Source organism: Phyllobacterium calauticae (assembly GCF_019991125.1).
In the GTDB taxonomy this organism is placed as follows: domain Bacteria; phylum Pseudomonadota; class Alphaproteobacteria; order Rhizobiales; family Rhizobiaceae; genus Phyllobacterium; species Phyllobacterium calauticae.
Map to the genome: position 1 here is coordinate 1,118,434 of NZ_JAGENB010000002.1, position 55,045 is coordinate 1,173,478.

66 protein-coding genes and 1 pseudogene (1 of these 67 cut by a window edge) are annotated in these 55,045 nt (G+C 55.3%); 44 read left to right on the top strand and 23 right to left on the bottom strand.

The annotated features are described in order from the left end of the window. Window positions 1-278 precede the first annotated feature (278 nt). The 10 genes from J1W56_RS11455 to J1W56_RS11500 all read left to right on the top strand — a co-directional run bounded on the left by J1W56_RS11455 (window position 279) and on the right by J1W56_RS11500 (window position 6,010). Window positions 279-503, top strand: a complete 225-nt coding sequence (locus J1W56_RS11455; protein ID WP_223613367.1) for a helix-turn-helix domain-containing protein — start codon at window positions 279-281, stop codon at window positions 501-503. Beyond that, window positions 503-1,063, top strand: coding sequence for a hypothetical protein (locus tag J1W56_RS11460; RefSeq protein WP_223613368.1), 561 nt, complete (start codon window positions 503-505; stop codon window positions 1,061-1,063). Before J1W56_RS11455 ends, J1W56_RS11460 begins: the two co-directional genes overlap by 1 nt. Window positions 1,064-1,158: 95 nt before the next feature. Beyond that, complete coding sequence (locus J1W56_RS11465; protein WP_223613369.1) at window positions 1,159-1,437, top strand: DUF6074 family protein; 279 nt, start codon at window positions 1,159-1,161, stop codon at window positions 1,435-1,437. Continuing rightward, complete coding sequence (locus tag J1W56_RS11470) at window positions 1,434-1,667, top strand: hypothetical protein (protein ID WP_223613371.1); 234 nt, start codon at window positions 1,434-1,436, stop codon at window positions 1,665-1,667. The genes J1W56_RS11465 and J1W56_RS11470 overlap by 4 nt, the downstream gene beginning before the upstream one ends. Window positions 1,668-1,694: 27 nt before the next feature. Further along, window positions 1,695-2,243, top strand: coding sequence for a hypothetical protein (locus J1W56_RS11475; protein WP_223613372.1), 549 nt, complete (start codon window positions 1,695-1,697; stop codon window positions 2,241-2,243). Continuing rightward, window positions 2,240-2,674, top strand: coding sequence for a hypothetical protein (locus tag J1W56_RS11480; RefSeq protein WP_223613373.1), 435 nt, complete (start codon window positions 2,240-2,242; stop codon window positions 2,672-2,674). Before J1W56_RS11475 ends, J1W56_RS11480 begins: the two co-directional genes overlap by 4 nt. Further along, window positions 2,671-3,129 carry a hypothetical protein gene (locus tag J1W56_RS11485; RefSeq protein ID WP_223613374.1) on the top strand — a complete coding sequence of 153 codons (459 nt, stop codon included), beginning with the start codon at window positions 2,671-2,673 and terminating at the stop codon, window positions 3,127-3,129. Before J1W56_RS11480 ends, J1W56_RS11485 begins: the two co-directional genes overlap by 4 nt. Next, on the top strand, window positions 3,126-3,977 hold the full coding sequence (locus J1W56_RS11490; RefSeq protein ID WP_223613375.1) for a ribonuclease H family protein: 852 nt from the start codon (window positions 3,126-3,128) through the stop codon (window positions 3,975-3,977). The genes J1W56_RS11485 and J1W56_RS11490 overlap by 4 nt, the downstream gene beginning before the upstream one ends. A 412-nt stretch (window positions 3,978-4,389) precedes the next feature. Beyond that, window positions 4,390-5,028, top strand: a complete 639-nt coding sequence (locus tag J1W56_RS11495) for a hypothetical protein (protein WP_223613377.1) — start codon at window positions 4,390-4,392, stop codon at window positions 5,026-5,028. Between the two features lie 118 nt (window positions 5,029-5,146). Next, window positions 5,147-6,010, top strand: a complete 864-nt coding sequence (locus tag J1W56_RS11500) for an eCIS core domain-containing protein (RefSeq protein WP_223613378.1) — start codon at window positions 5,147-5,149, stop codon at window positions 6,008-6,010. A gap of 262 nt (window positions 6,011-6,272) precedes the next feature. On the opposite strand, the gene J1W56_RS11505 is transcribed toward J1W56_RS11500, so the two are convergent. The 3 genes from J1W56_RS11505 to J1W56_RS11515 all read right to left on the bottom strand — a co-directional run bounded on the left by J1W56_RS11505 (window position 6,273) and on the right by J1W56_RS11515 (window position 7,774). Continuing rightward, entirely contained in the window at window positions 6,273-6,500 is a 228-nt protein-coding gene (locus tag J1W56_RS11505; RefSeq protein WP_223613380.1) for a hypothetical protein, read from the bottom strand. 124 nt (window positions 6,501-6,624) lie between these two features. Next, window positions 6,625-7,149 (bottom strand): DUF6998 domain-containing protein, encoded by a 525-nt coding sequence (locus tag J1W56_RS11510; protein WP_223613381.1) that lies wholly within the window; start codon window positions 7,147-7,149, stop codon window positions 6,625-6,627. A 109-nt stretch (window positions 7,150-7,258) separates the two neighbouring features. Next, complete coding sequence (locus J1W56_RS11515) at window positions 7,259-7,774, bottom strand: DUF4145 domain-containing protein (RefSeq protein ID WP_223613382.1); 516 nt, start codon at window positions 7,772-7,774, stop codon at window positions 7,259-7,261. A 194-nt stretch (window positions 7,775-7,968) separates the two neighbouring features. Here J1W56_RS11515 and J1W56_RS11520 point away from each other — a divergent pair, with 194 nt between their 5' ends. The 15 genes from J1W56_RS11520 to J1W56_RS11590 all read left to right on the top strand — a co-directional run bounded on the left by J1W56_RS11520 (window position 7,969) and on the right by J1W56_RS11590 (window position 23,789). Continuing rightward, window positions 7,969-8,364 carry a hypothetical protein gene (locus J1W56_RS11520; RefSeq protein ID WP_223613383.1) on the top strand — a complete coding sequence of 132 codons (396 nt, stop codon included), beginning with the start codon at window positions 7,969-7,971 and terminating at the stop codon, window positions 8,362-8,364. Then, window positions 8,252-9,724 carry a terminase large subunit domain-containing protein gene (locus J1W56_RS11525; protein ID WP_223613384.1) on the top strand — a complete coding sequence of 491 codons (1,473 nt, stop codon included), beginning with the start codon at window positions 8,252-8,254 and terminating at the stop codon, window positions 9,722-9,724. The genes J1W56_RS11520 and J1W56_RS11525 overlap by 113 nt, the downstream gene beginning before the upstream one ends. Then, window positions 9,724-11,865: a portal protein gene (locus J1W56_RS11530; protein WP_223613385.1), complete on the top strand. Its 2,142-nt coding sequence runs from the start codon at window positions 9,724-9,726 to the stop codon at window positions 11,863-11,865. The genes J1W56_RS11525 and J1W56_RS11530 overlap by 1 nt, the downstream gene beginning before the upstream one ends. After that, window positions 11,862-12,101, top strand: a complete 240-nt coding sequence (locus J1W56_RS11535; RefSeq protein ID WP_223613386.1) for a hypothetical protein — start codon at window positions 11,862-11,864, stop codon at window positions 12,099-12,101. Before J1W56_RS11530 ends, J1W56_RS11535 begins: the two co-directional genes overlap by 4 nt. 34 nt (window positions 12,102-12,135) lie before the next feature. Further along, window positions 12,136-13,131, top strand: a complete 996-nt coding sequence (locus J1W56_RS11540; RefSeq protein WP_223613387.1) for a hypothetical protein — start codon at window positions 12,136-12,138, stop codon at window positions 13,129-13,131. Between the two features lie 24 nt (window positions 13,132-13,155). Then, window positions 13,156-14,142, top strand: a complete 987-nt coding sequence (locus tag J1W56_RS11545; protein ID WP_223613388.1) for a DUF5309 domain-containing protein — start codon at window positions 13,156-13,158, stop codon at window positions 14,140-14,142. Window positions 14,143-14,208: 66 nt separating this feature from the next. After that, complete coding sequence (locus tag J1W56_RS11550; RefSeq protein ID WP_223613389.1) at window positions 14,209-14,400, top strand: hypothetical protein; 192 nt, start codon at window positions 14,209-14,211, stop codon at window positions 14,398-14,400. Then, the gene (locus tag J1W56_RS11555; RefSeq protein WP_223613390.1) at window positions 14,390-14,713 is read left to right on the top strand and encodes a hypothetical protein; all 324 of its coding nucleotides are present in this window, start codon (window positions 14,390-14,392) and stop codon (window positions 14,711-14,713) included. Before J1W56_RS11550 ends, J1W56_RS11555 begins: the two co-directional genes overlap by 11 nt. Beyond that, complete coding sequence (locus J1W56_RS11560) at window positions 14,710-15,321, top strand: phage adaptor protein (protein ID WP_223613391.1); 612 nt, start codon at window positions 14,710-14,712, stop codon at window positions 15,319-15,321. Before J1W56_RS11555 ends, J1W56_RS11560 begins: the two co-directional genes overlap by 4 nt. Then, window positions 15,318-15,920, top strand: coding sequence for a phage adaptor protein (locus tag J1W56_RS11565; protein WP_223613392.1), 603 nt, complete (start codon window positions 15,318-15,320; stop codon window positions 15,918-15,920). Before J1W56_RS11560 ends, J1W56_RS11565 begins: the two co-directional genes overlap by 4 nt. Then, window positions 15,917-17,527 (top strand): hypothetical protein, encoded by a 1,611-nt coding sequence (locus J1W56_RS11570; protein WP_223613393.1) that lies wholly within the window; start codon window positions 15,917-15,919, stop codon window positions 17,525-17,527. Before J1W56_RS11565 ends, J1W56_RS11570 begins: the two co-directional genes overlap by 4 nt. Next, window positions 17,524-17,994 carry a GNAT family N-acetyltransferase gene (locus J1W56_RS11575; RefSeq protein ID WP_223613394.1) on the top strand — a complete coding sequence of 157 codons (471 nt, stop codon included), beginning with the start codon at window positions 17,524-17,526 and terminating at the stop codon, window positions 17,992-17,994. Before J1W56_RS11570 ends, J1W56_RS11575 begins: the two co-directional genes overlap by 4 nt. A 6-nt stretch (window positions 17,995-18,000) precedes the next feature. Next, window positions 18,001-19,269, top strand: a complete 1,269-nt coding sequence (locus J1W56_RS11580) for a tail fiber domain-containing protein (RefSeq protein ID WP_319025539.1) — start codon at window positions 18,001-18,003, stop codon at window positions 19,267-19,269. Further along, window positions 19,270-21,741 (top strand): hypothetical protein, encoded by a 2,472-nt coding sequence (locus J1W56_RS11585; protein ID WP_223613396.1) that lies wholly within the window; start codon window positions 19,270-19,272, stop codon window positions 21,739-21,741. Next, on the top strand, window positions 21,741-23,789 hold the full coding sequence (locus J1W56_RS11590; RefSeq protein WP_223613397.1) for a hypothetical protein: 2,049 nt from the start codon (window positions 21,741-21,743) through the stop codon (window positions 23,787-23,789). Before J1W56_RS11585 ends, J1W56_RS11590 begins: the two co-directional genes overlap by 1 nt. Here J1W56_RS11590 and J1W56_RS11595 read toward each other — a convergent pair. Together J1W56_RS11595 and J1W56_RS11600 are read right to left on the bottom strand one after the other, a co-directional pair. Next, entirely contained in the window at window positions 23,763-23,999 is a 237-nt protein-coding gene (locus tag J1W56_RS11595; RefSeq protein ID WP_223613398.1) for a hypothetical protein, read from the bottom strand. The genes J1W56_RS11590 and J1W56_RS11595 overlap by 27 nt on opposite strands. Before the next feature lie 227 nt (window positions 24,000-24,226). Further along, window positions 24,227-24,541 (bottom strand): hypothetical protein, encoded by a 315-nt coding sequence (locus J1W56_RS11600; RefSeq protein WP_223613399.1) that lies wholly within the window; start codon window positions 24,539-24,541, stop codon window positions 24,227-24,229. A gap of 96 nt (window positions 24,542-24,637) precedes the next feature. On the opposite strand from J1W56_RS11600, the gene J1W56_RS11605 reads away from it, so the two are divergent. From J1W56_RS11605 to J1W56_RS11630, 6 genes are all read left to right on the top strand, one after another. Next, window positions 24,638-25,897: a flagellar hook protein FlgE gene (locus J1W56_RS11605; protein WP_223613400.1), complete on the top strand. Its 1,260-nt coding sequence runs from the start codon at window positions 24,638-24,640 to the stop codon at window positions 25,895-25,897. A gap of 10 nt (window positions 25,898-25,907) precedes the next feature. Continuing rightward, the gene (locus J1W56_RS11610) at window positions 25,908-26,402 is read left to right on the top strand and encodes a hypothetical protein (protein WP_223613401.1); all 495 of its coding nucleotides are present in this window, start codon (window positions 25,908-25,910) and stop codon (window positions 26,400-26,402) included. A 36-nt stretch (window positions 26,403-26,438) separates the two neighbouring features. Next, complete coding sequence (locus J1W56_RS11615; RefSeq protein WP_223613402.1) at window positions 26,439-27,140, top strand: lysozyme family protein; 702 nt, start codon at window positions 26,439-26,441, stop codon at window positions 27,138-27,140. A gap of 3 nt (window positions 27,141-27,143) precedes the next feature. After that, the gene (locus J1W56_RS11620) at window positions 27,144-27,338 is read left to right on the top strand and encodes a hypothetical protein (RefSeq protein ID WP_223613403.1); all 195 of its coding nucleotides are present in this window, start codon (window positions 27,144-27,146) and stop codon (window positions 27,336-27,338) included. Next, on the top strand, window positions 27,331-27,570 hold the full coding sequence (locus J1W56_RS11625; RefSeq protein ID WP_223613404.1) for a hypothetical protein: 240 nt from the start codon (window positions 27,331-27,333) through the stop codon (window positions 27,568-27,570). The genes J1W56_RS11620 and J1W56_RS11625 overlap by 8 nt, the downstream gene beginning before the upstream one ends. Before the next feature lie 129 nt (window positions 27,571-27,699). Continuing rightward, a complete protein-coding gene (locus tag J1W56_RS11630; RefSeq protein ID WP_223613405.1) occupies window positions 27,700-28,020 on the top strand; it encodes a hypothetical protein in 321 nt (106 codons plus the stop codon). Between the two features lie 164 nt (window positions 28,021-28,184). Here J1W56_RS11630 and J1W56_RS11635 read toward each other — a convergent pair whose 3' ends face one another. The 4 genes from J1W56_RS11635 to J1W56_RS11650 form a co-directional block, all read right to left on the bottom strand. Next, a complete protein-coding gene (locus tag J1W56_RS11635; RefSeq protein WP_223613406.1) occupies window positions 28,185-29,204 on the bottom strand; it encodes an AlbA family DNA-binding domain-containing protein in 1,020 nt (339 codons plus the stop codon). A gap of 65 nt (window positions 29,205-29,269) precedes the next feature. Next, window positions 29,270-29,641 (bottom strand): hypothetical protein, encoded by a 372-nt coding sequence (locus tag J1W56_RS11640; protein WP_223613407.1) that lies wholly within the window; start codon window positions 29,639-29,641, stop codon window positions 29,270-29,272. A gap of 24 nt (window positions 29,642-29,665) precedes the next feature. Then, complete coding sequence (locus tag J1W56_RS11645; protein WP_223613408.1) at window positions 29,666-29,908, bottom strand: hypothetical protein; 243 nt, start codon at window positions 29,906-29,908, stop codon at window positions 29,666-29,668. A 380-nt stretch (window positions 29,909-30,288) separates the two neighbouring features. After that, complete coding sequence (locus tag J1W56_RS11650; protein ID WP_223613409.1) at window positions 30,289-31,221, bottom strand: AbiU2 domain-containing protein; 933 nt, start codon at window positions 31,219-31,221, stop codon at window positions 30,289-30,291. 49 nt (window positions 31,222-31,270) lie between these two features. Here J1W56_RS11650 and J1W56_RS11655 point away from each other — a divergent pair, with 49 nt between their 5' ends. Continuing rightward, window positions 31,271-31,897, top strand: coding sequence for a hypothetical protein (locus tag J1W56_RS11655; RefSeq protein ID WP_223613410.1), 627 nt, complete (start codon window positions 31,271-31,273; stop codon window positions 31,895-31,897). A gap of 71 nt (window positions 31,898-31,968) precedes the next feature. Here the strand turns inward: J1W56_RS11655 and J1W56_RS11660 are convergent, their stop codons facing one another. The 4 genes from J1W56_RS11660 to J1W56_RS11675 form a co-directional block, all read right to left on the bottom strand. After that, entirely contained in the window at window positions 31,969-32,499 is a 531-nt protein-coding gene (locus J1W56_RS11660; protein ID WP_223613411.1) for a hypothetical protein, read from the bottom strand. Further along, window positions 32,496-32,912 (bottom strand): hypothetical protein, encoded by a 417-nt coding sequence (locus tag J1W56_RS11665; protein WP_223613412.1) that lies wholly within the window; start codon window positions 32,910-32,912, stop codon window positions 32,496-32,498. Before J1W56_RS11665 ends, J1W56_RS11660 begins: the two co-directional genes overlap by 4 nt. A 159-nt stretch (window positions 32,913-33,071) precedes the next feature. Further along, window positions 33,072-34,301, bottom strand: coding sequence for a tyrosine-type recombinase/integrase (locus J1W56_RS11670; protein ID WP_319025540.1), 1,230 nt, complete (start codon window positions 34,299-34,301; stop codon window positions 33,072-33,074). Window positions 34,302-34,461: 160 nt separating this feature from the next. Further along, window positions 34,462-35,052 (bottom strand): response regulator transcription factor, encoded by a 591-nt coding sequence (locus J1W56_RS11675; RefSeq protein WP_223613413.1) that lies wholly within the window; start codon window positions 35,050-35,052, stop codon window positions 34,462-34,464. Between J1W56_RS11675 and J1W56_RS11680 the strand changes: the two genes are divergently transcribed. Both J1W56_RS11680 and J1W56_RS11685 read left to right on the top strand, forming a co-directional pair. Then, on the top strand, window positions 35,051-35,224 hold the full coding sequence (locus tag J1W56_RS11680) for a hypothetical protein (protein WP_223613414.1): 174 nt from the start codon (window positions 35,051-35,053) through the stop codon (window positions 35,222-35,224). The genes J1W56_RS11675 and J1W56_RS11680 overlap by 2 nt on opposite strands. Window positions 35,225-35,316: 92 nt before the next feature. Continuing rightward, window positions 35,317-36,969: a sensor histidine kinase gene (locus tag J1W56_RS11685; protein ID WP_223613415.1), complete on the top strand. Its 1,653-nt coding sequence runs from the start codon at window positions 35,317-35,319 to the stop codon at window positions 36,967-36,969. Here J1W56_RS11685 and J1W56_RS11690 read toward each other — a convergent pair. Further along, window positions 36,911-37,711 carry an endonuclease/exonuclease/phosphatase family protein gene (locus J1W56_RS11690; protein WP_223613416.1) on the bottom strand — a complete coding sequence of 267 codons (801 nt, stop codon included), beginning with the start codon at window positions 37,709-37,711 and terminating at the stop codon, window positions 36,911-36,913. The genes J1W56_RS11685 and J1W56_RS11690 overlap by 59 nt on opposite strands. A gap of 479 nt (window positions 37,712-38,190) precedes the next feature. Between J1W56_RS11690 and J1W56_RS11695 the strand changes: the two genes are divergently transcribed. Then, window positions 38,191-38,667, top strand: a complete 477-nt coding sequence (locus J1W56_RS11695) for a GNAT family N-acetyltransferase (RefSeq protein WP_223613417.1) — start codon at window positions 38,191-38,193, stop codon at window positions 38,665-38,667. Here J1W56_RS11695 and J1W56_RS11700 read toward each other — a convergent pair. The 3 genes from J1W56_RS11700 to J1W56_RS11710 form a co-directional block, all read right to left on the bottom strand. Further along, entirely contained in the window at window positions 38,658-39,875 is a 1,218-nt protein-coding gene (locus J1W56_RS11700; RefSeq protein WP_223613418.1) for an MFS transporter, read from the bottom strand. The genes J1W56_RS11695 and J1W56_RS11700 overlap by 10 nt on opposite strands. Window positions 39,876-39,952: 77 nt before the next feature. Next, window positions 39,953-40,582 (bottom strand): Vgb family protein, encoded by a 630-nt coding sequence (locus J1W56_RS11705; protein ID WP_223613419.1) that lies wholly within the window; start codon window positions 40,580-40,582, stop codon window positions 39,953-39,955. 44 nt (window positions 40,583-40,626) lie between these two features. Further along, a complete protein-coding gene (locus tag J1W56_RS11710) occupies window positions 40,627-41,847 on the bottom strand; it encodes a helix-turn-helix domain-containing protein (RefSeq protein ID WP_223613420.1) in 1,221 nt (406 codons plus the stop codon). 406 nt (window positions 41,848-42,253) lie between these two features. Here J1W56_RS11710 and J1W56_RS11715 point away from each other — a divergent pair, with 406 nt between their 5' ends. Continuing rightward, the gene (locus tag J1W56_RS11715) at window positions 42,254-42,448 is read left to right on the top strand and encodes a hypothetical protein (RefSeq protein ID WP_223613421.1); all 195 of its coding nucleotides are present in this window, start codon (window positions 42,254-42,256) and stop codon (window positions 42,446-42,448) included. 75 nt (window positions 42,449-42,523) lie between these two features. Here the strand turns inward: J1W56_RS11715 and J1W56_RS11720 are convergent, their stop codons facing one another. From J1W56_RS11720 to J1W56_RS11745, 6 genes are all read right to left on the bottom strand, one after another. Further along, complete coding sequence (locus J1W56_RS11720) at window positions 42,524-42,763, bottom strand: hypothetical protein (protein ID WP_223613422.1); 240 nt, start codon at window positions 42,761-42,763, stop codon at window positions 42,524-42,526. 111 nt (window positions 42,764-42,874) lie between these two features. Continuing rightward, on the bottom strand, window positions 42,875-43,165 hold the full coding sequence (locus J1W56_RS11725; protein ID WP_223613423.1) for a hypothetical protein: 291 nt from the start codon (window positions 43,163-43,165) through the stop codon (window positions 42,875-42,877). 130 nt (window positions 43,166-43,295) lie between these two features. Continuing rightward, complete coding sequence (locus J1W56_RS11730; protein ID WP_223613424.1) at window positions 43,296-44,063, bottom strand: TylF/MycF/NovP-related O-methyltransferase; 768 nt, start codon at window positions 44,061-44,063, stop codon at window positions 43,296-43,298. After that, window positions 44,060-45,358 (bottom strand): sensor histidine kinase, encoded by a 1,299-nt coding sequence (locus tag J1W56_RS26065; protein ID WP_223613425.1) that lies wholly within the window; start codon window positions 45,356-45,358, stop codon window positions 44,060-44,062. Before J1W56_RS26065 ends, J1W56_RS11730 begins: the two co-directional genes overlap by 4 nt. Window positions 45,359-45,430: 72 nt before the next feature. Beyond that, entirely contained in the window at window positions 45,431-45,979 is a 549-nt protein-coding gene (locus tag J1W56_RS11740; protein WP_223613426.1) for a hypothetical protein, read from the bottom strand. Window positions 45,980-45,989: 10 nt separating this feature from the next. Beyond that, window positions 45,990-46,667 carry a response regulator gene (locus tag J1W56_RS11745; protein WP_223613427.1) on the bottom strand — a complete coding sequence of 226 codons (678 nt, stop codon included), beginning with the start codon at window positions 46,665-46,667 and terminating at the stop codon, window positions 45,990-45,992. A gap of 647 nt (window positions 46,668-47,314) precedes the next feature. Between J1W56_RS11745 and J1W56_RS25985 the strand changes: the two genes are divergently transcribed. From J1W56_RS25985 to J1W56_RS11780, 8 genes and pseudogenes are all read left to right on the top strand, one after another. Next, window positions 47,315-47,449 (top strand): hypothetical protein, encoded by a 135-nt coding sequence (locus J1W56_RS25985; protein ID WP_264319122.1) that lies wholly within the window; start codon window positions 47,315-47,317, stop codon window positions 47,447-47,449. 286 nt (window positions 47,450-47,735) lie between these two features. Next, window positions 47,736-48,395 (top strand): annotated as a pseudogene (locus J1W56_RS26160) (septal ring lytic transglycosylase RlpA family protein); the annotation flags it as partial. A 577-nt stretch (window positions 48,396-48,972) separates the two neighbouring features. Next, complete coding sequence (locus J1W56_RS11755) at window positions 48,973-50,202, top strand: D-alanyl-D-alanine carboxypeptidase family protein (RefSeq protein WP_223613429.1); 1,230 nt, start codon at window positions 48,973-48,975, stop codon at window positions 50,200-50,202. Window positions 50,203-50,291: 89 nt separating this feature from the next. Continuing rightward, window positions 50,292-50,966 (top strand): dTMP kinase, encoded by a 675-nt coding sequence (gene tmk / locus J1W56_RS11760; protein ID WP_223613501.1) that lies wholly within the window; start codon window positions 50,292-50,294, stop codon window positions 50,964-50,966. Beyond that, window positions 50,963-52,021, top strand: coding sequence for a DNA polymerase III subunit delta' (locus J1W56_RS11765; protein ID WP_223613431.1), 1,059 nt, complete (start codon window positions 50,963-50,965; stop codon window positions 52,019-52,021). The genes tmk and J1W56_RS11765 overlap by 4 nt, the downstream gene beginning before the upstream one ends. 148 nt (window positions 52,022-52,169) lie before the next feature. Next, window positions 52,170-53,720 (top strand): methionine--tRNA ligase, encoded by a 1,551-nt coding sequence (gene metG, locus J1W56_RS11770; RefSeq protein ID WP_223613433.1) that lies wholly within the window; start codon window positions 52,170-52,172, stop codon window positions 53,718-53,720. A 21-nt stretch (window positions 53,721-53,741) separates the two neighbouring features. Continuing rightward, entirely contained in the window at window positions 53,742-54,530 is a 789-nt protein-coding gene (locus J1W56_RS11775) for a TatD family hydrolase (protein ID WP_223613434.1), read from the top strand. Beyond that, window positions 54,523-55,045 carry the 5' portion of an MBL fold metallo-hydrolase gene (locus J1W56_RS11780; RefSeq protein WP_223613435.1) on the top strand. The gene runs 287 nt beyond the window's last position, so the window shows 523 of its 810 coding nt (coding positions 1-523); the start codon lies at window positions 54,523-54,525; the stop codon falls past the right edge of the window. Before J1W56_RS11775 ends, J1W56_RS11780 begins: the two co-directional genes overlap by 8 nt.

Genomic DNA, 55,045 nt, shown 5'->3' on the forward strand with positions numbered 1-55,045 from the left:
CAGCTATCGAGAACGAAAAAGGAACAAATATTTTCGAGATTGGTGGGGTTAGCTGGGTATATGCACGTTCATGGACTTGCGGTCGATGCCGACATATGGGAAAATATTCTTGTTCATGGGGCAACTACGACAACCGCGCCCAGAGGGTTTATGGGTTCTTCCTCTGCAAACTGACTAGAGCGCAGCCGCATCGCCATATCGGGATTGGGTTTCTGACCCCGCCGAGAATGTAATCCTTTTTTCGTAATTGAAGTCAAACAACGCTCGGAGTCCGTCTCATGGATACCAAGATAGCATTCACTATTGATGACTTTTGCGATGCCTATGGCATCGGTCGTTCCTACGCATATCAGCAGATAAAATCTGGCAATATTCGCACAAAGAAAGCCGGCAAGCGGACACTCATTCTCCGCACAGATGCTGATGACTGGCTCAATGCACTTCCTGATGGGCAGGAAATTGGCGAGGCGCGCCTTGCAGAAATCAACCGGAGCAGCTTCTGATGAGGCTGAACGTCAAAACCCATGCCAGCAAGACCTACAGCATGGTCCAGAAAAACACGAAACCGCCCAAGGACCAGGGCGGGTGGATGGCTGTCACCAAGGACATCCTGGAGTCGTCCTCATATCGCTCGCTTAGTGCCAACGCTCATAAAGCGCTCGATCGTCTTCGGGTCGAACACATTTCTCATATGCGCTCAGAGAATGGTAATCTCATCGTCTTGCATGAGCAGTTTTACGATTATGGCGTTACCGCAGAATACGTGGCGGACGCTCTCGATGAACTTGCCTACAAAGGCCTCATTAAAATGAGGAAGGGCCGGGCAGGGAATGGAACGGCTCATCCGACGATATTTACCCTGACATTCGACGGCACGCGTGATGGTCTGCCGGCTACGAATGATTGGAAGAAAATCACAGAAGAACAGACCGAACGTTGGTCCAAAGTTGAACGCAAGCGCAAGATGGAAGAGCGCGCTGCTTTGGGTAGAAAAAGAAAATCCTCGCTACGGGATTCCGAAATTCGCCCGCTACGGGATTCCGAAATGCGTAAGGCTTCGTGAGGAGTTGCTATGACAATTATCTCAATGAAATCAACTGTCCAGCCTATTTCGGGATTCCGTAGTGCTCTATATAGTTTGGTAGGGAGTGCTGGCGCATGAGCATCCAGCCCGAACGCTGCCAACTAATTGTCTTCCCCCTGGTGAACCGTGTGGGGAAGGTACGCGATGTCGCTTTCAAGATGCTGGACAAAGCGACTGATCGACACGCTGATTTTTATCGTCACCAAGTCACGGAAGCACTGCTTCGCCACCTAGACAGAATGGGGATTGGCAAGGTGGAGCAAGACGAACAGATCGGTGCGTTTTGGGCCAAGGTTCAAGACGAGATGAACCGCCTTTCCTATCACTTCAATCGCCCAGGAGGTGCAGCATGACCACTCTGCCTGAAGATATCCGCAAAACAGCCCACCAACTCGGGACGAGTTACCACCAAAAATCGCTGGGTGAGGATCTAACGACTGCCATTGGCAAAGCGCTGCTAACTGAACGTCTACGTTGCTGGGGCATCACAAAAACGATGTCAAAATATCAGGAAATTGAACCGGGCCGTCAACGCGCTTCGACCTTTGAAGACGCCGCTCGAGAAATCATGGAACGAAAGTAATCTCCAATCTGAAAGGGATATCGCAACATGTCCACTGAACTCATGACCCGATCTGATCGGGAAACCCTTATCAAGATAGCGCGTCAGCGCGAACGCCTTGCCAAAACTGAGGCCAAGAGCCGGGGCGCACAGCTTACTGCCGATTTCGAGAAGCAGCTTGATCAGCGCTACCATTATGACCAAAACGACGTGTGGTCAGAGGCTTTCCGCGTAACGAAGGACGCTATGGAGAAGGCCAAGAAGGCAATCCAAGAAGAGTGCGAGCGGTTGGGTATTCCGGCTCAATTCGCGCCAAGCATTTCGTTGGGTTGGTCGGACCGCGGACGCAACGCGCTGAAGGAAGAGCGTGTGGAGATGCGACGTGTTGCGATGAAACAGATTGCAGCAATAGAGCAAAACGCGCGCAGCTCGATTGAACGGCAGTCAGTTTCCACTCAAGAGCAGATCATGGTTGGCGGGCTGACGAGCGATCAGGCCAAACTGTTCTTGGATGAGATGCCGACCGCCGAAACACTGATGCCTGCCCTTACGCTTGACGGTGTTGAGGCTCTCCTGATCGAGGAGAAAAAGTCATGACCACGCTTATCGACATGAAGCCAGGGCAATACGCCTTGGCTTTCCAACCACAGTTTTTCGATGACAGAAAGAGCTTGGTAGAGAACGTCGAAATGCTGCGGTATCGCGGGAGTGGATGGGAATGGGCTGTGAATGAGCTGTTCACTATCCGTGTGATTGGAAAGGTGATGCCCAAGACATATGGCGGCATCGACATTTCATCCAAGCAGGCAACAATTCGATTGTATCGCGATGCCGTTGTGGCCGTTTCTGACAGCGAAACTGAATTGGCCGCTCTTCGTGACAGGCTGATTGCCATTGGTGAACAGGCTGACACCAAGATCGAAGAAGAGACAGCGCGGAGGATGGCGCCGTTTATCCGCAAGGCCCGCTCCGAAGCTGTATCTGAGATACGCAAGACGTTGCCGCATATCTTTGGGAGGGCGTCATGACGAACGTCGTTGAATTTGTCCCTCGGGCCCGTAACTTCGGTCTCGTAGAAAATCGATGCGCCGAGGTCGCAGAATGGCTGAACCTATTCCATCGGGACGCGGAGAAAACCCGTCTGAAGATCGAAAGAGCCAAGACGGTTGGCAAGGTGGTTGAATATTATACTGCTTGGCTAGGGAGATATTTCCGCGCCCATGTGCCCCCGACATCGCTCGTCTGGGTATTGGAAGACGTCGTGCCTTCCGACCGTCGTAAGGATTACAGCAACCTCGTTGATGCAATGGGGCAGATGACAGCATGTGCGAAAAAATCGTCCGTTTGGGTGCAGTTGCCGAACCATCAGAAAGTGCAGACTGCCGCAGTTCGCAATCTCTTGGCGTTTAAGCGGGCGACTGATGCGAGCCTTGTGTTCCTTTGGAACGTCGCAGGACACGCCAGTAAGGGAGCAACATCATGAGTTATGAATGGCCAGAATCCCTTTACCCACTGCGCGCCTGGCTGAAATCGCAGGGCTTGGACGACACGGCGTTCAAAACGGAACGGCAGGCAGCTTTCTTTGCACAACAACTCGCCGGCACGCGATTCAAGTTTCCACCCGATCGCTCCGCGTCGATGTTCAAGACGATGCAGGACATTCAAGCGGTCCTGCCTGCCGCAAAGTCGCGCTCTGATGCGGATCAGGTAATTCAGCAAGCGCGATCCAGAAAATCGGAAAGGAGTGGCAAATCTGCATCAGAACCCAAATCGCACCACGCCTTTGACATGGATTCGGTATCAAAGGGTTTAGTGATCTTTTGCGACGGTGCTTGTGAACCCAATCCTGGTCTTGGTGGTTGGGGTTTCGCCGTCTATCGCGATGGTGTCGAGGTTGATGCCGGCTATGGCGGCGCGCATGCCGTGACCAACAACATAATGGAAATGACTGCGGCCTTAATGGCGCTGCGCTGGTTTGAATCGGAAGGCGTCACAGAGCCGGTGCGTCTGCTCTGTGACAGTCAGTATGTGGTGAAAGGCTGCAACGAATGGCGCCATAACTGGAAAAAGAAGGGCTGGAAACGGAAAGGCGAGAATGCCGCGCCAGAAAAGCAAGCTCTGAAAAATGTTGATCTGTGGATGGAACTGGATGTGGCGCTGACCGTCGTTCCAATTACACTGGAGTGGGTCAAAGGGCATATCGGAACAATTGGCAATGAGCGCGCCGATGAGCTGGCCGAGATGGGGCGGGCCGCACTCAAACCGAGGACGTCAACTGACCTCATTGAGGAGCAGCTACGACACAGCATCGAGAAGGGGCCAGCCGAGTGAGAACACGAGGCATCAACGTTCATCGGTATTGCGAGGGATTCGGTATCAAGGTCCGTCCAGTGTCGCAGGCAGTCGAACAGAGGCCACCCAATACGATTTATGGCGGCAGGATCATCGCACGGATGTTGAGACGAATGGGGCCGGATCATACCGGCCTCGTTCTCATGTGCATCCAGGCGTCGGATCCGACTTGTCTGTACGGCGATACGCTCTACGCGGTCAGCCGCTTCATAAGGGCTCATAGAAACGACAGAGCGAGCCGAGCAGCGACGATTGTAGAGTTTCGCGCTGTTGCTCTAGCTGAACTTCGAAAACGCGCTCAGCGGGCTTCTATGGGCGAAATGCAAATAATGACGAAACGCTCGGATGCCTTCGCCACACTGATCTGGAATGAAATGGAGAAAGAAGCAGCATGAAAATGACCGATACCATGGGTGCGATACTGGAACGGCTTATTGAGGCACAGGAGACAGACGACGCCCTGCCTGTGCGCATTGGGCCGAAAGCATTCGGGAGCGCCATGCCGGATTATATTCATAGCGCACACGATCTATTCGTTCAGGAACGTGAAGACCTGCAGAAGACCGGCGGCAAGAACTGGACAAGGATGAAGAACGAGCGCCGCAAGGAGATCGAGCGCCGTGCCCGGGCGTCCAAAGAGCGTATAACCCGCATGGATGAGGCATTTACGTGGATTTTGAGCGCTGTTCCCAACGACGAACATCGTAAATGTCTGCTCGCCTATGCCATGGTGAAGGCCCGCGGCTGGGACTGGAGCCGGTACATCTCGGCCAGAAACCGGAAAACTGCGCAAGAAAACGCATGGAATAGACGAACGGTGTATCGCTGGAATGAGAAATCAATTCAAAGTATTGAGGAATATTTTCTCAAGAATGGCCTGCCGTTGAGCCTGCAAGGGGATTGTCCGATGTCACAAATCGAGGCAGAAAGCACAGGCAAATCGATAACATCCGGTTTGTATGCGTGGCGCTCAGAGGATGCAAAACCTCGTGGAAATGCTGAGTTGCGGCAGCCGATCCAGTCGAGTTGAATTACCCCAGCCCACGCGCTCATTCACTCTACGCTGTTTGTGTTAATTCAATATAGCTACGAAGCTTTTATTGCGATTGGTGTATGATACGAGAGTTAAATACTAAATTGGGGGCGACATGATGTTACGTGCTATGTGTATTGCCGCTGTCGTGTCGACTATTAGCAGCGGGGCCTTTGCTTGGGATCCATGGGGCGATGTAACACATCCTGAAAGGATTATTACAAATACTCAAAGAACCATAAATGATACAGTAAATGACATCCCAAATGTGCCTAGAAATATCCAAAACACAGTTACCAGCGCAGGTAAAACAGTAGATCAGTGGAGAATGGAGCTCTTGGCAAATGCTTCTGCTCCTGCTTTGGAAGGTTGGTTCGTGGCATCGAGGGATAGTGCTGCGAATGGTGGAGTGATGTCGATACCACCTCAAATTAGGCAAGCGCTTGAGGGGTTCTACGATGACGACATCCTTAACCGTGTAAGGTACAAGGTTGGGGACAACGGCGCGTTCAATCTAGCAAGTGTGTCCATAAGTTATGGAGATGCCGGAGCCGTCACTCTTATCGATATTGTCGTATTTGCCAATCAAGCGGGTGCCAACAATCCAGTACTATGGGCACATGAGTTGAAGCACGTTCAGCAGTTTCGAGATTGGGGCGTACGTGATTTTGCAATTCGGTACCTGAGAAGTTGGAATGGGGTTGAAAACGAGGCCTATGCCGCCGAAGGTCAATTCGCACAGCTGTTCGCTGGTCGGTCGACCACAATTCCGCAGCAAACCCAACCCTCACAGTTTCAACAACCAATGCCAAACCCAATGCAACAACCGGTTCAACCGGTGCAAATGCAACCTCTAATGGGTAGTTTCTGTATGCTTCCAAACGGTATGAAATATGGACCCGGTCTAGCGAATCCCGTTGGCTCCATTTGTACGGTAGGAACCCCATGGGGTTTGATGCAGGGATTTATATCGATGTAACGCGGTTCTAGCTTTGTTAACACGGAGTTTGAATTTCAGCCCCGCCTAGTGCGGGGTTTTTCATTTCAGTTTGAGCAGTGCGCCGGAACAACGATGCACAGCGGAACGCCGCTCTCAATCGCCGGGATGCTCAATTCAATACCAAGCGAACCCCGATGGAACGCGAAGGCTGAAACATTCGGATGGCTTGGTTATTTATCAGGACGGTGAGCAAACCCGCTGGCCGGCAAATCTAGCCGCCGTGAAGAATGGTCTGTCCTGATCACTGAGATCGCTCTACAGCGAAAGTGGGCGCATCGTCGCCTTCACCATGTTGCAGGAATTCGACAAACTCAGCCATAACCCGCTCAGCAATGATACGGTTCATCGCCAATTCAATAGGTCCTGTATCCGTTTTGAGCGTTATAATGCCAAGCAGCGGGTCTTGAGATAGAAGCGTAACGTCAGCGCCAAGCATTTTGTTGAAGCCCGATTTGCCCAACTTTGCCATGATTTCCGCCATCCTTGCATGCGTTGTCGCGTTTGATGCCCGAATAGCTGCTTTCCGTAAAGCGCAAATCACAGCACAACGTTCCAGTCTGAAATGATGGCCACGTTGGTCGAGGAAGTTTGAGTTAGCAATTCCAGCCTTGCCAACCATCTGGGGTAATCAGCAATGGTAATCTCTCGTGGTCTTGCACTTCTTTGTCGGCCTCGCGGATCCGCTTTGGCTCCAGCACTCTCTGGTTTTTAAACCCAGGCTTGATCTTTCGAAACGCATAATGTTCGGGACCGTTAAATATGATCGAGCCGCAAGCTCTTTTCAGGTCAAGTTCGAAGAAGAGCAGGAAATCAGCACGTTTCTCTGTATTCCGAAACGCCGGCCCCCGATTTGTGCCAGTTGCCTTAACCTGAACAGTGTGTTTGCCATCAAGGGTAAGACCGTCAGTTCCGGCCGCAGCTTTCCTTTCGTGGAGCTTCACTCCAAACAATTGAACAGCAATGGCTTCTCCAATATCGCCGATCAGGTTGCCGTCGAGTGTAAATTTGAGCGTGGCGCTACTGCCTCGTTCTTCCATGATTTGGTGATAGTGTCGGCTCACTTCATCGCGGGCTTTCACCAAGTCCGTAATTTCTTGCGGCAGCTTAAACTTGCGCATGCATCCCCCTTATTGCTAGCGATAATCAAGCGGTTTGATAAACGGAAAGCAATAGGGGAACTCTCGCCGGACGCACGGGAAGAGCTTCACGGCTTCCCGTCATGGATGTTTATGCGGTCGCGGCTGCATCAATGCCGCGTTGAATTCTGGCAGTTAGTACAAAGAGAAAACTGCCGAGGGCTTCAGCGAATTCCACGGATTGTTGGGCTTCGCTTTGGGTAACGTGAGGACTATCTTCATCTGCATGCCGTGGTCTGTTTGAACCGAGGCGGACTGAATGTGCCCAATCCGCCATTCCTTGGGTCAAAATGTTATCCTCTAACGCTTTGTCTATTCGCTGGTACAAACTGCCCGTTTTGTAGTCCTTTGCCTTCAACATAGCGTCAACGGCACTTCCCGCCATTACGGCGGCGGCATCTGGTGCATTCAAGGTTTCATACGCTTGCTGTAGGAACCTTCTCGCTATTTCTGGAATGTCTTCATGCGCTTGTTTCGCAGCGGGATAAATCTCGTCAACAACAATCGAGTTGGCGAGATATCGTCCACACGCCCCAGTAACGCAACCACAAGATGTGCAACTGAAAGCGCCCCAATACTGCGGTTCTCCACCGTCTAATCGTGCCATCGGACCGGGACTAGCCCAGACCTTGTGCAAGAGGGGATTTGCGATACCGCAGTGCGGGCATCTGTTAACGCCCAACAATTGTGGGCCCATTGTTCCCAGTCCCAACTGAGTTTGAGATATCAAAGTCCGAATTACCATTTTATTCCCCTCGAGCTGTCTCTTTTGCTCGCAAATATCAAGGTAGATGTCGAGTCATGAGCGACGACAAAACTCCCCGTAAAAACGGGAAATCTGCGGGAAAAGCAAAACCACCTGTTGAGCATCAGTTCAAGGCAGGCAATTCGGGTCGCCCGAAGGGTACGCGCAACAAGCTTGGCGAAGCATTTCTGGAAGATTTGCTCGTCGCATGGGAAGCGCAGGGGCCCGCTGTTATTCACACCGTGATCGAAAAGCGCCCGCAAGATTTCCTCAAGGTAGTGGCATCGCTCATGCCGAAGGATTTGAATGTCAACATCAACCAAATGGACGGTATGACGGATGAGCAGCTTATCGCCAGCCTCCGCAGCCTCGACGCCGTCATCCAGCCTTTCCTCGCTGCTCAAGCAGAAAATGGAGATAGCGAAGGAAATCCAGCGCAGACAGCGCACTAACAAGCTTCGGTTCTATTCGCCTTACGCAAAGCAGCGTGAATTCCACAGGGCAGGGCTCACGCATAGCGAACGCCTGTTCATGGCCGGTAATCAGTTGGGTAAGACCGTTGCTGGCGGCGCTGAATGGGCAATCCATCTGACCGGTCGTTATCCCGATTGGTGGGATGGAGCGACATTCGAACGGCCGCCGCTTCTTTGGGCTGGGTCAGTCACCGGTGAAAGCACGCGAGACAATCCACAGCGGATATTGATCGGTCCGCCTGCCCTCGAGGAGCAGTGGGGGACGGGCTTCGTACCAGCGGATTGCATTCGTGATCGCACCCGCGCAATGGGTGTGCCGAACCTTCTGGATAACGTTGTCATCCGATGGGGTGGCGGCGGGGACGTCCAGGCAAGTGAAAGCGTCGTTGCACTCAAGGCTTATGAAAAGGGCCGTGAGAAGTGGCAGGGCCCGACAGTTGATGGTGTCTGGTTCGACGAAGAACCGCCGGATGAAATCTACAGCGAAGGGCTGACCCGCACGAACAACGGCCAGCGCGGGCAGTTTACGCAAATGACATTCACGCCGCTGCTTGGAATGTCCACGGTGGTTAGCAGGTTTGTAATGCCAGCTGGTGACGACTTAGGAGACGAAGCCCGGCACGTCACATCCATGACCATTGACGATGCCGAACATTATTCACCGGAGCAGCGGGCAAAGATCATTGCGAGCTACCCGGCACATGAGCGGGAGGCTCGAGCAAATGGCATCCCAACACTCGGCAGTGGTTTGATCTTCCCGGTTCTGGAAGAAGACATTGTTGTCGAGCCATTCAAGATACCGGATATCTGGAAACAGATTGGTGGATTGGACTTTGGCTGGGATCATCCGACCGCAGCGGTTTGCCTCGCATACGATGCCGATAGCGATATCGTTTATCTGACCAAGAACTACAGGAAGCGTCAGGCAACACCGGTCATTCATGCAGCGGCGGTCAAGCCGTGGGGATCGTGGTTGCCCTGGGCATGGCCGCACGACGGCAACAACGACACGGCAGCGGGTGAAAACCTTGCATCACAATATCGAGCCCAACAATTGAACATGCTGCCAGAGCGGGCAACGTTCGAGGATGGCTCGAACAGCGTCGAGGCTGGATTGATGGACATGCTCGATCGGATGCAAACGGGCCGGTTCAAGGTGTTCTCGACTTGTGTCGAATGGCTGGAAGAACGGCGTCTTTATCACCGGAAAGACGGCAAGATCGTCAAGGAACGAGACGACGTCATATCGGCCTCGCGATACGCATTGATGATGCTCAGGTTTGCCAAGATGGACACGCCTGCAGGCCAATGGAAATTCACACCCCGTAAGGTGGTCTAATGCCCAAAATGAATGATCAAGAGCTTGCTGGCGTTGTCGGCGGGTTGCTGGCGGATTGTGAGAACTATCAGGTCTTGTATCGCCAGCCCGCGCGCATAAAAGCCCAGCAGTACTACGACGGCATTATGACCGACACAGCTTCGGATGAAGGGCGATCAAGCGCGATATCCAAGGATGTGCGCTCGACCATGAAAAAGGTCTTGCCGTCCCTTTATCGTGTGTTTTTCGGCTCGGACAAGATCGTCGAGTATGCGCCGATCTCGGAAGGTGACGAAGGCAGCGCGGATCAGGCAACCGACTACGTGAATTACGTCGTCCTCCCTGAGAGCGGAGGCCAGCAGGCCATTTATGACGCGATGCACGACGCGCTCTTGAAGCGCAACGGCATTCTGAAATGGTATGTCGAGAAGAAGAAAGAAACCCTGACCACCACGCATGACGGGCTTGATGAAATGTCAGCCCAGATGCTTGTAGCGGAGGAAGGCGTTGAAGTTCTTGGCGTTGCGCAAGATCCTGTGACAGGTTTCTACACGCTGCAAATCCGGCGCGAGATCGAGAAGAAGCGCATTGTTCTGGAGTGTGTGCCACTCAGGGAATTCTATATCCATCCTGACGCAAAGACGATTGAAGACAGCCCCATTGTCACGCACAAGGCGCTCAAGCGGCGCGGTGAACTGATCGCATCCGGGTACAAGAAATCCGTCATTGAAGCGCTGTCCGCTGCCGATGGTGCTGATATTCTTGATCGGCAGGATGAGGATGACGACAAGAGACAGCGTGTCATCGGCACAAGCGCACAGGGTCATCATCCGTCAATCGATGAAATCGAAATCATCGAAAGCTTTGTTCGCGTGGACTATGACGGCGATGGGATAGCCGAACTGCGCCGGGTCATTTACGCTGGCGGCTGCGACGAAGCCCATATGCTTGAGAACGAGCCGTGGGATGACATGATACCCTTTGGCGATCTGGTTGCTGAACGTGAGCCGCACCAGTGGGAAGGCCGTTCCATTCCAGACGATATCGAGGAAATCCAGCGCATCAAGACAGTGCTGCTCCGCAATACGCTCGATAACATCTACTGGCAGAACAACCTTCAGCCGATTGTGCAATCTGGGGCGATCCAGAACCCGGAGAGCGTCACACAGGCAAAGTTCGGTGAGCCGATCCGCGTCAATGATGGTGTCGATGTTCGGGCCGCTGTCGGTTATTCGGAGGTGCCTTTCGTTGCCGGGCAATCATTCCAGATGCTCGGTTATATGGATGAGGCGATTACCGATCGTACCGGCGTTTCAGACGCTTCCAGCGGTCTTGCGCCGGATGCCTTGCAGAATACCACCGCAAAGGCATCAGCCATGATCGAGGCGGGTGGCATCGCTCAGACCGGCATGACGCTGCAAAACCTTGCTCTTGGTCTCCAGCGTGTATTCAAAGGTGTCCTGCGTCTGGTCATCCAGCATCAGGATCAGCCGCGCACGGTACGCCTGCGAGACAAATGGGTGACGTTTGATCCGCGCTCTTGGGATGCAAGCATGGATGCCACGGTGAACACCGGTCTTGGTGCCGGTACGCGCGAACGTGACATGATGGCCTTGCAGTTTGTCATGGGGATGCAGGAAAAGCTTCTCGCCAGCTTCGGCGCGACTGACAATCCCTATGTGAAGCCTGACAATCTCTGGAATGCACTGTCCCGCATGGTCGAGGCCTCGGGTCTGAAAACCGTCAGCCTGTACTTCACCAAGCCTGATGACACTGAAATTCAGAAGATGATGGAAGCCAAGCGCAACCAGCCGGACCCGGAACAGGTCAAGCATCAGAATGCCTTGGAGCTAGAGCAGGCAAAGGGGCAGACAGCCATCACCCGCGAGACAGCGCAGGTTCAGGCACAGCAGGCAATCCGCCAGCAGGAACTTCAGCACCAGACTGAACTGAACCGCCAGAAATTGGCGTTGCAGGAACAGGATGATGCCCGCAAGGCAGAGCTTGAGCGTCGGCGCATGGAAGGTGAGTTTGCACTGGAGCGTGAGAAAATCGCTTCGCAGGAACGCATTGCACTCGGCAAGCACATTGAACAGCAGCAGCGCGATGAAGCAGCGGCTTTCATGCGTGATCACGGCCATCTTGCGGGGATGCACCAATGAGCCCGGAACGCGACGCGAACGATGCCCGCTGGCTGCTTGAGCATCCCTTGCTTGTGCGGACACTCGATGAATTGGAGCAGAGCGCCATCAATCAGGCGGTCAATGCTCCCTATGACGATCATGAGAAGCGGCAGGCGTCATGCGCCGATATCCGCTCTATCAGAGCTTTGCGGTCGAAGCTCACTGTTCTCGCGGAGAGCACAGCCAAACCGGCCCGCAGAGGCTCCGTTGCATAGGCACGGGGTCTAAACTACCCGAAAGGAAGTCACTATGAGCGGCGAACCCACCAACCTGCCATCTGGCGGGAGTGATAACGCACACCCCTCTGATGCCCTCGACACGGCACTTGATGCGATGTTTGACGAAGGGGAGACTGAAGAGTCCAACCCCGATAAATCAGGCAAAGCCGACGCCACCGATGGGACCGAGACGGATGACGCCTTAGAAGAAAATGGCGAAGAGACCGGCGACGAAGGCGAAACGGAAGGCGAGGGCGATGAGCTTGACCCTGACGAAGCAACCCTTGTCACACTTGCCGATGGAACAGAAGTCAGCCTGAAGGAACTCAAGGGCGGCTATCTGCGGCAGGGCGATTACCAGAAGAAGACGCAGGAGATTTCCAACCTGCGGCGTGATGCGGAGGCGAAAGTTGCCGCCATCACCCAGCAGGAAGCGGCGTTTTCTCAGCAACACTCCCAGTTGCAGACAACCTTGGATGGGTTGGTGGATTATCTGGCGCAACGTTTGCCGGAAGAGCCATCAACAACCCTCGCAATGACCAATCCCGGTGAATACACTCGTCAAAAGGCGATGTATGACGCGGCGGTCGGTGAATTGCAGACCATTCTTGCCACGAAAAAGCAGGTCAATGAACAGGGCCAGCAGGTTGCATATCAGCAGCATCAGGAACGGCTCAATGCCGAAAATGAAGCTCTGGTCGCAGCTTTCCCCCATATCGTTGACCCGGCCAAACGTGAAGTTTTCAACAAGGGCATTCTCGATATTGCCACGAAACTCGGGTTTTCGCCCGAGGAACTGGGCACGGTCGTGGATCATCGCTTTTTGAAACTCGGACACTATGCAGCCATCGGCATGAAAGCCCTTGAGCAGCAGAAGCTCGGCAAGAAGAAGCTCGATAAGGCACCGGCGATCACGTCCGGCCGAAATCGGGTGGTCAGCCCGCCAACCAAGGCCCTGCAAAATTACCGAAAAACAGGTTCGGTCAAAGACGCCAAGCAAGCGCTTGATGGATTTGACTGGTCCTAGCCATTTTCGAAAGGAATATCACAAATGGCTCAGGCAGCAGGTACTTCCGATACCTACGATATGAAGGGCAAGGCGGAGGATTTCCGCGATGTCATTTATACCGTGGCCAAGGAGGAAACTCCTTTTCAAAAACTGATCGGCACGGACTATGAAGTGACGGCAACCAAGCATCAGTGGCAGACTGATACCCTTCGCGCTCCGGCAACCAATGCCAAGCCGGAAGGCAACGAGACCTCCTTTACGGAAGTCGCTCCGACTGTCGAAGTCAGCAATTACTGCCAGATTTCCGACGAAAGCTTCATGATTTCGAACACTGCGGAAGCGGTCAAGAAGTATGGACGCAAGTCTGAAATCAAGCGTCAGACCGTCAAGAAGGCGAAGGAATTGGTCCGAGACATGGAGTATTCCATGGTCGGCGTCAAACAGGCATCTTCGGCCGGCTCTGCTGGTACTCCGGTTCGTCAGGCCGGGTCGCTCTGGACATGGCTTTCCACGAACGCCAATCGCGGCGCTACGGGTGCCAATGGTGGTTACAATCCGGCCACTAACCTGACTGTTGCCCCGACAGACGGCACTCTGCGCAACTTTGCAGAAGCGCAGATCAAGGATGTTCAGCAGAAGTGCTTCAATGCCGGTGCAAAGCCCACCGTCATTATGATGCACAGCAGTGTGAAGTCCACCTTCTCCGGCTTTGCCGGTATCGCGCTGAACCGCGTCGATCAGAAGGTCAGTAAGACCGGCGATGCTCAGGCCACCATCCTCGGCGCTGCCGACGTTTATCAGGGCGATTTCGGTTTTCTCACGGCGCTTGCCAATCCTTGGCAGAGTGTCCGCGACGTTGCCTTGCTCGACCCGGAAATGTGGGAAGTCGGTTTCCTTCGCGGCATCAAACAGACACCGCTTGCCAAGACCGGTGACGCCGAAAAGCGCCTGGTCAACTGCGAATGGACGCTGGTTGCCAAGAACGAGGCTTCCAGCGCGGTCATCGCGGACGTTCAGCCCACACCGTAAACCGATCGGTTGGCGCAGCATGGCGGGGGCTTTGGCCCCCGTTTCCCCTCAACGGAGACTACAACCATGGCAGACAAAAACACACCGGACCCGGAACAGGTTGGCACTCAAGAAGGCACGTTGGAAGTGCTGATCCTGCGTGGCTACTTCCATGAAGACGGTAAACAGATTGATCCGGGTACGATTATCGAGCTTCCCCTGTCGGAAGCCAAGGCCGCAATCAGAAACGAGATTGCGACGTTCCCAGATGAAGCTTGATCGGCCCTACCGTCACGGCGAGGTCATCGAGGATGACCCCGTTCGCGGCTTCCGTCGTATCTGGTTCGACATTGACGACAATTATGGCGTCGTGAAAACCGAATATTACGCCACAAACGAACTGCTCGACAAAAACGCAGCAGAACGGGCCGAAAACCAGAAATGGGGCGAATTCGGCAAGGTCGCATCAATCCCCCTCAACCTTTTCTACAAAGAGCTGCTCCCCGCCGTGCAGGCCAAAGACGACGATTATATCCGTCGCTGGCTCCAGAATGGCGATAACGCAGGCTGGCGGACGCGAGACAAACTATGAGCGCTATCAACGGATATGCTGACCTTCTCGTGACCGCTGGGGAATATTCCAGCCGGAACGACATCGCGCACCTGTTTTCCCGGTTTATCGGTATGGCCGAAATGAAACTCAATCGCCGGTTGCGTGTCGGCGATATGGAAAAGACGGCCACTGTCACGTTGACGGACGGCGCTGGCCCATTGCCGCCAGACTTCATTGAGGCTCGGGCAGTTTCAATGCCGGATGGCCGGGTGTTGCGTTCATATTCGCTGCAGGCGCTTCTTGGCAGATACAATCATCGTATTCGATTGACCCACGCGCCGGATGCCTTCGCCATCGTCGGCAAGACGATGACTGTCAGGCCGATTTGGGGCGGTGACGTGCAGGTCACTTACTACGCGGCTTTACCCTCCCTGAAGCCGACAAACCCCACAAATTGGCTGCTCGATATAGCCCCAGACATCTATCTCTATGCGCTGGTCGAGGAAATCGCGATCTGGGCCAAGGATGTGGCTGGGGCAGGAGCGGCAGCCAGCCTAAAGGAGCAGGCTATCAAATCGTTCATTGTGAATGATGAGATTGCCCGTTTCGGTCAGAACAAAATCAGCATTGGCGGGCCAACCCCATGACCCTGATAACTGTCATCAATGACGCTTGCGATATCGTTTCCCTCGACCGGTTCGACACTGTCTATGGGAACGTCAATCCGAATGCCCAGACCATGCTCCAGTTTGCGCAGGATGCTGGCGAGGAAATTGCGCGCCGGGTCGATTGGGAAAAGACGCTCAAGACGGCAACTGTTCCCACGTCACCCTATGCATTGGACGAGAGTTTCCAGCGTTTGATAACAGGCGGGGCCGTCACGACAGCGGCAGGTGATTTCGTTCGTCCTGTCTCCAACGGCGGCGAGTGGACAGTAATCAAACAAGTTCCTTCGTCGCAGCCGTATTTCTTCATCCGGGGCGGAAAGATGCTCTTCGCTCCTGCCTCAGCGGGAACCGCCGCCGTCATCGAGTATGTATCAAAGAACTGGGTCATGGCCGGTACGGACGAGAAATCCAAGTTCACGGCCGATGACAACACATTCCTGTTTCCAGAGCGTCTGCTGACAATGGGGCTGATCTGGCGCTGGAAGCGACAGAAGGGCCTGACATTCGACGACCAGCTTGCGGAATTCGAGGCGGCGCTTGCCTTTGAGATTGCCGCGGATCGGGGAGCTTCACAATGATCGTTCGTCCTGGGCGTGTTGCGCAGACCAATCGCGGCAGCGTTTCGGTAGGAGGCAGGTCCACCGGAACACCCATCACGTTTCCAGCTCCTAAGCTTGGCCTCGTATCAAATTATGATCTGATGGCGGAGCAGGCGGGTGCGGCAAGCGTATTGCAGAACTTCTTTCCGACTTTGAAGGGTGCTCGCATTCGCGGTGGCTCCGTCAAGAAAGCGCTTCTGGCAGGCCTTGGAAATGTCCGCAGCGCCTTCAACTACCGCTTCGGTGGCATCGAAAAGATGTTCATGGCGACTGACACTGGCATATTCGAAGTCACCAGCCCATCAGCGCCACCGGTAACGACACCGGCGAGCCTCGGTAGTCAAACCTCGGGCAATTGGACGGTTGTCCAGCATACGACCCAAGGCACATCCATGATGGTGTGTGTCAACGGGTCTGACCCGCGTCAGCTCTACAATGGAACGGCATGGGTCACGGCCCCGGCAATGACATTCACCGACGGTACGACCACCAATCAGCTCAACTATGTATGGCTGTTCAAGAACCGTGAGTTCTTCCTGAAGAATGGCACAATGGATGCCTATTATCTTGATCTGAATTCAATCGGCGGTGCGGCAAAAGTTCTGCCGCTTGGTGGGGTCATGAAGAAGGGCGGTTCGCTCCTGACTGGTTTCTCATGGTCAATTGAAAGCGGCGACGGCCTCAATGACATGTGTTGCTTCATCAGTACCGAGGGCGAGGTTGCTGTTTACGCCGGTGACGATCCGAACACGCTGGCAAGCTGGTCGCTGAAAGGTGTCTACCAGATCGGAAAACCGCTCGGGAAAAACGCTTGGATCAGGGCAGGTGCAGACGTACTTATTGCCACGACGGACGGTTTTCTGCCCATGTCGCAGGTTTTCCAGCGTGATCGGCAGGCGCTATCGCTGGTTTCAGTCAGCCGGCCGATTGAGGACGAATGGCGCGCTGCGGCATCCGCAACCGGCACAGGCTGGACAATTACTCAGTGGATCGAGCGCAATCTTGTTTTTATCACGTTCCCGAAAAACGTGGTCATGCAGGATACGACATTTGTCTTGAACGTCCTAACTGGTCGCTGGTCGATCATCACCAACTGGAATGCGAGTTGCTTTTCGACGCTGCAAGGCAGTTTGTTTTTCGGATCGACGGGAGGCTATGTCTGGCAGGGCGACACGACAGGGACGGACGACGGTTTGCCATTCACTGCCGCCTATCTCTCGCAGTTCCTTGCTGGCGGGAACGTCGGTCAGCGCAAGACGGCTACAATGGCCCGTATGCTGATCAGAGGGAAAGCCAAGCCGAATGTTCTATTGTTCGCTCGCGCTGATATGAACAAGACCATTCCGGCATTTTCAGAAGTGTCGATCGGTAACCAGCAGTCATCCGAATGGGATGTTGGCCTATGGGACCATGCCGTATGGGACGGTGTTTCAACCCGCAATGACTATTGGTATCGCCAGAATGTCCGGGCCTCCGGTGATACACTTGCACTTGGCTGCATCATCGTTTCCGGTGGTCAGTATGCGCTCGATGCCGAGATAGATATCGGCGCGCTACAGGTCGAGGTAGGTGAGGCCAGCGCATGATTATCGTCTGGGCTGACGAGACGAGTTGTCCCGAGATCAACGACGGCATCGGGCAATTCGTCGCCTCTCATATCTTGGGGTGTGATCGAGGCTTCGAAAAATTCAATAGCCTGGGCGTCATCGATAAGGATCGGCTCATTGCCGGGGTGATCTATCACAATTGGTCCCCTGAAACCGGTGTCATTGAATTGTCGGCAGCATCTACAAGCCCGCTTTGGCTGACGGTGCCAGTTCTCAATGCCATGTTCGACTACCCGTTCCGGCAGCTTGGTTGTCAAATCTGCATTCTCAGGGTGTCTGAGCGCAATCAGCGCATGCGGCGCATTCTCGACAGGTTCGGCTTTTCCTCGGTTCGTGTGCCCCGGCTCCGGGGGCGGGACGAAGCCGAAATCATCTTCACGCTGACCGATGATGCGTGGAATTCACACAAGTTCAATGCCAGACAGGGAGAGCGCGCCAGCGCTTGATTGCCAATGGGAAAATCTGCACCAAAAGCACCCGATCCAAAAGAGACAGCAGCCGCTCAGACCGGGACGAATGTCACGACAGCGCTTGCAAACGCGCAGCTCGGCAACGTCAACAAATATGGTCCTGACGGCAGCGTGACCTATTCCACGAACGGCAGCAAGCAGTTCCGTGACCCCACAAACGGGGCGGTTTACGACATTCCGCAATATACCCAGACGACCACGCTTTCGCCGCAACAGCAGGCGATCAAGGACCAGACGGACGCCGCGCAGCTGAACTTGGGCCAGCTCGCCAACTCGCAGTCGTCGCGACTACAAGGGCTTCTTGGTACGCCATTCACGCTCAACGGCCTTCCGGCTGGCGGCGATGCGTCGAAAATTACCGCGCCGAACTATCAGCAGTTTCAGGGCGGTCCTGATCTGAAAACCTCGTATGTTGATGACTTTTCAAAGGACAAACAGGCTGTTCAAGACGCGCTCATGTCGCGTTTGCAGCCGTCCCTCGACAGGGATCGGGCTGCACTTGAACAGCGGCTTGCCAATCAGGGTATCCAGATTGGGTCTGATGCATATAAGGCAGCAATGGACGACTACGGCCGCACGTCAAACGATGCGCGCACATCTACTTTGCTCGCTGCAGGGCAGGAGCAGTCGCGTCTTGCCGGCCTATCCCGCGATCAGGCGACTTTCGGCAACAGCTCGTTGCAGCAGATGTTCCAGAACAAGAATACCACGACTGGCGCGAATAACTCCCTGCAAGACCAGTTGACCAATGCGCAGCTTGCCCAGTTCAATGCAGCAAATACGCAACGCCAGCTCGCAACGAGCGAGAAATTCGCGGAGCGCAATCAGCCGATGAATGAAATCTCCGGGCTTCTTTCGGGTTCGCAGATCAGCATGCCGCAGTTCGGCGCTTCGAATATGCCTTCGATACCGACCGTCGATTATGCTGGTCTGGTCAACCAGAAATACCAGAGCGATGTGAATGCCTATAATCAGAAAATGGGCATGACGAACGGTATCGTCGGTGGTCTCTTCGGTCTTGGAGGCAAGTTGATTGCCGCATCAGACGAACGGGTCAAGAAGGACATCCAGAAAGTGGGTAAGGCCAACGGCCACAACCTATACATGTACCATTACAAGGGCGAGCCGGACGACGCTCCGATGCGTCTCGGTCTGCTCGCCCAGGAAGTCAAAAAGAAAAAACCTTCGGCCGTCGTCAAGATGCCGGGCGGGCTTCTCGCCGTCGATTATGGCAAAGCATTGGGGGCTTAAATGTCGGTTCAGTCATTCATCTTCGGCCCCGGCCAGAAATACAAGACGCAGGAAGACTTGGACCGGGCTCGCGCCATGGTGCGGGACATTTACGGCAATATCGGCTCCCCGAGGACCATTGGTGAAGGTCTATCAGCACTTGGTGATGGTATCATGGCCAACGTCATGAACCGCAGGATTTCGCAGGGACAGGGCGAGTTTGACAAGAACCGCGCCAGTGCAGACGCAGGTTTCTTGAGCGGTATGTCGGGTCTGAGCGCTCCGGCATTTCCGTCCTCTGTTGCCGCTGGAGGTTCGCCCACCGCTCCAGCCGCGACCGGTGTGCAGGCTCCAGATGCAGAAGCCAGTGCGCTCCCATCTTCTCTGTTGGGTGCGCTCGACAAAACAGAAGGGGGCGGAAATTATGACACCCTCTATGGTAACGCTCAGCGCAACGGCGGAGCATTTTCGGGCATCAATGTTTCACAGATGCCAATCAAGGATGTTCTGGCCTTTTCTGACCCGAATGGGCGATATGCGCAGTCAGTCAAGAGCCAGATCGGGCGCGTTGCAACTCCCATGGGACGGCATCAGATTGTCGGCACGACATTGAGAAATGCTGTCGATCAGATGGGGCTTGACCCGAATACGCCCTTTGATCGCAATACGCAGGACGCGATCGCTACTCATTTGGCGCGCAGCCGCGTATCCGCATCTGGTACCATGGAAGGAAAGATTGCCGGTCTTAGGTCAGAGTGGGCTGGGCTAAAAAATGTTCCAGATGCTCAACTGGTTCAGATCGTGAATGATCTTGAGAACGGCAGATCAACACCTCAGCCCACGCAAGTTGCTTCACTCGATCCATCGTCAGGAATGGAGCAGGCATACGCACCAGCTCGGCCACAACCGAGCGCAGCAGCGCAGGCAATCAATCAGGTTGCACCGCAGCAAAACAACTACCCGGAAGCCGGGAAAGTTGCGCCGGTAGACTGGACAGACCAGCCGCAATTCTCGGTTGCAGCCGGTATGCAGTTCGCAAACGGCCAGCAGCCGCAAGGCCAGCAAGTTGCATCTTTGCCGCCTCAGCAGTCACAAACGCCACAGGCGGGGCAGGATGGCCGTTTGCCGGGTGTTTCTGATGCTATGCTGCGCGCCAATGACCAGATGATGGGCGGCATGTTCTCGCCGCAGGGTCAACAGCCAGTTCAGGTTGCTGACAACGGCGGGTATTTCCCGCCCGCACCCGATGCAAACCAGACGACCCAACAACAGCCCCGGCAGAACGGCAATCAGCTCGAATTCTACGCCCGGCAGATGAGTAATCCTTATCTCTCACCGGAAATGAAGAAGCTCGCCCTCTACCAGTACCAGCAAGAAGCCGAGCGCCAGCAAAAAGCATCGGATCCGATGTATCAGTTGAACTTGCAGAAAGGCCAGTTGGAGATCGATGCCCTGAAGCGAGGCAAATCTGCTTTGCTGAATGCAGGCAATGGACAGCTCTACAATCCAAACACAAATCAGTGGATCACCGCGCCGGATAGCGGGAAGGACAAAGAGACGACCGACATTCAGAACTATAATTTCGCGAAGCAGAACGACGGATATACCGGCACGCTTGCCGACTGGGTGAACAACGTCAAGCGCGGCAAGAACAGTGCGACTGTGAATGGAAACACGATTGATCTTGAAAACCTTCCGCCTGTTTCGATGAACGAGCAGGGAACCCCCGATCCGGCCTCGCAGGCTGAATTCCTGTCAAAGCTCCCGACTTCCTTGCGCGCTCAGGTGCAGGGCATTTCTGAAGGTCGTATCCCGATTGAAAAAGTGACCTCAATGCGGGGTGGCGAACGTCAGGAATTGGCGCGCATCGTATCGCTGTTCGATCCAACATTTGACATGTCGCAGGCCGGGGCTCGCGTGGCGATCCGAAAGGACTATGCCGCAGGCGAAATGGCCAAGCTTGCCGCATCAAGCAATCTCGCGCTCCAGCATGCGGGTGGTATGCTCGATGCTGCGGAGAAGCTGGATAACGGTCAATATCCATGGGTCAACGCTGCTGGCAACTATTTCGCCAGCAAGACGGGGCAGGGCGCACAATCCGCGTTCGAAACATATCGTCTTGGCGTGGCTGACGAGCTGGGCAAAGCCTTCCACGGTGTCGGCGCTGTACCGGTCGAGACCGTCAAGGAGTGGAAAAACGCCATTAGCACGAGCAGTTCACCGGAGCAGTTGCGTGCTGCGGTCGATGCTGCCGTGCACATGCTGGCTGCGCGTACCGAGACTTACAATCAGCGATACAGGAACGTCATGGGTCAGGACGCCCCCAGCTTCCTTACGCCGGAGTCGGTTAAGACCCTGACCAAGATGGGGATTGATCCAAGCACCCTTGATCCTCGCTACGTAGATAAAAGCGCGGGCAGGGGCTCTCCGTCGTCGGGCGGCGCCGGTCAGCCGGTCAACATCAATGGCTATACGATCAAGAAGGTGCAGTAATGGCGAAATTCCAAATCACAGCCCCCGATGGATCACAATATGAGATCGAGGGCGAGAACGAACAGGGCGCGATGCAGGCTTTGCAAACGCACCTCGGTTCGCAGCCGCCTGCACAGCCTGACGCCCCGGCGAATGACGGAACGGTTGGACCGACTTTCGCTCGCGGTGGCACTGCCATGCCCGAAAAGACGATGTTTGGCGGCGCGGATGCAGGGCGCAGCTTCGGTCAAGGCGTAGCAAACACCGTCATGTTTGGATTTAATGATGAAGCCGCTGCCGGTCTTGCCTCACTCCGGGCAAAGCTACCCGGTGGCAACGGCAAGAGCTATTCCGAGATCCTCGAAATGATCAGAAAGCAGGATAAGGCCGACGCTGAAGCCCATCCCGTGGCAAACGTCGGGGGAATGCTTACAGGTGGTCTGGCTGGCGGCCTTGGTCTGGCCAAGTCAGGTCTTTCACTCACGGCCAGAGCTGCAAACTCAGGACAAGGACTTCTGCGGACTGCTGGTGCTTCTGCAATTGAAGGCAGCTTGCTCGGCGCGGGGCAGGGTTTTGGAAATGGCAAAGATGGTTTTTTGGATCGTACCATTAACGCCGGGAAAGGTGCCGCTATGGGTGGCGTTCTTGGCGGAGCCGTCCCGCTTGGCCTTGCTGCAGGCGGAGCGGCAATAAAGCCGTTGATTGCACCTTTTGCTGCTCGCGCCAATCCTGAGAAATATGCGGAACTTGCTCTTGGCGCTGGGTTGCGCCGGTCTGGCACAACGCCTGAAAAGGTTTCAAAAGCCCTTCAGAGCGCTGCCGATGACGGACAGGACGTATTCAACATTGCAGACGCTATGGGGCTGTCTGGACAGCGCTTGCTCTCGACGGTGGCACGAACACCGAACGATGCTCGTCAGGAAGTCGTTGGGGACTTACTGCGTCGTCAGACGGGGCAAGGAACGCGCCTGTCAAATGCACTAGCGGAAGGGTTTGGCGCACCCGACACGGCAGCGCAGCGCGTTGCCAGCCTCACAACGGCACGTGATCGTGCAGCAGACCTGAACTATATGAAATCTCGGCTCAACGCCGGGCTGGTAGATTTGCAGCCATCAATCAGCTTCGTGGATGACTATATCAGCCCGGGTGTTCAGAAGCTGGTTTCGCCGGCCGATGGTATCGCGCCGGATGGCATCGAGAGTGCTCTATCCGCCTATCGTGGCCGGATGACTGATGGCAATTCCGTTCTCACGGACTTCAACCGCTCGTTGACGCTGAAAAAGGATGTTTCGGACGCAATCAAGAAGGCAGAGCGATCCGGTGAGGGCAATCGCGCTCGCGTTCTCGGCATGCTCAACAAGCAACTCGACAGTGCGCTTGAAGAGGCATCGCCAGCCTACCGTACCGCGAATGACACCTTCAAAACACAGAGCGGTGTCATAGACGCGGTAGATACCGGCACTCAGGCGGCTTCAGGTCGTGCAAGGGCGGCAGACAACATCGCGAACTTCAATGTGATGACGCCAGAACAGCAGGCTGCTTTCCGCCCAGGCTATGCTGATCCATGGATTGCAAAGGTTGAGGCCGCCACACAGTTGCCGACGACAAACAAGGCGCGAATGCTGATCTCGGACAAGACACGCCAGGAGTTTCCGGCGTTTGCGGTGCCGGGCGAGGGCGCGAAAATGTCCCGGCGGATCGGTCGCGAACAGCGCATGTATGAAACTTTGAATTCTGCAATTGGTGGTTCGAAGACCGCTGACAACATGGCGGATATGGCTGACATGGCCCAGTTCGATCCGGCAATTTTTCACAATCTGCTGAAAGGTGACTGGAAACACGCCGCGTTTACCGCAGCTCTGCGCGGCATGAATGAGGTCAAGGGTCTGCCACCATCGGTTGTGGAGCGAGTTGGCCGGACCTTGATGCAATCGGATCCGCAGGCGGCGTTGAATGTGCTCAACAATGCAGCGAAGCGTGGTCAGGTTTCAGCGAAAAACCGCGCGCTGGTAGCGACAATGCTCAACAATATCGGCGGAGCATCAGCGGGGCGGCTTGGTGCGCCATGAATCTGGAACTTTGTTGCCGGTGATTTCAATGGCCCAAGCCGTAAGCGTCATGCCGGCTAATCCACCAAGTGCCAGTGCCCACCAATCCGGCTTGTTGGCATAGAAGTAAGTAACAGCACTAAATGCTATGAGAACGGCCAAATACTTCCACGGCGATGGGAAATTCCGGTCGATCCGAGGTTCGTCGTTGTCGTGCTCGATCTGGTGCATCGGTTGTCCGGTTGTTCATCATTCGTTCCGGACAATATGGCTCAAGGCCATCGAAAAGAAAATCCCCTCATTTGCAATAAATCCACCCGGTGGGCGGTCAATCTATGGAGAAAGGAAGAGTACATGAAAGATCACAGGCAAAAATTGATGCTGCATCCAAGCTGGCGATTCAGATCAGGAATCGTTTTCTTCGTCGCCAGAATGTTGAGAGTGCCGATATCCTACGCCTAGGCCTTCTGTAGATAAGGCATTAGGGCGAATATATCATCGTCAGCATTGGGACCAAATATTCGAGCACTTTGCGTGTCTAAAGACCTGATAAGAACGAGGTCATAGGTAGGAGATACCGCATTCTTCGCTGTAGAAACTACTTGCTCAATCGTTTTATCAGCGCTGAATAAGATAAACGATGTGGTTTTCTCCCAATAATTCGCGCCAGAAATTTGATGAATTGCAGAATATAGAGCATTCCAGCGCGTGCTGTAATCACGTCCGCCGATTGTGCGATCATCCAATGTAAAAGATAACCAATAAGTAGCCATTCAACCCTCCCATTATTCTTTGGATAATCTTGCCAATCAAAGTTCAAAGAGTCGATAGCCGTCCTTCTCAGGGCGCGCTTTTCTATGGAGAATGCCATGCCAAGAACAGGCGGTATCTATAACGCTCCGGCTGGAACGAAAGGTATCCCGAATACCACGATCCAGTCAGCGCCGTACAATGCCCTGATTGATGATCTGGTGCAGGATGCAAATGCTGCACGTCCAATCACGGCGGGCGGGACCGGGGCGACCAATGCTACCGACGCTCGACTGAACATCGGCGCATTGGCCTCCGCCGATCTGCTCGCAGCTCCCACGAAAGCCGTCCCGGTCGATAATGATGGCATGGTCATCACGGATAGCGAGGACAGCGGCAAAATCAAGCGTGTGCTCTGGTCTGTGATCAAGGACAAGCTCAAGGCCTTTTTTGATCCGATCTATCAGCGTGCTTTGGACGCTGTAGGCGCTATCGAGCTGAACAATGCACTTGCAGCCAATGCCGACACGCTCATCGATTTTCATTCCAGCTTCCCTGCAGTTGACTTCGATTTTCGGATTATTCGTAGGAGCGGCGTCAACGGTGCTGCGGAGCTTTACAACAACGGCACTGGCGGCATGGCATTCAGGTCCGCAGGCGGCGGGTTTTCATTTGATAAGGATATAACTACTTCGGGATCGTTCCAAGCTAACGGCGGATCGTTGAACGTTCAGGCTGCCACTAGCGGTGGCAACGCCCACACTTGGTACCGCAAGAAGGACGGTAATTGGGGGGTCATCACTTACATGGACGGTGCGTCAGGTGCGTACACCGTGTCCATGGCCAACGGTGTTTCGTTCAATTTTAACACCGATGGGACGTTCAATGCGGGCGGCAAAGTGTACGCCGGTGCCGGGGCCTATCTCAACACTGACGGTAACCCGTACGGTTCTCGCTGGAATACTTGGGGAAGCTACTACGCTTTCGACGCTATCAACGCTCGCATTGAACAGCGCGCAAGTGACTATGCCAACGCTGTTGTCGCCAACCGGCCCACCGGGGATCGTTGCTGGGCAGTAGGATTTTGGGATGGTGATGGGGCACAGCCCTATTTCAACGGCGCTCCCGGCGTTACCCGCTTCCCGTGCGACAAGTCCACCGTGGACTCAATGGCAGTGTTCGCGCTCCTACAGTACACCGGCCCGGCTAGTAGCCTCGGCCCAAATCAGCTCATCAACTCGGCAGAACTCGCTTATGCCAACGTTGGGAGCGGCGATGCGGCTTACCGGCCTCAGGGAACTTGGATGCTGTTTGGTCGCATCAACAGGGCTGTCGGAACCCCTCAGGGGCTTATCTCAATTTGGCAACGGAAATACTAAGGGGTCAGCGATGAACGATGACGCAATTCCACAGGTCGCAGAAGCCAACCCTCCGGGGCTTTGGTATACGGCTGTCACCAATCCACGTTACGAAAACGACAACCGCATCAGCTGTTTCGTCACATTTACCGATGGCGTGACAGCGCCCTTCACGTGCGGTCCCAATGACAGCATGGATTATGCGAGGGATATCTACGCCCGCGCCGCGGCTAACGATTTCGGGCCGGTCGCGCCTTATGCTCCACCGGTGGTCGCACCCAGCAGCCGCACGCTTTCGCCTGATCAGTTTTACACCCTTATCGACAGTCTGGGTAAACTCGATCAGTTCATGGCGGCGATTGAAGATGTCACACCAACAGCGAAAAAGCTGACCTGTCGCAACCAGTTCAATAACTCACTTTCCTTCACATGGGACATGGTTCTCATGACGCTCGTTGCGCCGAAAGTCTGGGGCGAGGCGTGGCAGGATAATCTTGCCGCCTCTTGGGTCGCAGCCTCCGCCTAACAGGCAAAAATACCTCCTCAAAATCAGGAAATCATCATGGACAGAACCATCCCTCGCGGGGCGGCGATCCTGCTCGACTTTGCGTATCGAACAGACGCCGGAAGCCCGCCGCCAGCATGCTATGAAACCATCTTCGGCAATCGTCAGAACCGCCTTTCCAAGCCCATCACAAAGATGACATTGGGCGAGTTGATCGACGCACAGCGTAACTGGTCAAACAATGCTTGGGTGAAGCAGAACTGGGGTTACGACAAGGCATCGTCAGCGTCCGGCGCGGCCCAGTTCATGCGGGCCACGCTTCAGGACCTATCGCGCGAGCTTGGTCTATCTGGGTCGCAGGTGTTCGATGCTGACTTTCAGGATCGGCTTGCCTACCATCTCCTGAAGCGGCGCGGCTATGAGGATTTCATGGCCGGGAAGATCAGCCGGGCGGAATTTGGCAGACGACTTGCGCAGGAATGGGCATCATTCCCAGTCCTCGCGGCCACCAAGGGCGGCTCTCGCGTCGTCAGTCGTGGCCAGTCCTTCTATGCCGGTGACGGCGTCAACAAGTCTCTGGTGGCGCCTGAGGCCGTGGAAGCTGTTCTTGACCGCGTGAAAGCTGCCGCTTCGGCTCCAGTCACGCCGACACCTGTTGAACCAGCAAAGCCGCAACCTACACCAGATCAGCCTGCCAAACCGCAATCGCTCTTTGCGATCCTCGCTGGCCTGCTCGGTCGCATCTTCAAGAATGGATAAGACATGTCTCAGCACAACAAGCTTTGGATTTCTCTCGTCATGGCCATTGCGGCATTCCTTCGCTCATATTCCGGCATTGACCTTGGCGTTGACGATGCGACGGCAACCGCCATCGTTGGCGCGATCTGGTCGGCGCTGGTCTGGCTTATCCCGAACGGAAAGCCGGTAAGCAAACCGGACGGTGATCAGAATGGCTAGTTTTTTATCCCTCATTTCGGGCGGCAATGGGCTCCTGGTAGCGCTTGGCGTGTTTCTGGCCGGATTGGTCGCCGCGTTTCTTAAAGGCCGCTCTGTGGAGCGAGGCAACCAGAAGGAAAGGAATTCCGATGCTCTGCAGAACCATTACAAGGACGTTGCTGATGCTGCTGATGCTCGTGGCCGCGTCAATGCTGACAGCGTGCGGGACAATGACCCTTATCGGCGCGACTGATCCTGTCAAAAGGGATGTGTGCAGCAAGGTATTCGGTCCGGTGACCTATTCCAGCCGGGACACCCCTGAAACCCAGTTACAGGCACGCCGAAACAACGCGGCCTATGACAGTTATTGCAAGGGGAAGAAATGACCGAAGCCAGCCAAGAACGCGCACTCGGTCGCCTTGAAAGTAAGGTTGATCTGATCCTTGTCGATAACGAGCGGGCTGTTCATTCCCGCAAGGAGCAGTATGAGAAGCTTGAGCAGATCACCCGGAAGGCCGATAGTACAGACCGGAAAATCGACAGCATCGACGGCCGATTAAAGGCCGTCGAAGAACCAGTTGCAGACTTTGAGAAGTGGCGCGAACGGGCAATCGGCGCATTGATGCTGGTCAGCTTTGTGTCGGCATCGTTGGGCGCTTTCATCCCTTGGATCATCAAAAAAATCACGACGCTTTTGACCTGAGAAATAGCTATTGAGGCCCGGTAGCGACTGCTTATCGATGGTAGAGCTTTCTCGCAACGATTATGTGGTTGTTTGTATCAGCTGTGATCCTTGGATCTATGGCGTTTGTGTTTAATGGAGGGGAGGTGTTCCATAGCAGGATCGGAGACATTCGGTATAGGTCATTAGTTAGGTGATCGTGTCTGCTTGACTATAGTGCCGTTTTCCCAGGGCTTATCTTTGAACTCAACACTTGTGAAATCGAACGCTCCGGAGAGCCCACGCATGCCCTTTGCTTTCAATTCAAAGCAAAGTTCTTCTTCAAAGGGAATGCCCTTATTGGGTTCAGCACTTACAACCTTGGAAGTGTATCGATCAATTAATGCATTGAAGCGTGTATAAGCAAATTTTCTAGAGTCGAGTGGGTGTAAAACAAAATCCGCGTCCGAATAATATTTCGCACTTTTTTCGTTATTTTCCATTGTAATATTCCCAAATTGGTACGGGGCGGGCCAATCGTACCTAATCCTCTGTAATTCTGGGAAATGAAGCATAGGGAACTCTGCGGAGACATCCCCTACGTTTGTAAGCCAAAACTCCATCTCGATAATTTGACGACCTAGCGTCAGCATACGGCTGGTAAAGCGTATCTCAAGCTCCAATTCAGGGGATGCGGTTCGTCGAAATGCGTCTTCAATGTCGTAGTGCTCCATCTCAAAAGTTGAAGCTCCACTCCGCTTGAAATAGCCTTTTTGACCGCTAGCTTCACTCCGATGTGGGCGCCTATCTGAACGGGGAACGACAACCACAACGTATCCTTTGGATGGATTATCCATGGAGGCAAATGAATGCACTTGGATACCAGAGTTTTTTGGTTGCAAAAGATTACCAACTTGAGAATTCAAATCTGAATGCGCTTGTTCATAATTGGAAAATGGCAACAAACTAGAAGCGCAATCTATTTTCTCATCATCTTTTCGGCATTGGACGCCGAAGACAAGTATTCCCCCAGCAGAGTTGCTGAACGCGGAAAGTGCTTTCGCAATCACACCTCTACCGTGTTTGGTGGCAATCCCATCGGCATCAAACACGGGTTGTTGGCCAAGCGCTTCTTTGAAATCCAGCTGTAGGCTTTCCTGAATTCTGTTCTTTATAGCATCGTGCAACGCTACTTCGCCTCGGGCAAGAATATCATCTATTTCCATTTCAAAAGCCCAGAATCTAGGTTGTGTTTTTATCGATGCTTGCGGTATCCACTTACTAATCCAGTTCATCCTAGCCGCGGCGATGACCCTATTTTAATCAATGCGGCCAATGTGATTGAAAAGATGAATATACTCGCCGGGATAAGGCCCCACATCGGTAGATAATCCAGAATTTTATGTGCACCAACCCACGAAACAGGTTTAGTCGCCCAAGTGAATCCAAAATATTTTAGGGCGTCCAGTAGTGAAACAGCGGTCCATTGACCTGTTCGTAGGTAACCCAAGACCTGATAGCCAAGTGAGATGAGACCAACCAAGCCCATCGCCATAAGCGCAATCACATATGCGCTTATGAGCCAAAGGACGATCGTTTTGAGAGGCATATCTTCGCTTTGTGGACGAGGATCATTTTTAATTTCTTCACGCCATTTTTCCAATCCATCCTCCCCCTCGTGACAAAGTCACTCCATGTCCGGTACATCACCCGACTGAAACAGAACAGTCGGTGGTCCGTATTCCCCAATGTCAGGTTGTGCTTCTCTCGCCCAGGCTATGACGCCGACGTGCTTGCCGGCCAGATCCCGAGCAGTTCGTATCGCACGGTCTTCGACCTCGAATTGCATTGCCTCAAATGCTGGCACGAGTTCACCTTCGTCACTGCGAGAGAAGGCCATAACAACTATGAGTTTTGCACGTGGGGCCATTAAGTATCCTTCCCTCAGAACTCCAGATTGCCCGAGCCCTCCCGGGAGTCAACTATATCGACGTTGCCTATCGTTCAGAGGCTTGTGTGGCCGTTCGAGGTCCCAGCGTTAAATTGCCGGTCGGCTCGCACGCATCTATGTCATCTTCATCAATGACCTTCTCGCCGCGCTCTGCGTCACGTTGGACAGCACGTTCGCTCTTACCTGTGATTTTTGCAGTCTCGGCAGTGAATCTATCGGCAGGAGCGGAATTAGTTTCGCCAAGTTGGCGAACCTTTTCCCGACAGACGCCTGTGGCCCCCAGTTTTGCTTCTGGATGCAATTCCTCATAGATCGCTTTGCGTCTTGCTGTCTGCGAAGCCCTGACAGTCGGAGTCAGATCATTGCGGTAAATATTCTTCAGGAAATAAGTCCTCTCCATCATCATCGGACGTCGAGCGATTTCCATCCCACTTCGACCAAAAGATATCCGCACTTCTCCGGTACGCACGAAGCTGGATCTCGACATCAATGAGAATTACGGCAGATCCAATCGCAAGGTTTTCCCATATGTCCGAACTGAGCTTTGCCATCTCAAATAGGTCATTTATCGTCGGACGGTTCTGTTCCTTGTAACTAGCCATATGTGCCAATTGCTTGTTTCGCATCTTCTTCAAGCGCTTAAGGCGACCGTCCTGGGCAACTGCATTGAAGGCTGATATGGCCCGTTTCAAACGCTCCGGGTCATGGGCATCCTGTAGATTATTGAGGGATGCCTCGCGCTCTAGGAATTCGATTGCTGTTTTGAGATGCCGGTCGTCTTCATACCTCACCGGTAGGAAAGCACGCGTTATGAACATATGAAGCCTGAAGAGCAGCCCGTCGATAACGAGTTGAGCGGCGCGACCGGCATTCGCCTCCTCGAGGGTGGCTTTGCACTCAGGGCTATCCCAGCGCTTGACAGTCTCGACCATCGCCAGGGAAAGAACGGCATCCTGGTACCCCAGTGCTGCGGCCTCGCGAAGGTTGTTCCACTCATTTTTGGCGATTGTTGGATTGTTAGGTGGGGACATAAGAACCATCTCGCACGCTTCCAAATCATCCTCATCAATGACGTGCTCAGCAACAGCATATGGCGGGCCATCGAACCATCCCTGCTGTTCCGCTTCAGTTCGGGACAATATCTGGTGACTGATCGTGTCACCTTGTTTCGCGGCCATCGTCATTTCATCGATACGAATGGCAATCACCACGCGGCTACCAACATCGGTGCAACGATAGGTCTTTCCCCATACCGTAAACTCAGTGCCGATGCTGAAGTCTGAGATTTTCATTCAGAATACTCCTCGAATGGCCGCGTCCTCACCTTGTGGATAGCAGGGATTGTCACAAATCGCCTTTGCCAACAGCGTTGATCCGTCCAACAGTGTTGAGATGTCTCTTCAGTATCATTCGACGCAAGCATTTAAAGCAATCCGTACGCGTGATCAGATCCGCAGGATTGGCTTTGTAAATGGCTATCCGCTCTGGACAGACGAAGAGGACGCGCACTGCCGACGGCTTTACCCAAACTACAACGCATTAGAACGTGTCCTTTCACGGCGAACGCGCCAGGCCATTGTGAAGCGTTGTTGGGTACTTGGTATAACCAGACATGTGCATCGATGGACCGATACCGAGCGATCGAGACTTCGATCATTGTATCAGTCGGCATCTTGGGCGGAGATAGACAAGGCCTTTCCATTCTCTACCCGTTCAAAGACACGAGCTGTTGCCAAGTCTTATGGTTTTCGTAGACCAAGACGCCCCTACAAGCCCACCGGGTTCGAAATCATCGACTGCTTACGAGATAGGGCATTTGTTTTGAAATTTACGATGCCCGATCTTGACGCCATGAGCAGGGGCAAGAAATATTTTACCAAAGCAAAATGGCGACGCGGCAAAATTGATGCGGCAATAATTAGCCGTGCGGCAAAAGCACTGGGCGGCAGGCTGGAAATAGAGTGGTAAAATTTGTGGAATCTTCGCCCCAAAAATCCTGTTAGAGACGATGAACGGCGCCCACTCTACATATTCATTGTTCATTGTTCATCGTCCCATTTAACTACGAGTCTTCCCCCGAGGGCTTTAACAGCATCGTACATCATGCCTGGAGAAATGATGTTTACTGAACCTGTTTTTGAAAAAAAATCGCCCTTGTATTTCAAACTGCGGTCGAAATCGCGCAAGCTCATCTTTCGCTCTTTGATTTTGGCGCGAATTTCATCGTACATTTTATTCCCAGTCAAAACCAACTCACGCTTTGCCAGCTTTAGTTTGCTGCGACACATAAATGACCGAATTGTTGGAGGATTGATATTCACAATTGCAGCAATATCGACGTAACGAAAACAGGTTTTTGCAAGCTCACGGATTTGTCGTTCTTGTATGTTTGTAATCCATTTACGGCCAGACAGATTGAGAACGTCGTTGGCTCGTTTTCTAATGCCGAGCGCAGATCTGTGAGGAAGTAATCGCAAAAGTTGCGGTTTATCGGTGAGATATAAGGCTATTACCAGATCATCCTCAGCCTGTTTCCAAAACCGTTGGGACGCTTCACGCGGACGGGTCATTGTGTTTTCTTTCGTGACGAGCGTTTTAAATCACTCGCAGTCTTCCCTGCATTGGCAAGTGCAACCGACGTTTTATCTTGTTGTTCTGGCTGGTGAATTTGCGGTGGTTCGCAGCGATTTAATCCAAGTGCGGCGACTCGATCTGGCGGCAGTGCAATAGGTTTCAAGACAATGTGCCAAAAAACACCTTCGTCGTTGTCAACGTTGTAGCGCTCAACCACCTCATATGCGTCATATGGAGCAGGAACGTCTTCATCGCCGTCATCTTCCCATTTGAGAGCGAGCACATCCCCGATCATTGGCACGAGGCCATCATACACTGCACTTGAATGCACTACGCCCTTGGTCAGCCTGCCGTCATCGATAAGCCAGTGAACGTAGATGTCGAAGGGTTCGGAAGATTGTAACGTCATTCTTCATGCTCTTTCCACGAAAATTATGTGCAGGGCGTGCTCCTTTGCCTCATCCAAATATTATTAACGTCATACCAAATGTCCGCCCATTTTCCAATGGACGCTAGTCGTAGTAGAGCACCACCCAACGATTGCGGCTTTCTGTGGAGAGATGGACGATTATGATCTCGTTTTTCTTTCCGCCCCCATCTCAAAGGCAATTACCGTTGCATTTCGAGATGTCGAGACAAAATCGGCCCATGCTTTCATAAGCTTTTTTCGCTTCGCCAAAGCATCAGAACGTCGGTAGGCTTGCTCAACAGCATCACCAATCTTGTGAGCAAGCGCTGCCTCGGCAAGTTCTCTTGGGAAAGTAGTGCGATCACCAACCCAATCTCTGAAGGATGAACGGAAGCCATGGACCGTTACATCGACCTTCATTCGCCTGAGAAGCATTTCCATGCTCATATTGGAAAGGGGCCGCTCCGGCTTATGCCCTGGGAAAATGAATTCATTGACCTTCGCATCGTGCAGCGGTCGCAATAAGTTCACGGCGGCATCCACCAGTGGGACGCGATGTTCTTTGCCAGCTTTCATTCTTTCAGCGGGAACAGTCCACACTCCAGCTTCAAAATCAACCTCGCTCCATTTTGCTCCCAGAACCTCACCAGAGCGCGCAGCAGTCAAGATAAGGAATTCTAGCGCACGAGCAGCCATGGCTTCTGCTGACCTCACACGGGGCAGAAAATCAGGCAAATCAGCATAGGCCATTGCGGCGTGATGGCCGCGGGTAAGCGTTTTGGTTTCGGAGGGCAGGGCACCTTGCAGATGGCCACGCCATAGGGCAGGGTTCTCGCCAATGCGCCATCCTTTGACTTTGGCAAAATCGAGCACCCTTTCAATGCGTCCTCGCAGTCTGGATGCTGTCTCGCGCTTTTCCTGCCATATCGGAGTTAGAACCTGCAGGACATCATCAGTCTCGATCTGTGACACCTTCTTGCTGCGTATCTTTTCGCAATAGACCTTGAGCGTCATTTTCCATTGAGCGCGGTGTTTGTCATTCCGGAACTCTGAATCGATCGTCGCAAGATACTTGTCCGAACAATCTCCGAAAGTTGGCTCCGCCTCCTTTCTCTTCTCGGTAATAGGATCAAGGCCAGTTGCCAGCTGGGTACGATATTCCGCTGAGAACTCCCGAGCAGTTGCAAGACTGATTGCTGGATAGGCACCAAAACCCATCTCACGCCGGCGGTCTTCCCGAGACCACATGAACACCCAGAACTTTGTTCCGGAGGGTGTCACCTTGAGATACAGGCCTCCGCCGTCGCTGTAACGACCCGCTTTGAGATTGGCGGATTTGATGAATTTATCGGACAGTTTGTATCTGGGGCGCGCCATATTCAATCCCACTTTCAATCCCACTTTGGAAGTGGGATTGAGGCGTATCATAGCGGACGCACGTGGACGTAGGAAGTGGTCATGTATTTGATTTTAAATACCAATATGGATGCCAGTGGATACTGGCGGATGGTAGTTCGACGGACACCCCCTCCGCCATATCCCATTGCCATTATCCACCCATCGTCATGCGAACGAATTCGACAACGGACGTCGTGCCAAGTTTTGTCGAGATATTCACGCGGTGGGCGTCGACAGTCCGGGGCGATATGCCGAGGGCATTGGCGATGCCCTTCGTGTCGAAGCCGCGGCAGATCATGTTGAGGATCTCGCTTTCGCGCGGCGTCAGTGTCGCAAGCAAGGCCTCGTCCTGTTGCCGCTCGAGCGCGGTGTCGAGCAATCGTTCCATCGCACGGATGGTTGCAAACAGGGTGTCGGCATCAACGGGCTTGGAGAGAAAATCCGTGACGCCAACCTGAAAGGCCGCGCGGCAGGCCGCAACATCGCCATGTCCGGTCAAAATGACCAGCGGCCAGCGGATTCCCTGCGCAAGAAGCCGTTGATGCAGTTCAAGGCCATTCACCTGCGGCATTGTCAGATCCACCAGCAGGTATCCCGGCTTGTTCCGGTCGACTTGCTCGAGGAAAGTGCTGGCATCGACGAAGGTCCGGACGGTCATGTCCCGGGCGCGAAACAACAGCGACAGACCTTCCCTGACCGCATCGTCGTCATCGATGAGATAGATGGGGTATTGCGATGTCATGCCGTCGATCCTGCCCGGACAATTGATTTTGCAATATCGCACCGCGGTGGTTTGCGCGAATCATATTCGCGCGAGTACTCAAGCCATGATACGCCCGTTGAAACGTTTCATCACAGGTCATTCCGTTGCACAGGAAAAAATGGCGGGGATAGAAGGCGGCAAATCAATCTGACGCGTTGCCGCTATCAACGTGCTATGAATTCATTGAGGTGAGGCTGCCGGTTCAAGGCATCCAATTGGGACAACGGCAATTCCGGTGCGGCGATGGTGAAACCATATTCGATCAGGGCCTTTCTCGTTCAGTGGATTGCAATTGAGCTTGTGGTTATCGCAATCGTTGCCGCCATATCCGTGATCCAGCTTCGCGACGATTTTGCTTTTAAACGTTTGGTATTGACGACTGAACTTTCGGCGCGAGCGGCGGAGATACGGACGAGCCTGACGCTGTTGCAACCGGTGTTGCAATTGCCTGACGATAGTACCCATCCGTCATTCCGGCAGATTGCCATGGGCATTTTGAAAACCAACCCCTATTGCAACAGCATCCGCCTCTATGAGGCCAAGCCTGGCCAATCGGAGTTGAGCGAAACGATCAGCGTGCCCTCCATGAGCGCGGCGCCGGAAGAGGCGGATTTGCAAACCATCATGGGTGCCGTTGAGCGCCAGCCCGAAGGGGACATTGTCGCCCGTCCATTGCCTCAATTTGCCGGGCACGTCGTGTTTGCAATGAAGTTCATGAACCGGCAGACACCAGCGGCCATCGTCGCGGTCTATGATGCCGCCAAGGCAGTTCAGTCGATTCACGTGCCTGAAAACATAGAATATCAACTCCGCATGGGGAATAGGCTGATCTATATGGCAAACCCGCAAGATCATGGGTTTTTGCAAAAAGTCCTGCCATGGTTTTCGGTGGATCTGACCAGGACACCCCTGCATCCCGATGATGATGCCCAATTCCATTCGCATTTAGAAAAGCGTGTCACACTTGGCGAAGTGCTGGATTGGCGGATGATTGTCCCTCTGTCGATACTCGGTCTTGCTGGTCTCTATGCATTTCATCTGCTGGTGAACCAGCGCGCGGCGTTGGCACAAGCGCGAGAGGCCGAGCAGTCAGTACGCCGGCAGATGGATTCGCTTCGGCATGAAAACCGGTTGTCCCAAGCCTTGCGGGTCAATGCTGTCGGCGAATTGGCATCGGGCATCGCGCATGAGCTTACGCAGCCCCTTACCGCTTTGCTCAGCCAGAGCCAGGCGGGACTCATTCTCCTGGAGAAGGGGGAAGCCGGGAACAGGGACGGCAGCCTCAAGCAAGCGCTCGCCGCCAATGTTCGCGAGGCTCAACGTGCCGGCAAAATCCTCCACAGAATGCGCGATTACATTGTCGGGAACGATATTCAACCCATGTTGCAGGAGCTCAACCCGTTCATCGTGAACATGGTCGAGTTGCTGCGGGTGAAACTCAGCGAACAGAATATCGAGGTTTCGATGGATTTTGCCACTCCCTCGCCAAAATCGGTTGTGGGTGCCATTGAGCTCGAACAGGTCATTCACAATCTTCTGCGGAATGCTGTCGATGCCTTGTCCGAATGCAGGCATGACCGCAAGAGGATCCCCATCAGGACGTTCAGTCAGGATACGGTCAATATCATCGAAATTGCTGATAACGGCCCGGGACTATCCGACGAGGTCCTGAAAAACCTGTTCCGTCCGTTCTTCACGACCAAGGAGAACGGCATGGGCCTCGGTCTTTCGCTGTGCGCGCGTTTGCTTGAGCGGTCGGGCGGTACACTCCATGCCCGCAATGACAACGGAGCGGTGTTCTGGATTGTGCTGCCTGGGGAAGGGATGACATCGCCGCTCATATTTCAAGGATCAAGGGACAGTGGTCCGACACTTCCGGTGCCGTCACCACCGTGAACTCCCGAACCTCGACGTTCTGGTTCACCAGCATGTAATCGGCGAACCGTCCCTGCTTGCGATAATGCGAACTGCGGGTACCGTTGAACCCTCCGGCCGTGACCAGATCCGTCAGGCCTATCTCGGCGAGCACCGCAAAGGTCTCGCTTCCGGGTTCAACATTGAAATCGCCGCACACGATCAGCGGGTCACCCGGCGCGGCAATCCCGGATGCCAGTTGCTTCAGCCTGCGGGCCTGCGCCAGCCGTTCGGGCGTATCCATCTTCCCGTTGACATCGCGCAGCCCGTGCATATGCGCTATGGCGACCATCCGGTCGCGCGCATAGTCGTAAACCCGGATTGCATGCGCAGACCGCGACCTCGGATGATCGCCATAGCCATGCGGCGAAAACCCCTTGTGCACGAAGTCCTGTGCCTGCGCCGTAACCGGCAGGGAGTTCCGCACGAACGTCGCGAGCCCCCACTGCGAGGGCACCGGCTGATCACCGTTCCACAATACGCCCTGGGCTGCCGGACAGAATATGGCCGTATGGTTGGCAAGTGCGGCCGCAACATCGCGGAAAAAATTCGCGCGCTGGGGCAGGACATGATCCCCGTCGCGATACAAGAGCCAATCTTCCCTGGTCGCGGGACTGTGGACCACCTCCTGCAGGCATAGAATATCCGGCTGATCCGTTTGGAGATAGGATATCAACGGTTCGTGCAGCTTGCCGCCCCAGCCGTTGAGGCTCATGATTCGCATGCCCTACATCTCCATGGGACTCATTTGAAGCGGGGACAGGTTAGGTCGTGCACTCATAAATGTGATCGAAATGGCGCCTGAAACGGCAAGAAGATGCAAGGAGAGATGCGAAGGGCGGGGCCTTTCCCCCGGCCGAGCGGCTCGACACGGCAGCTTGCAGCCGTTTCGGCGTCCGCAGGATATGGTCCATTTGCCCGGCTCCATCGTCGCAAAGACTCGACAATGAACCACATTGCCATCGCCTTTGCTCCTTGTAACCAAACAAATGGCCTCATACCATTTCAATCAGATTTATAAGTGTACGACCTAGGATACTGCTCCCAATAAGCAAACCTTGGCCGGGGAGCCGACCCACTGGAAAGACAATCAGCGCTATCGGCAAACGGGAATCGCAAAATATTAAACTTCTGATGGTTGATGGAACCCGGATTCGGATGGTCCAGTCTTTGACTTTTCCGTTGTTGTTGAAAAGGCCAATCATGCGCACGCGCCCCATCATTGCCACTGATCTTGATTTGATATGCCAGCACCGGGAGAGGATGTTTCTTGAGGCTGGCCGGGCTCAGGATGTTTTGACACTCATGGCGGAACCCTTCCGGCAATGGCTTGCGGTACGTTTGACCGCCGGATCCTATTTCGGTTTCGTGGCCGAGGAAGACGGTTGCCCCGTTGGTGCCGTGGGGCTGATGGAAATCGATTGGCCTCCGCACCCCGCCCATCCGATGGACTCCCGACGCGGCTATGTCCTCAATGTCTTCGTGGAGCCTGAATACCGGGGGCGGGGAATTGCTCGCCGATTGATGAAAGAAGCGGAGAGCGCGTTTCTGGCGCGGGGGATCACCTATGCCATCCTGCATGCGACGGTTGCCGGACGGCCGATTTACGAAGAAGATGGCTGGATGCCAACCACCGAAATGGCCAAGGCTTTGTCGGCAACGGGTGCCAATTACCGCTGAAACCCGGGAACAGGCTGGGCTTGCGGAAACGGCCTGAATGTCAGGGCGATCAGGAATGCGCCGATACCGATAGCCCAGGCTCCGATATAGAGCCATTCGTAGCTGGCGAATGTGTCGTAGATCAAACCTCCGGCCAACGGACCCGTTGCCATGCCCAAACTGGCGGCCATGGCTGTTCCGCCGATGATGGTGCCCATCATGCGCATCGGGAAATTCTCGCGCGCCAGTACGGCATAGAGCGGCATGACACCGGCATAGATGAAGCCGAATAGTGCGGCCACCGCATAAAACCCGGCAAGTTCCCGCACGAAGACATAGGCCAGCGCCCCGAACGCCTGGAGCAGCAGCCCGCCGACGAGCACGCGCTTGGCGCCCAAGCGATCACCGAGAACACCGAAGACAACCCGGCCGCCAAGACCTGCCAGCCCCTCCAGGCTGTAGATCGTAACCGCCGCGATCAACGGGATTCCGCAGCTGACCGCGTAACTCACCGTGTGGAAAATGGGGCCGGAGTGGGTGGCGCAGCAAAAGAAATTGGTCAGCAGCAGGATGATGAACTGAGGAGACCGGATGGCTTGCCCGATCGACATGGATGACTGCGGCTCTGCGTCCTGTAGCGCCAGGGTATTTCCCATGTCGGCGGCCGGCGGGCGGCGCACCAGGAGGGCGACGGGAATCATCACGGCGGCAGCAACCGCAGCGATGATCAGCATGGATGTCCGCCAGCCATGGATCGAAACAAGCCATGCCGCCAGCGGCGACATGGTCATCGGCGCCATTCCCATGCCTGCCGAAACAAGAGACACGGCAAGGCTGCGCTGGGTGTCGAACCAGCCGGTGACGCATGCCATCATCGGCGCGAAGATTGCCGCGGTCGCGGCGCCGACAAGCAGGCCGAAGACCAGTTGAAACTCGACAAGCGACGTAGCCCGGCTGGCCAGCGCCAGACTTGCTGTCAGCAGCACCGATCCCGTCAGCACCACGGGACGGGCGCCGAAGCGGTCGGACAGGTTCCCCCACAGCATGCTAGCCGATGCCATGGCGATGAACCCGATCGTCATGGCGCCTGACACGCCGGTGACGGACCAGCCGGTGTCCCGGGCAATGGGCTGGAGGAAAACCGGGAGGGAAAACATGGCGCCGATGGCCATACAGCCCAGCAAGCCGCCGGCTGCAACGATTACCCAGCGATACGAAGCATTGCTCATTGCTCTCTCCATTTTACTGGCTGTTGCCGAAAGCCCATGCCATGCAGGCGGTGCAAACCGTTGTTCGCCCCGCCGTGTTATCTGGGCCGCGCGACAACGCGCACTTTACCGCTTTTGCCGCCGCCACAGAAAAACTGATCGCCGCCGTCGGACTCGAGCCCCGACACGCCGGTGCCTGAAGGCATGTCGAGAATGGTCAGGACATTGCCGGTCGCTGGATCGATGCGCCTGACATCACTCTGATCTTGTTCCCACGTGCCGTGCCAGAGTTCGCCGTCAACCCAGGTCACCCCGGTGACCATGCGCTTGGACTCGATGGTGCGCAGAATAGCGCCTGTCTGCGGATCGATCTGGTGGATTTTCCGGCCCTGGTGCTGCCCGACCCAGAGCGTCCCTTCTGCCCATGCAAGCCCTGAATCGCCGCCGCCGCCGGGCGCCGGGATTGTCGAGAGCACGTTGCCTGTCTCCGGGTCGACCTTCTGGATGCGATCTTCGGCAATCTGGAAGAGATATTGGCCATCGAAAGCGGTTCCGGCGTGCGCGGCGATGTCAAAGGAGCGCAACACGGTGCCGCTCGCCGGATCAAGGGCATTCAGCCGTTCTCCCGATGCAAACCAGACATTCCGGCCATCGAAGGTAACCCCGGCCACCTGGTCAGTGCCGGGAAACGGGCCATATTCGCGGAGAATTTTGGCAGATTGTTTCATAATTTCATCCTTGTCACCTGACTGCTGAATATTTCCTCCTGACCCTAATCACTTGGCAGGAGATCGGGGAGTAACAAGATTGTCGGGAAACCCGGCACGGGCGGACTGATCCAGCGGCGGGCGCGTCCGCGACCGAATGATTGCACCTTGCCCGCTTCCGCAAGTATCAGAAGGGCACGCTGAACGGTCCGGGAACTGGCCCCCAGGGCAATTGCCAGAGCTGAACTCGACCATGACTCGCCATCGGCAAGAAAGGCGAGAACCGCGCCATGCGCTTCCTCCATGGGCGGCGCAAGGACAACGATGCCACTGGCGTCGAGCGGTGTCATGCAAAAGCCCCGCGCTGTTGCGGACACATCGGCCAACATTCGCAGTTCCTCGCGCAACCGGCCGACTTCGACCCGCAGGCGGGCGCGATGCGATTCATCCGCATGCTTTGCCCCGAATGCACGGGCGAGGAGCGCGGCTCTTGGCACGTCTCCGGGCGCGGCTTCGCCCAGCGCGCGGGCCAGCGCGAACAAAACCGGTCGCGTGGCGAGTGATATCACCCGATCCCCGACCCGAACGACATGCCGGCACGCGTCGACGACCAGCACTCCGGATGCGAGCAGCGTTTCGATCTGCTCCAGCAAGAGGGGACGTTCCTCGCCGCGCTGGATCAGACGGGCGGCGGGTGTTTTCAGGACATGGGAGGCCTGCTCGACCTCCGCGATGAGGGCGGGAATCTTCGCTTCAGCCGCAGCTTTCTCGGCCCGCGTGAGTGCCTCGCGCGCTGCAGACGTGTTCAGGCGCCGGATGGCAATTCCGGCAGCCACCAGCGCGAGCGCCGCTCTCGACGTTGCCGGCAGCGGCGCGGGATCAAGTTTGGCGAGGGCGCGTTCGGCCGCGTCGACATGACCGACCAGAAGTAGCCGCCGAATATCCACGGTCCGTGCATGGGCGGCATTGACCTGATCGCCATGGGCTTCGAGTGTTGCCCGCGCCATGTCCAGTGCCTTTACACGCCACCCCAAATCGCGCGAGACGAGTGCAATTTCCGCTTCGGCGACGATGCATCGCGCGCGGGCTTTTTCCTCTTTTGCGCCGAATGCCCGCGCCGCGCTCTGCAACAGGGCCCGGGCGCGCGGGAATTCGCCAAGTTGCGCCATGGCGATGCCGCGCAGTGCAAGGGCGGGCGCGTCATCACGCAGCGCCACCCGTTTCAAGGCGCCGAGAGTATCACCTGTCGCAAGGGCGTGCGCTGCGGCGTTGATCAGCGAGTCCATCGGATGGCCGTCACACTTGTTACTCCGATCGTTCGATCAGCGAGTCGTAATCCATCTCACGGACAATAACCAGTATTGCAACTTTGATCGACAAATGGGGGCTGTGCGAAATCCTGCGCTTCTTTGCGCAGCATTTGAATAGGAGGGCGGGTGAGGCTCGGTTGGGGCATTGACGGGGGAAGAATATCACCGAGCCTCCCATTGCCTCATGGAGAGTAGCAACAGGGATATCATGAGCACCGGAGTTGGGCTTTTTCATGAAGCGCCAGCGCTTGCGCGTGCGGGCCGGATCGCTTGTACAAACACAATGCGAAGCATTCATTTGTTCAGATGATATTAATCTGCAGGTAGCATCTTTGTGCCGGCGTTAAGCTGGGAATGACGTCGTTTACGGGCAGGGGGCTCTGTGGATCAGGATGGCGAGAATACAAAAATAGACTACCAACCCTATGTGATGTCGGTTTGGCCGGTTCTATTTGCATTCGTGGCGGTTTCGATGATGGTGCTGTTTCTCGGCAGAATGGGGGCCGATTTCAGAAATGCGGGCGATCACAATCTCACCCCCCAGACGCGTGCCGGTGACGACTCCGACAACCGGTGACACAATCCGGCTGTTCGGCGATGAAAACCGGCTCAGCCGGCTTGCGGTCTTCCGCGTTGAACAGAGCTGCCCGACTTAGCCCGTTGTATCGCTCACGCATTTCTTGACGAAACTGTTTTTTGCGGCGCCGGCAAGCTTCTTGGCGGCGGCCTGCGTATCGCAGGTTGTTGCCGCATCTGCCGCGCATTTCTTCGTGAAATTGGTCAAAGCAGCGCCGGAAAGCTTTTTGGCCTCGGCCTGGCTTTTACAGGTGCCATCCGCCAAGGCCGGACTTGCTGCCAACACCAGAAGTGCGATCGCTATGAGTGCACGCATATTCATCTCTCCATTGCTTTTCCAGGAATAATAGGTTTGCCTCAATGGGATGCTACGTCAAATGCAACTGAATGACCTTCGTGTGTCTTTCTGAGACAATCGAACAGCCATTCAGCTTCGTTTCCGGTCTTTACCTGCCAGTATCTTGAGGAAGCGGTGAATTGTGCGCCGGTTCGGCCGTTCGCTCAGCCTGCTGAAGCGCCGATGCAGAAACTCATCGATTTCCCGCACGGAGACACTGGCAAGATCCGTCCCGTAGCGGGCCTTCAATGCTTCTTCGATCATGTCCAGGTCCCTCGTGGTCGGATTGTAACCGGAGGTACTTATGGCAAGAGGAAGCGATTGGTGAATGAGGTATTTTGCAAGTTTATTGAGTTCTGGATCACGGTCCAATTTACTCATTTTTTCTCCCCCGTGCTCTTCGGCACTATGGGGGAGAGAATACGCTTCGACAGCCCTGCAAGCAACAACGCTGAACCAAAATATTCGTTAAATAAATACGTCGAATTTTTACTTCATATCACGGGTATTACTAACAGGCGGCCACGGAGAAGACGTAACCGTGATAGTCGTTGTCGATAAGCAGATTCAGCTTGATCTGGGGGTTTCTCGCCAGCCACTCCCTGCATGCTCTTTGCTGGCCGAAATCCGAGAGATTCCTGAAACAACGCCAATCATCGAACAGCATGACAGACCCGACCGTCAAACGGGATGTGAGGTAATCCAGCACAGGCACGGTGGACTCGTAGAGGTCACAATCAATCCATGCGAAAGCAACGGTCTGGATAGGCGAAGACTGCACATGTCCTGGTTGCAGCGTCTGGTCGTACCAGCCCTTGATGGTCGTAACGCGCGCCAGATCAACATTGCGCAGCTTGAGATTTTCCTTGAACTGCGTCTCGTTGCACGAGAACTGGCCTTCGAAGAAGCCGCCGCTATAGCCGCCGGACTCGTCTATCCCCTTCTTTGGTTGCGGCAAGCCCTCGAACGAATCCAGGGCGACAAACCGCATCTCCGGATTTTCCCGCCCTATCACGTTGCACGCATAGGCAAAGGTCTCGCCCTGATAGACGCCAAATTCGAGATAGTCTCCCTTGATTTGAGCGCCCCTGAAGTAATCGGTGACCTTGTCGATGACGTCCCATCTGAACCTGTTCGGTGCAAGGAGACGCGTTTGCAGATGCTCGACCTGTTGGGCAAGAGCAACATTCGTTTGCTCATACCGATCCAGCCGCTCCTGAAGTTCGGCGATCACCTGGTCTAGTCCGTAGCTTCGTTCCTGTTGCGGCAAACTGGTCATGCGTGGTTCCACTTTATAACTGGGAGATTCGATAGCGGGCAGGCAAGTGTAACAGTCGTACCATTGCCTTTTGATGATTGAATCGCAAGAGAGCCACCCATTGTCTGAATAAGACGCGCACAACCTGTCAAGCCCAGTCCGCTGTGGCCGCGCGACTCGCCCTTCGTCGAGAAGAACGGTGTCGTGGCCTTCTTGATCTGTTCCCGGGACATGCCGACGCCAGAATCCTCGATGGCAACGATCAAGTCTTTTCCAATCGGCCAGCGCCTGGCGATATTGACCTTGATCACAATGTGCGGGTGCAGTTCATCCTCGACGGCGTCCTTGGCGTTGCGCAAAAGCTCGTGGAGCATGAGATGGAATTGGCCCTGCGGGACAAGCAGTTGCATTGCTTTCACATCGGCGCGCACAATGGGAATGGTCGATCCATCGGGGCGCGTGATCTGATCAAGGATCGTTCCCAGCGTCACGATCGGCGTATTGTCCTGATCAAATTTGGGATAGGCGATCCGGGCCAGCCAATCGGTCACGACCGACAGATCAGTGATCCGCTTGCGGGCCATGTCGAGCAGTTTTGCATCGGGGTTTTCCTCGGGCGAAAGCGTCTCGTGCATCCACATGGACAGTCCGTTGATTCGCGTGAAGGTCATGTGGGAGAAGAGCAACGCGAACTGGCGGACCTGATTGTTGTAGAGCGCCTTGCTTCTGTAGGCGACCATGGCGAACAGAACGACCATGATCGCGGTCGCAAACACGAAGGCGTACAGGAAATTGTCGTAGAGCGCTTTTTGCTCGAGATCGGCGGTGCGTTTCTGGGTGTTTCCGAGGTTACCCGTCGTCGTCAAGACAATGGCCGGCCAGAAGTCTTCAAACCTGGCCACAATCAGATTGTAGTCTGGATCGGCTCGCGCAAGCTGCGGCATCAGTTCATTGTTTATGTAATCGAGCAGTGTCTTGATCAGATCGATATCCACTTTAGGCATGATCTTCTCGGTATAGGGCAAAGCGATCAGCGTCTTGGCATTGATGGCGAGATAGGTGCTCTCAGACAGGATTTTGGCGCGATACTCCTGGGATTTGGTGAGCGCAGCCAGCCGGGCCCATCCCATGATGCTGACCATTTTCTCGCGCGCTTGGGTTGAACGCCACTGAACCTCGTTGACTTCCCCGATGATGTCATAGGCCTGACTGCGATACTTGTCCGTTTGCAGAAACGAGGCCAGGCCGATCAGCACAAACAGACCAAAGGAAATGGCAAGGATGTAGGTGCCGTTTGCGCGGAGTATCTGTCTCACCTATCCACCACGTGTCTGAAATCAATCCCACTCATCGTTTAAGCGTCACGCGGCTTGATGCGCGATCAAAAATTATTGCTCAAATTGCAGCTCGGTGAGAAACCAGATCCATCTTGAGTGATCTCCCGGGTCATAGGCCTTGGGCATGCTGTCAAAAGGCCAGACAATGTAGAATGGCCCAAAATCGTCGGCCTCAAGCGGGCGGAATTCGCCCTCATGGCATTTTCCTGCCTTGGCTTCGACGTCATTGCAGGCAATCTGTGAGGCAACGATCGGATTGTAACGTTTGATTTCGTCCATATCGATTCTGGCGGAATAATCGTTGGGCGCTATTCCCTTGATGACCTTCGCATTGGCCAATCCGTTCTTTGCCAAAATCTCGATCAGCGAAAAACCGCGATAGGTGCGCTGTACGTCGTTGGTCCAAGGCGTCTTGGTTTGGATCTCCCGATAGGAAAATGATTTTGCCAGATCGTCCTCCTTGTAGGAGGCGATGGGTTTTCCGCTCTGGCGTTCGATCTGGAGAACATGCGGGTCGACTATGCCGGCGGAGGCGGCAGGAACCGCGCATAACAGCACAAGGCCCAAGAAGCAGGCACGCCAACCGCTGTATGTTTCCACGGCCTTTTCCTCAATCGGTTGCAGGATCATCATTGTCGGCAGTGATTTTGCGGCCATGAGCCAGGACTTTGCTGCGCGCCCGTTTGTATTTCTGCTCGGCCATCTCGGCACTTTTCATCTTAAAGTGCTTTGCCATAAGCACAAACAGTTCATTGCGTTTCATGCTCTTCGGGCGGTCTTCCACCCATTGGAGGCATTCTTCCTCCGATAATGACAGGAACGGATAATAATAGCCCGGAAAAGCATCGCTGATCGTCTCGCTCCCCCGATGCACGACAAATTCAGAACGGGTCATGAGTTCAAGAATGCTGGCGAGGGTGGGAGCATTGAGGCGGTTTTTACCCAGGTATCCCTTCGCACCGAGGTTTCTGCATGTTTCCGCCTCATCGGTCGAATACCGGCCGGTGATGACCAGATGAACGGCTGCGGGAGTGGAATTGATAATGGACTCGATGATTTTCAGGCGCACATCGCGGGATTCCATCTCGCTTCCATAGTCTGGAAGCCCCGGATCGATGATGATCAGGTCAAATTCATCGGCCTCGATAGCCATCTGCGCCGCATGGAAGGTCTCGGCGGTCGCCACGTGCTGGCCGGCCGTCTTGAAGTGCCGCTTCAGCGAATCCGCATAAAAATAATCATCTTCGATGATTAGAACTTTGGAAATTTTTACATTCGCGTGGTCCATGCGTGGGGTTTTAACAGGCTCGTCTCGCGAAAAATAGGTATCATCGCGGCACCTACCGCATGCGGACAATTCAAGCATGATAGCAGGCAAGAATGCGTACGGTGCCATGGGGATGCATTGGTTTTTCCTAAGACAATGACGCCACTGCAACGATCCACCAATAGTGAAACTCGTTCTGCTTGCTATCGTTCCACGTGCACCAGCGGTCGTTTTCTTGTTCAAATTCACTATGATCATAGCGCTCGATCAGCGAGCTGATAGTAAGCTTGCAATCTTCAATTGTTTCAAATTGTAGGGGAAGGGGTTCGTCCCATAAAACATCACCAAGCGTGTTTCGAACACCGTGCTTGATTATATACATACTTGAAGACCCCCGAAATTCTTTGAGATATACTTAGTTGTATGAAGCCGGAATACAACCGGGCCGCGAAAAGAAAGCACCGCGCAGTTGTTTCGCTGCTGCATATCGCGTTCGGCGTGTCCCGGCATGCTCTGAAGGTCCATCGCCAGCGAGGCTGGGCGCCTTGATTGGAACTTTCATCGGCAATCCGAGTTGAAGAACGCTGGCGAAACCCCGTTGGCAGGGCTCGGCCTGGAGGACGTGTGCAGCTTCTGACAAGCCGGGCCCACAGGAGGATGCAAGGAGAATGATCGACGATTTTGATGACGATGACGAAGAGGTCTGGCCAAGCCACAGCTCGAATGTCTGGTATATTGCCATATTCGTCGGGGGCGTGGCCGCCGCAGCGCTTCTGACCTACATCTTCGGCGGCTGGCTCTAACGGCGCTTGCGCCGAACGCGCTTCACGTCTCCGCATCAAACCTTTCCTTTGCGGATAAGGCGGCCGTTAACCAAAGTTAGCCATGACAGGCAATGTCTCCCTGCTCTGTTAAGCTGCTGTCAACCTATCGGTGCGAGTTATAATTCTGGTGCAATACTCCATGATGGGTTCTGGGGCTGCACCGGGTTCTGTTCGGTATCGTTGCGTAAAAAGTGTGGGGACGGCATCCAGCCGGTAGTTTGCATTGTCAAAAGCCAAAGCTTTTCGAATTGCGGGAGTTGTTGCGATGGGCGCCCTGATGGCAGCCTGCGCGTCACCCACGGCAAAGGTTGCTAAACGAAGCCACGGCAAGGAATATTTCGCTGAATCGGAGTATGGCGTCAAAGCCAGCCCGCGCGTCGTCACCGATTTCCGCAACATGCCGCGCGGCGGCGGGCGCAACCAGATCGGCAGGCCCTATCAGGTTCGCGGCAAGTGGTATTATCCCAGGGAAGAGCTGGGCTACAAGCGTCAGGGGCGGGCATCCTGGTACGGCTCGGCCTTTCATGGCCGCCTGACCGCCAATGGCGAAGTATACGACATGAACCACCTGTCGGCGGCGCACCCGACCATGCCGCTGCCGAGCTATGCGCGCGTGACCAATCTTGCCAATGGCAGTTCCGTGATCGTGCGCGTCAACGACCGCGGACCATATCACAGCGATCGTGTGATCGATCTGTCGCAAAAGGCTGCGACGATGCTGGACTATCAGCATACGGGTACGGCCGACGTGAAGGTGGAATATGTGGGCCGCGCGCCGCTCGAAGGGCGCGATGACGGCTTTTTGCTCGCCTCGTATCGTGCACCCGGCACGCGTGATCGTCTGATGCAGCCGGATTCAGGCACCATGATTGCCATGAATGGACCGACGCCCACCCAGCGCAATGCCCTTTCCATTCCCGGCATGCGGCAGCCGAAGGCGCAGGGCGTTCAGGTGGCGAGCCTGAATGTGGCGCCGGTATCGTTCAATGATCAGGCGGTCAGTCTTGGCGCGCCCGCGCAGCCGCAGATGAATGCCGCCATGGGTGCAATGCCGTTCGGCTATGATATACAGCCGGTTCTGCCGCTTGTTGGTCCCTATATCGACGACAAGCCGGCGATTCTGCTCGGATCGCTGAAGGGCGGCACACGGCGCGCATCGCCATTCGTCAGTTCCTACGCCAGCGAGCGTGTGGCAAGTGCCAATGCGACGGCGGTGGCGATGAACAGTCTGATATCGCAGAAGGCCATTTCCGACGCGTGGAAGAATGAAAACAAGCTGCGTGAATCCGCGGCGGCACCGGCGGGTGAATATGTCGATGTCGGCCTTTTTGCCGACAGGTCCGAAGCGGGCCGTGTCATGAGCGCCCTGGCGCCATTGGGCAAGGTCGACCTGTCCGAGGTCAACAGCCCGGATGGCCCGCGCATCGCTCTGATTGCACGGACCAGCGCGGGAAAGAATACCGATGCCTTGCTGCAGGCTGCCTGGAAAGCGGGAGCAGGTGATGCGTTTGTCGTACGCGATGACGGAAACTGATTTCCCGCGTCAAAGAACATTGCCGTTACAGCCATTCCGTAAGCTTGCCGCCAGTCTTGCCGTCGTGCTGCTCGCCGCGTCGCCGGTCCACGCGCAGGAAGCATTGTTCGATACCAAGGCCAAGCAGGCCCTGATGCTTGAAGACCAGACAGGCACCATTCTCTACGCCAAAACACCCGATACGTTGATCGAACCAGCCGCGCTGGCCAAGCTGATGACCATGGAACTGGTCTTTCATGCGCTCAAGACCGGCCAGATCAAGATCGATACCCAGTATACCGTCAGCGAAAATGCCTGGCGCACGGGCGGGGCGCCGTCCGGCGGCTCCACCATGTTTGCCAAGCTTAAATCGTCGATCAGCGTCGGCGACCTCATCCAGGGCGTTATCGTGCAGTCAGCCAATGACGGTTGCATCATCCTGGCCGAGGGCATTGCCGGGTCGGAACAAAAATTCGCCGAGATGATGAACGCACGGGCGAAGGAAATCGGCCTGAAGAATTCGACGTTCCGCAATTCGACCGGCTTGCCCGATCCGGAGCAAAAGGTGTCGCTGACGGACCTTGTCACGCTGGCCCGCTACATCAAGCACGAATATCCGGAATATTATCGCACCTATGCGCAGGAGAGCTTCACCTGGAACAATATTTTCCAGCGTAATCGCAATCCCTTGCTGAAGCTGGATATCGGCGCTGACGGCATGGGAACCGGCTACACCGAACAATCCGGCTATGGTCTTGTCGGTTCGGCCGAACATAACGGGCGCCGTTACATCGCCGCCCTGAGCGGTCTGGCGACCGACAAGGAGCGGGCGGAAGAAGCCAAGAAAATCTTTGAATGGGCCTATAGCGCCTTCGAGGAAGTCAATATCTTTGCCGAAGGCGAGACCATCGCGGAAGCCAGCGTGTTTGGTGGTGTCAAATCCAGCGTCCCGCTCAAGGCACACGAAAAGATCAGCCTTCTCGTCCCGACGGCCAACAAGGATCGCCTCAAGGCCCATGTCGTGTATAAGGGCCCGCTGCTGGCCCCGGTCAAGGCGGACGAGCAGGTCGGCGTGCTGCGGATCTGGATCGGCGATGCCCTGGCGCAGGAAACGCCGGTTTACACGGGCGAAGCTGTTGAACCCGGTGATCTGCAGAAGCGCACGCTCGATGCGGTCCTGGAACTCACCACCGGCTGGACCCGCCGCCTGAAGCTTTAAGATTTTCCCGGCTCGACCTTTTCAGTCCCGCCCGTTAGAACCTCGTCTAGAGATCAAAAGTGACTCTTTATCGAAAGACGGCTGACGGCGTGCAACAAGGACTGTTCATTACCTTTGAAGGCGGCGAGGGCGCTGGCAAATCCACCCAGATCACCCGCCTGGCAGCGCATATGCGCGCAGCCGGCGATGATGTGGTGGTGACCCGCGAGCCGGGCGGCTCGCCCGGTGCCGAGGCTGTGCGGCATGTCATCCTGAGCGGCGCTGCCGAATCCTTCGGTCCCGCCATGGAAGCGATGTTGTTTGCCGCCGCGCGCAATGATCACGTCGAGCAGGTCATGCGCCCCGCACTCAACACGGGCAGCATGGTGCTCTGCGACCGCTATATCGACTCCAGCCGGGTTTATCAGGGGGTCACCGGCGATCTCGATGCCGGTCTGATGCGCGCCATTGAGAGGGCAGCCGTCAACGGATTGATGCCTGACCTGACCATCATTCTCGATCTGCCGGCGGAAATCGGTCTGCAGCGCGCAAACGCGCGTCGCGGAACAGGCACTGCCGATCGCTTCGAAAAGGAAACCATCGAGATGCACCGCAAGCGCCGGGATGCCTATCTGGCCATCGCCAAGGCTGAACCGGGGCGGTGCAAGGTGGTGCCCGCGGACCGGCCGGTTGACGATATCGCGGCGGATATTGCCCGCCTCGTCGATCGCCTGAAGGCGCGGCGTGCGATAAAGGAAAAGGCCAGAGCGGGGGCGGCACAATGAGCGATACGCTTCCCGACGTTCCGGCCACGCATGACACCATTGACGGCATTCCCGCCCCGTCGGCCAATCCCGCGCTGTTCGGTCACCCGTCCATCCGTTCATTTCTGGCGCAGGCCTATCAATCCGGCCACATGCATCATGCGCTTCTGCTCGAGGGGCCGCAGGGGGTGGGCAAGACCACGCTGGCCTTTCACCTTGCCGGACACATGCTCAAGCATCCGGTGCAGCGCGATGCGCCGCTGGAACTGGCCGTGCCCGATTTTTCCACCGCGCCCTACCGGCAGATTGCCACGGGTACACATCTGGCCGTGCTGCATATCAGCCGCCCGCTCGATGCCAAGACCGGAAAATTCAAGACCGGCATCACGGTCGATGAGATTCGCCGCGTGACACACTTTCTCAATCGCACGGCACATGACGGCGCGTGGCGCATTGTTATCGTCGACCCGGCAGATGATATGAATCGCAATGCTGCCAATGCGTTACTGAAGACTCTTGAGGAACCGCCGCAGCGAACGCTGTTCATTTTGATCTCGCATTCTTCCGGGCGCTTGCTGCCAACGATCCGCTCGCGCTGCCAGTCCATCCGTTTTGAGGGGCTGGAGCGCAGCGACCTCCTGTCGGCACTGGCAACCATCGGCCTTGGTGCGGAGCAGATGCCGGATACCGAGGCACTGGTGACCCACGCGGACGGCAGCGTGCGCAAGGCGGCACTGCTTGTGGCGTTTGGCGGATTGGAGATATCGCAGACCATCGATGCGATACTGACAAAGCCGGTATTCGATGTCCCCAAGGCGCAGGCGCTTGGAACCGCCTTGTCGGGACGCGATTCGGAAATTCAGTTTGACCTTTTCCTTGAGGACATTTTTTCGCGGATCGCGACGAAGGCGAGGGAGGCTGCGGAGAGGGGTGCCGTGGCCGAGGCCAATCACTGGTCAACACTGTGGCAGGACATGCAGGGCGAAGCCCGTGAAGCCGATGCCTTCAACCTTGACCGCAAACAGTCCGTTCTTATCTTTCTTGACAGGATGCACCGTGCCCTGCGTGCATCTTGATCCGCCACCCGGTCACATCACATGAATGCGGAATAGTATTTCAATTGAATTCATGCGTTTACGACCGGTATAGCAATCAGGCCGGACATGGGTTATGTCAGCCTGACGCCTTCCCAAGATGCCAATTCCGAAGCAAATCAGGTTACGTATGAGCCGCGAAACATTTTACATCACCACAGCCATTTCCTATCCGAACGGCAGTCCGCATATCGGTCACGCGTACGAGCTGATCGCGACGGATGCGATTGCCCGTTTCAACCGCCATGACGGCAAGGATGTGTTCTTCCTCAGCGGTACGGACGAACATGGTATCAAGATGCTTCAAACGGCACGCAAGGAAGGCATCACGCCGCGCGAGCTTGCCGACAGAAATGCCAAGCTTTTCCGTGACATGGGCCATCTCCTGAATGCGTCCTATGACGACTTCATCCGGACCACCGAGGAGCGGCATTACGCGTCATCGCAGGCGATCTGGAAAAAAATGGTCGAAGCCGGGGATATCTACAAGGATTCCTATGCCGGCTGGTACTCCGTGCGCGATGAAGCCTATTACCAGGAAGACGAGACGGAAGTGCGTGCCGATGGCGTGCGCTACGGCCCGCAGGGCTCGCCCGTCGAATGGCTGGAAGAGGAAAGCTATTTCTTCCGCCTGTCCGCCTATCAGGATCGCCTGCTCAAGCTGTATGCGGACAATCCGAGCTTTATCGGGCCGGACGAGCGCCGCAACGAGGTCATCTCCTTCGTCAAATCCGGACTGAAGGACCTGTCCGTATCGCGCACGACCTTCGACTGGGGCATTCCGGTTCCCGGCGACGAGAAGCACGTCATGTATGTCTGGGTCGACGCGCTGACCAATTACATCACGGCGGCCGGTTATCCCGATGAGAAGGCCGAGCGCTGGCGCTATTGGCCCGCCGACGTGCACATCATCGGCAAGGACATCATTCGCTTCCACGCCGTCTATTGGCCGGCCTTCCTGCTGTCCGCGGGGATCGAACTGCCGAAGCGCGTCTTCGGCCACGGTTTCGTGTTCAACCGCGGCGAGAAAATGTCGAAATCGGTCGGCAATGTCATCGATCCGTTCTCCCTGGTCGAGCATTACGGCCTGGATCAGGTGCGTTACTTCCTGCTGCGCGAAGTGCCTTTCGGTCAGGACGGCAATTACAGCCATGAGGCGATCGTCAACCGCACCAATGCGGATCTTGCCAACGACCTTGGCAATCTGGCGCAGCGCTCGCTGTCGATGATCAACAAGAACTGCGAAGCCAAGGTTCCGCAGCCCGGCGCATTGACCGATGTCGACAAGGCCATCCTCGATCAGGCGGTCGCAGCGCTGGAGACAGCCCGCAAGGCCGTCGGCACGCAGGCCATGCATCTGGCGCTTGGGGCGATCTTTGCCGTGGTGGCGGAAGCCAACCGCTATTTTGCCTCGCAGGAGCCATGGGCGCTGAAGAAGACCGATCCCGCGCGGATGGAAACGGTTCTCTACGTGACGGCGGAAGTGATCCGGCGTGTCGGCATTCTGTGCCTGCCGTTCATACCGGGATCGGCGGCCAAACTGCTCGATATCCTGGCCGTGCCCGCCGACAAGCGCAACTTCACCGATCTTCTCGGCGGCAGCGAACTGGTGCCCGGCGCCGATTTGCCCGCGCCGCAGCCGATCTTCCCGCGCTATGTCGAGGCAGACAAAGGCGCCTGATCAGGAACCCGGATCTTTTTCATGCTTGTCGATAGCCATTGCCATCTGGATTTTCCGGATTTTGCCGAAGAACGCGACGCCATCGTGCAGCGCGCGCTGGATCTTGGTGTCGTGCGGCTGGTCACCATCTGCACGCGCGTTCGCAAGTTCGACGGCATTATCGGCATCGCCGAACGCTATGACAGCGTCTTTGCCTCGGTCGGCACGCACCCGAACAATGCGCATGAGGAACTCGACGTCACAGCCGATGACCTGATCAGGCTGGCCGAACACCCGAAGGTGGTGGCAATCGGTGAAGCCGGGCTCGACTATCACTATGATTATGCGCCGCCGGAAGCACAGCAGCAGGGATTTCGCACCCATATCGCCGCAGCACGCGTCACCGGCCTGCCGCTGGTCATTCACGCGCGCAGTGCCGATGAGGACATGATTGCGATCCTGCGCGAGGAATCAGGGAAGGGGGCCTTCCCCTTCATCCTGCATTGCTTCTCCTCCGGCGCCGAACTGGCGCGGGTTGGCGTCGAGCTTGGCGGTTACATCTCGTTTTCCGGTATTTTGACATTCAAGAATTCGCCGGAAATCCGCGACATCGCCAGAAATGTGCCGCGCGACCGGCTGCTGGTTGAAACCGACGCGCCTTATCTCGCGCCGATGCCGCATCGCGGCAAGCGCAACGAGCCGAGCTTTGTCACCCATACGGCCGCCGTGCTGGCGGACACCATCGGTGTCAGCGTCGAGGAAATCGGCACTTTGACCACCGACAATGTATTCCGCCTGTTCACCAAGATGCCAAGGCCCGCCCATGCCTGATCGCCTGCGCTTTACCATTCTGGGCTGCGGCTCGTCTCCGGGCGTGCCGCGCATCAATGGTGACTGGGGCAATTGCGATCCGGACAATCCGAAAAACCGCCGACGCCGGGCGTCCATGCTGGTGGAACGCATTGCCGCGCATGGCGGCGTGACCACTGTTGTGATCGATACGGGGCCGGATTTCCGCTCGCAGATGATCGATTTCGGCTCCGGACGGCTCGATGCCGTCGTCTATACCCATGCGCATGCGGACCATATTCACGGCCTCGATGATCTCCGGACCTTTGTCATCGACCGGCGCGATCTGGTGGACATCTATGCCGATCAGGCGACCCAGCGCAGGCTCGTCGAAGGCTTCAGTTATTGTTTCAAGACGCCGGAAGGTTCGAGCTATCCGCCGATCCTGCGGCCGCATGAGATCGTGCATCACGAGGCTTTTGAGATTGACGGCGCGGGCGGTCCGATCCGCTTTCTGCCGCTGCCGCAGGTGCATGGCGATATCCTGTCGCTGGGCT

Coding starts and splice junctions, on each gene's coding strand:
- J1W56_RS11455 (WP_223613367.1), top strand. CDS start 279: ATGGATACCAAGATAGCATTCACTATTGATGACTTTTGCGATGCCTAT.
- J1W56_RS11460 (WP_223613368.1), top strand. CDS start 503: ATGAGGCTGAACGTCAAAACCCATGCCAGCAAGACCTACAGCATGGTC.
- J1W56_RS11465 (WP_223613369.1), top strand. CDS start 1,159: ATGAGCATCCAGCCCGAACGCTGCCAACTAATTGTCTTCCCCCTGGTG.
- J1W56_RS11470 (WP_223613371.1), top strand. CDS start 1,434: ATGACCACTCTGCCTGAAGATATCCGCAAAACAGCCCACCAACTCGGG.
- J1W56_RS11475 (WP_223613372.1), top strand. CDS start 1,695: ATGTCCACTGAACTCATGACCCGATCTGATCGGGAAACCCTTATCAAG.
- J1W56_RS11480 (WP_223613373.1), top strand. CDS start 2,240: ATGACCACGCTTATCGACATGAAGCCAGGGCAATACGCCTTGGCTTTC.
- J1W56_RS11485 (WP_223613374.1), top strand. CDS start 2,671: ATGACGAACGTCGTTGAATTTGTCCCTCGGGCCCGTAACTTCGGTCTC.
- J1W56_RS11490 (WP_223613375.1), top strand. CDS start 3,126: ATGAGTTATGAATGGCCAGAATCCCTTTACCCACTGCGCGCCTGGCTG.
- J1W56_RS11495 (WP_223613377.1), top strand. CDS start 4,390: ATGAAAATGACCGATACCATGGGTGCGATACTGGAACGGCTTATTGAG.
- J1W56_RS11500 (WP_223613378.1), top strand. CDS start 5,147: ATGATGTTACGTGCTATGTGTATTGCCGCTGTCGTGTCGACTATTAGC.
- J1W56_RS11505 (WP_223613380.1), bottom strand. CDS start 6,500: ATGGCAAAGTTGGGCAAATCGGGCTTCAACAAAATGCTTGGCGCTGAC.
- J1W56_RS11510 (WP_223613381.1), bottom strand. CDS start 7,149: ATGCGCAAGTTTAAGCTGCCGCAAGAAATTACGGACTTGGTGAAAGCC.
- J1W56_RS11515 (WP_223613382.1), bottom strand. CDS start 7,774: ATGGCACGATTAGACGGTGGAGAACCGCAGTATTGGGGCGCTTTCAGT.
- J1W56_RS11520 (WP_223613383.1), top strand. CDS start 7,969: ATGAGCGACGACAAAACTCCCCGTAAAAACGGGAAATCTGCGGGAAAA.
- J1W56_RS11525 (WP_223613384.1), top strand. CDS start 8,252: ATGAGCAGCTTATCGCCAGCCTCCGCAGCCTCGACGCCGTCATCCAGC.
- J1W56_RS11530 (WP_223613385.1), top strand. CDS start 9,724: ATGCCCAAAATGAATGATCAAGAGCTTGCTGGCGTTGTCGGCGGGTTG.
- J1W56_RS11535 (WP_223613386.1), top strand. CDS start 11,862: ATGAGCCCGGAACGCGACGCGAACGATGCCCGCTGGCTGCTTGAGCAT.
- J1W56_RS11540 (WP_223613387.1), top strand. CDS start 12,136: ATGAGCGGCGAACCCACCAACCTGCCATCTGGCGGGAGTGATAACGCA.
- J1W56_RS11545 (WP_223613388.1), top strand. CDS start 13,156: ATGGCTCAGGCAGCAGGTACTTCCGATACCTACGATATGAAGGGCAAG.
- J1W56_RS11550 (WP_223613389.1), top strand. CDS start 14,209: ATGGCAGACAAAAACACACCGGACCCGGAACAGGTTGGCACTCAAGAA.
- J1W56_RS11555 (WP_223613390.1), top strand. CDS start 14,390: ATGAAGCTTGATCGGCCCTACCGTCACGGCGAGGTCATCGAGGATGAC.
- J1W56_RS11560 (WP_223613391.1), top strand. CDS start 14,710: ATGAGCGCTATCAACGGATATGCTGACCTTCTCGTGACCGCTGGGGAA.
- J1W56_RS11565 (WP_223613392.1), top strand. CDS start 15,318: ATGACCCTGATAACTGTCATCAATGACGCTTGCGATATCGTTTCCCTC.
- J1W56_RS11570 (WP_223613393.1), top strand. CDS start 15,917: ATGATCGTTCGTCCTGGGCGTGTTGCGCAGACCAATCGCGGCAGCGTT.
- J1W56_RS11575 (WP_223613394.1), top strand. CDS start 17,524: ATGATTATCGTCTGGGCTGACGAGACGAGTTGTCCCGAGATCAACGAC.
- J1W56_RS11580 (WP_319025539.1), top strand. CDS start 18,001: ATGGGAAAATCTGCACCAAAAGCACCCGATCCAAAAGAGACAGCAGCC.
- J1W56_RS11585 (WP_223613396.1), top strand. CDS start 19,270: ATGTCGGTTCAGTCATTCATCTTCGGCCCCGGCCAGAAATACAAGACG.
- J1W56_RS11590 (WP_223613397.1), top strand. CDS start 21,741: ATGGCGAAATTCCAAATCACAGCCCCCGATGGATCACAATATGAGATC.
- J1W56_RS11595 (WP_223613398.1), bottom strand. CDS start 23,999: ATGCACCAGATCGAGCACGACAACGACGAACCTCGGATCGACCGGAAT.
- J1W56_RS11600 (WP_223613399.1), bottom strand. CDS start 24,541: ATGGCTACTTATTGGTTATCTTTTACATTGGATGATCGCACAATCGGC.
- J1W56_RS11605 (WP_223613400.1), top strand. CDS start 24,638: ATGCCAAGAACAGGCGGTATCTATAACGCTCCGGCTGGAACGAAAGGT.
- J1W56_RS11610 (WP_223613401.1), top strand. CDS start 25,908: ATGAACGATGACGCAATTCCACAGGTCGCAGAAGCCAACCCTCCGGGG.
- J1W56_RS11615 (WP_223613402.1), top strand. CDS start 26,439: ATGGACAGAACCATCCCTCGCGGGGCGGCGATCCTGCTCGACTTTGCG.
- J1W56_RS11620 (WP_223613403.1), top strand. CDS start 27,144: ATGTCTCAGCACAACAAGCTTTGGATTTCTCTCGTCATGGCCATTGCG.
- J1W56_RS11625 (WP_223613404.1), top strand. CDS start 27,331: ATGGCTAGTTTTTTATCCCTCATTTCGGGCGGCAATGGGCTCCTGGTA.
- J1W56_RS11630 (WP_223613405.1), top strand. CDS start 27,700: ATGACCGAAGCCAGCCAAGAACGCGCACTCGGTCGCCTTGAAAGTAAG.
- J1W56_RS11635 (WP_223613406.1), bottom strand. CDS start 29,204: ATGGAAATAGATGATATTCTTGCCCGAGGCGAAGTAGCGTTGCACGAT.
- J1W56_RS11645 (WP_223613408.1), bottom strand. CDS start 29,908: ATGGCCCCACGTGCAAAACTCATAGTTGTTATGGCCTTCTCTCGCAGT.
- J1W56_RS11650 (WP_223613409.1), bottom strand. CDS start 31,221: ATGAAAATCTCAGACTTCAGCATCGGCACTGAGTTTACGGTATGGGGA.
- J1W56_RS11660 (WP_223613411.1), bottom strand. CDS start 32,499: ATGACCCGTCCGCGTGAAGCGTCCCAACGGTTTTGGAAACAGGCTGAG.
- J1W56_RS11665 (WP_223613412.1), bottom strand. CDS start 32,912: ATGACGTTACAATCTTCCGAACCCTTCGACATCTACGTTCACTGGCTT.
- J1W56_RS11680 (WP_223613414.1), top strand. CDS start 35,051: ATGCCGTCGATCCTGCCCGGACAATTGATTTTGCAATATCGCACCGCG.
- J1W56_RS11675 (WP_223613413.1), bottom strand. CDS start 35,052: ATGACATCGCAATACCCCATCTATCTCATCGATGACGACGATGCGGTC.
- J1W56_RS11685 (WP_223613415.1), top strand. CDS start 35,317: ATGGTGAAACCATATTCGATCAGGGCCTTTCTCGTTCAGTGGATTGCA.
- J1W56_RS11690 (WP_223613416.1), bottom strand. CDS start 37,711: ATGCGAATCATGAGCCTCAACGGCTGGGGCGGCAAGCTGCACGAACCG.
- J1W56_RS11695 (WP_223613417.1), top strand. CDS start 38,191: ATGCGCACGCGCCCCATCATTGCCACTGATCTTGATTTGATATGCCAG.
- J1W56_RS11700 (WP_223613418.1), bottom strand. CDS start 39,875: ATGAGCAATGCTTCGTATCGCTGGGTAATCGTTGCAGCCGGCGGCTTG.
- J1W56_RS11705 (WP_223613419.1), bottom strand. CDS start 40,582: ATGAAACAATCTGCCAAAATTCTCCGCGAATATGGCCCGTTTCCCGGC.
- J1W56_RS11710 (WP_223613420.1), bottom strand. CDS start 41,847: ATGGACTCGCTGATCAACGCCGCAGCGCACGCCCTTGCGACAGGTGAT.
- J1W56_RS11720 (WP_223613422.1), bottom strand. CDS start 42,763: ATGCGTGCACTCATAGCGATCGCACTTCTGGTGTTGGCAGCAAGTCCG.
- J1W56_RS11725 (WP_223613423.1), bottom strand. CDS start 43,165: ATGAGTAAATTGGACCGTGATCCAGAACTCAATAAACTTGCAAAATAC.
- J1W56_RS11730 (WP_223613424.1), bottom strand. CDS start 44,063: ATGACCAGTTTGCCGCAACAGGAACGAAGCTACGGACTAGACCAGGTG.
- J1W56_RS11745 (WP_223613427.1), bottom strand. CDS start 46,667: ATGGACCACGCGAATGTAAAAATTTCCAAAGTTCTAATCATCGAAGAT.
- J1W56_RS25985 (WP_264319122.1), top strand. CDS start 47,315: ATGATCGACGATTTTGATGACGATGACGAAGAGGTCTGGCCAAGCCAC.
- J1W56_RS11755 (WP_223613429.1), top strand. CDS start 48,973: ATGCGTTTGTCGTACGCGATGACGGAAACTGATTTCCCGCGTCAAAGA.
- J1W56_RS11765 (WP_223613431.1), top strand. CDS start 50,963: ATGAGCGATACGCTTCCCGACGTTCCGGCCACGCATGACACCATTGAC.
- metG (WP_223613433.1), top strand. CDS start 52,170: ATGAGCCGCGAAACATTTTACATCACCACAGCCATTTCCTATCCGAAC.
- J1W56_RS11775 (WP_223613434.1), top strand. CDS start 53,742: ATGCTTGTCGATAGCCATTGCCATCTGGATTTTCCGGATTTTGCCGAA.